The organism is Chryseobacterium sp. Leaf394 (assembly GCF_001424105.1).
In the GTDB taxonomy this organism is placed as follows: Bacteria; Bacteroidota; Bacteroidia; order Flavobacteriales; family Weeksellaceae; genus Chryseobacterium.
The window spans coordinates 1,289,728-1,347,398 of record NZ_LMQH01000011.1; the positions used below are offsets into that span (position 1 = coordinate 1,289,728).

A 57,671-nucleotide genomic window follows, 5' to 3' on the forward strand; every position below is an offset into this window, starting at 1 on the left:
GTTTGGAAATTCGGTAGGCAATCAAAGCTGCCATCACTTCGTGCACCAAACGCCCTTCGAATGGGTACATAAACAAATGATAACCTTCGCGGTTTTTAATTAATTCAATCAAAAATTCATCTTCTCTCGGAATGTGCGAACGCTTTTCCTGATTAGCTAAAAGCGGATGTAAAAACTTCAGTTCTTTTTCAGAAGCTTTTGGATTTAATGCTCCCGACAATTTTTCTCTTAAAAAATGACCCAGATTTGAACTTAAAGGTAATCGTCCACCAAGATAGCTCGGAGCCTGCGCTTTTCCTTTGGAAGCCCGCACGAAAACCGTCATATCTTTTATCATCGCCACTTCCAAAACCCGTCCGGCCAGAATAAATTTCTCTTCTTTTTTCAGTCTTGAAATAAAATATTCCTCGACCATCCCGATGTAACCGCCGGAAATAAATTTAACTTTCAGCATCGCATCGCTGACAATCGCACCCATATTCATCCGGTGGAGCATCGCGATTTTTCTGGAAGTCACTTTGTGCAAACCATCTTCCATCACGACAACTTTGTGATATTCTTCGTAGCTTTTTAAAGCACTTCCACCAATCGTGAGGAAATCAATCATTGCCTTCCATTCCTCATCTCTGATTTCCTGAAAAGTATAGACTTTTTTAATTCTTTCGTAAACTTCGTTGGGTAAAAATCCATCACCAATAGCCAACGTCATCAGAAACTGAACCAGGACGTCGAAACACAAAACTACAGGTTCTCGAGGCTCAATGACTTTCTGTTTTACAGCTTCTTTTAAAGCCGCAACTTCAATCAGTTCTAAAGAATGAGTGGGAACACAGAAAATTTTTGAGGTTTCAAAAGGGGAGTGGCCACTTCGTCCCGCACGTTGCAGAAATCTCGCAACACCTTTCGCAGAGCCAATTTGAATGACCGTATCAACAGGTTTAAAGTCAATTCCCAAGTCCAAAGATGATGTGGAAACGACGGCTTTCAGTTTTCCTGAACTTAAATTTTCCTCAATCCAAATTCTCAAATGTGCATCAATCGAACTGTGGTGAATCGCGATTTGTCCGGCAAAATCTGGGTAGGCATTCAGCAAAAGCTGATACCACATTTCACTCTGACTTCTTGTATTCGTGAAAACAATAGTCGATTTTGATTCTAAAATAATAGGAACGACTTTATCGGCTAATTTTTGTCCGAGATGCCCTGCCCAGGGCAACAGTTCAACTTCGTCCGGAAAAACCGAAATGATATCGATTTTCTTGAGTTCTTTCGCCGTAATTTTTGTTTTCTTAATATCATAAGGAATCAAAACATCCTGCGCCTCATCGAGGTTTCCGATGGTTGCCGTGATTCCCCAAATTTTAAGTTTCGGAACATAATGAAAGAGCTGTGAAATTCCCAGTTCGACCATCACGCCCCGTTTTGAACCCAGCAATTCGTGCCATTCATCTACCGCAACACAATGCATATTGGTAAAAAATCTCTGATGATTTTTCTGTCCTAAAAGTAAATGGAGACTTTCAGGTGTGACCACCAGAATTTCGGGCATATTTTTTACCTGCTGTTGACGGACTTTCGGGTCGGTATCGCCGTTTCTTACGCCAACTGCCCAATCTAAACCAATCTCGTCAATTGCTTCCTGCATTGCTTTTGCGATGTCTTTGGAAAGAGAACGAAGAGGAGTAATCCAAATCATTTTCAGTCCTTTTTTGTACTTGTCGGGATTCGTCAAAAAATCAGAAACCAAAGCTAAAAATACCGAAAACGTTTTCCCAAAACCCGTCGGAGCTACCACCATTCCACTATATCCACTGCCAAATTTCTTCCAGGTATCGACCTGAAATTTAAATGGCGAGTTGCCTTTTTCCATCATCCAGTTTTGAATGATTTTAAAGCCTTCGGTATTTTCGTAGGTGCTCATTTTTACCACATAATTTTTCTTACTGTAACCACAAAAGTCACAAAAGATAAGTTTTGATTATATCTATTTAAAGTTCAAAAAAGGAAGATGCTTAATTTTTTACTTTCTTATTTTCACCACAAAAGTCACAAAAGAAAAGTTTTAATTAATACTTTTTAAAGTTCAAAAAAGCCTTTTGTATCAGCTTTTTAGAACTTCTGATTCTCATTAATTAAAACAATTACAAAAACTTTTGTGACTTTTGTGGTTTAAATCAAAGCTACTGTATCAATTTCTTAATCTCTTCAATATCATCAATATCATTCACGGTTTTGTCTTTCCGCCATCTTAAAATCCTTGGGAAACGCAATGCCACACCGCTTTTGTGTCGGTTACTGAAGCCAATTCCTTCAAATGCAATTTCGAAAACCAACTCAGCTTTCACAGTTCGCACAGGACCGAATTTTTCAATCGCATTTTTATTGACAAACTTGCTCACTTCCATTATCTCTTTATCCGTCAATCCGGAGTATGCTTTGGCAATCGTAACCAATTTATCGCCACTTTTTACGGCAAAACTATAGTCGGTGTAATAGGCGCTTCGTCGTCCGCTACCTTTTTGGGCATAAATCAAAACAGCATCAATCGTCAACGGACTGATTTTCCACTTCCACCAGTCACCTTTTTTCCGTCCGGAATGATAATGAGAATTTTTCTGCTTCAGCATCAGACCTTCACTGTTGATTTCCCTTGAATTTTCTCTGATTAAATCTAATTTGCTCCAATCATCGAAATCAATCGCCTGAGAAATTTTAATGTTTCCCGGCTCTTCATTTAATAATAATTCTTCCAACATTGCTCTTCTTGCTGAGATAGGCTTTTCCCTTAAATCAGTTCCTTCCAGTTCCAGAATATCATATGCAAAAACTTCAATCGGAATTTCAGCGAGCATTTTTTTAGTTAAAGTTTTACGGTTCAAACGTTTTTGTAATTCATTAAAATTTAAAACATTACCTTCCATTACCGCAAGTATTTCTCCATCTATCACAAAGTTACCTTTCATCGCTTTCACGGTCTCGGCAATCTCGGGAAACTGCTCAGTGACCAATTCTTCACCACGCGACCAGATGAAAACTTCACCGTTTCGTCTGATAATTTGTCCACGGATTCCGTCCCACTTATATTCAATGAGCCATTCTTCAGGTTTTCCCAAATCTTCCAGCTCTTTTTCCAGTGGATAAGCCAAACAGAATGGGTAGGGTTTTGAGTTGTCGGGATTTATATTTTCAGCAGAAATCAGCTCCTGAAACGAAACTTCATCAGGTTGCCATTTTCCCATTAAACTGTGCATCAACGTGCTTGCTTCCTGTCCTGAAAACTTGGTCAGAGAATTAATCAGAGTCTTCGAGGAAACCCCAATTCTGAAACTTCCACCCAGTAATTTATTAAAAATCAACCGTTCGGTATAATCCAAACCGTTCCAGGAATTAAGAACAAATTCTTTTTTCTCAGCTTCGGCTTTCGTTTTCAGTCCGATGATTTCCGTCATCCATTCAGATAAAGTTTTCTCTATTTTTTCAGTGGGAGGCGGAAGAATCAAGGATATCGTTTCACCCAAATCGCCGACTGAAGAATAACTTTCCTGAAAGAGCCAAAAAGGAAGTTGGGTAATTTCCAATGCCCATTCTTTCATATAGTTGGTGTTCACATTTCGCTTGGGTCTTTTTCCGGTAAACAGGGCGATAAACCACAATTTATCATCATCAGGCGCACGCTCAAGATAATCGATGATGGCATCGATTTTAGCGTTGGTTTTATTCGTACTTTCCAGAGCGTTGATGAGTTCTGCGAAATTTTTCATTGCTTATCTTTTGTTTAATTTGGGCAGCTTTGAACTTCGTTTGTAAATTTCGATAAAGTCTTTGCTTCATCTCATTTATGCCTTCCGTTCTCAATCTTTTTTTGCAAGAAGTTTTGTCTTTAATTGAAGTTTCATTTTATGCAAAAAAAAGGATTTCCACTCAAGTCGGGCTGCGAGCAATTCGATGTTTAAAAATTAATAGGTCACTCCTAAGGAGCTCTTATAATTCTTATTCTATTCTGTTATTAGCAGTTCGCTCGTACGGAGCTGTTAATAATATTCAACATTTTTCAATGTGATATCTGTTTTTGAAGTTTGCTATCAACCTTGTCAAGGTTATTTAGAATCAATCATCATCTTTTACAACTTCTTTTTCAGTTACCTCTTCATCATCGTCCCCATACAAAGTTTCCACAACATCAGATTTAATTCCCAATTCATTTAAATATTTAGAAAAAACCTCGGTTTGTCCATGCGTTACGTGAACGATTTCTGCTTCAGTTGCTTTGATGGCCTGCAATAATCCTTTCCAGTCGGCGTGGTCGCTCATCGGAAAACCTGCATCCATACTTCGCCACCTTCTCGCACCGCGAACCTGCATCCAGCCGGAGCAAATTGCAGTTGCTGCATCAGGAATTTTCTTGATGACATTGCTGTCGAGCAAGGCTGGCGGAACTATTACTATATCGCCTGAAACGTGTTTGATGTTTTCCCTGAAATCGGGAATTTCATAATCCGGAAGCACAATTCCGACTTCTTCAAAGGCTTTATTCAGTTTGCCAATCGAGTAGTGAACGTGAATTTTTCCCATTCCTTCGACGGCTTTCATAATTCGTTGCGCTTTGCCCAAAGAGTATCCTATAAAAACTGAAGTCTTCTGATTTTCCTGATTTCTTAAAACCCAATTCTGCAGTCTCTTATTTAAATCCGGAACTTCGAGCCAGTTGTAAATGGGAAGTCCGAAAGTACTTTCAGTCACAAATTCATTGCATTTTACCAACTCAAACGGTGTACTCAAACCATCATCCTGAACTTTATAGTCACCTGAAATCACGCTCACATAACCTTTATATTCCAAGCGAATTTGTGCCGAGCCAATGATGTGACCAGCCGGATGCATCGAAAGTTTGACCCCATTAATGTCTAAAACCTCGCCGTACTGCAAGGTCTGACATTCGATGTCAGGAGAAATTCTTTGGTGTAAAATAGGTTTTGTGAAATGATGACAAAGGTATTTTTTCATTCCCCAACGCGCGTGGTCGGCGTGTCCGTGCGTGATGACCGCATAATCTACAGGTCGCCACGGGTCAATATAAAATTTCCCCTGCGGACAGTAAATACCTTTGTTTGTGAATGTGATGAGTTTCAAAAGTGTGATGATTAGTGTGTTTCTGAATATTCAAAAACCTAACCAAATTAATTTTGTTCAAGACTTTTCTGCAAATCACTCCACGCACCGCCATTGTAAACCTTCTTGAAACCTTTTTCTTTTAAAATATGTTCGACTTTTACACTTCTCAAACCGTGCGAACAGACTGTGATATACGTTTTATTCGGGTCAAGTTCTATGTATCTTACACGGATTGTTCCTAAAGAAATATTCTGTGAACCAGCGATATGTCCGGTTTCAAATTCTTTTTCTGTTCTTACATCTAAAATTACGGCTCCGTTTTTAATCAATTTGTCTAGACCATCGTCCAAAGTCTGATATTGATAAACTCTGTACACAACATAAATCAACAAGATTACTCCACAGAAAATCAAGATATTCTTCATAGTTTGCTTAGTATTTTTTTATCGATATAAAATGTTCCGAACGGAATGATGCACGCTAAAAGAACTTTCCAGGTTGTTTCTTTAAACTTCCAGTTTTGTTCTATACCAACACTTAACGTATTGAATAAAAAAAGCAGAAATAATGAACCGTGAATCGGTCCAATCATTTTGACGAAAGCGGGATTATCAAATCCATATTTTAAAGGGACGGCGATAAATACTAATGTTAATAACGAAATTCCTTCAAGAATGGCAATGATTCTCAGGCGTCCGATTTTGGTTTTAAGTAAATCAATCATAATTATCTGAAATAAGGTCTGTTGGCAAGCGGTGAAAACGGCCACGGAATTGCGATGAAAATTATCACTAAAGCGATAACGAAGTAAATTAATAATTTCTTATATTTCTCCCTGTAATCGGTCTTTCTTTTTGAAATGGAGGAACCAATGGTAATTAGAATAATGGAAATAAGCATCAGTGAAATGTGAATCAATCCGAAAAAAAATAAGTCAAAAGATTCTCGGGCTTCGGTGAAATTCTTCCAAAAATATTTGATAATGGGACTTTGAGAATATAAGGTGATTCCCAAAACCAGTTGAATATGTGCAATGGTCGCCGTCCAGTGTCTGACGGAATCGTCTGTTTTTGAAAAGATTTTATCGGAAAAGTAACCTTGATAAGCTCTGAAAATCGAGTAGAGCAAACTCAGTAAAACCAGCCAGCGAAATATGGAATGGAGAAATGTAAGCGTTTGATACATTGTTAAAAATTTCAATGCAGCAAAGATAAAGCAAAAACATACTGATTAGTATGTTTTTAAAGAAAAAATTATTTCAGGCTTTCAAAATAATTCTTAAGTCCTTTTAAATAAATAAGATATACAGATTTTGAATTTTCAAGTTTACCTAAATTCCGTACACCCCAATATCCCGATATTACAAAAACAGCAACCTCTTTCGCGTTTACGTCAGATTTTAAAACTTGTTCCTTCTTAGCTTTTTCAATGGCATCGATCATCGTTTTTTCCCAGTCAAGCGAAAGGTTATTTAAAGCTTTTGTAAAATCAATATTCCACGGCGCCATTTCCTGAGTGAAATTGGAGGCTGGACAGCCGTATTCCACTTTTAAATCTTCACTTTCCATTAGTAAATAATGAAGTAAATTATAAATCGTGTCCAAAGGATTTCCCTCAGTTTGAAAAGGCTGGATAAAATTGTTTTTAAAATTGGGGATCATCAGTTCATTGAGAATCGCCAGACCCATTTCATCTTTGGTTTTAAAGTGATAATAAAAGGCACCTTTCGTTACCTGAGTTGTAGCGATAATTTCATCGACGCTTGTTGTCTGATAGCCTTTTTGGTAAATCAGTTTAAAAGCTTTCTGAAGAATATTTAAGCGGGTTTCCTGAGATTTTTTCATAAAATACCAACGGGTCTGTTTTCGCAAAGGAACAAATTTTAGCAAACAAAAAAAAGAGCTGCTTTTAAAACAACTCTTTTGAAATCTTAAGGAATAATTTTTTCTTCTTTTAATTTTTTAAATAAGTCAAAGAAAGATTCTTCGGTATTCTGAAATTCTCTGAATCCTGCCTTTCGGCTGTTGGTCATATCGGTCATTACTTCGAGCGGTCTTCCTAAATCCAAATCGGTGTGCCATGCGGAAGATAATCTTTCGATATTCGCTTCTTTTAAATCATATTTCTCTACAATTTTGCTCCAGATTTCCTGATCGTTCTGCATCTCTTTTTCGAGAGGTCTGATTTCGTTTTCAAAACCTACTGCTTCAACGCCAAAATATGCTGCCAGTCTGTACCACAACCATTTCCAGCGGAAAATATCTCCATTGCTGATATTGAATGCTGTGTTTTTAGCAGATTCTGTTGTAGATGCCCAGACCAGCTGTTTTGCTAAAATTCTTGCGTCGGTTACATCGGAAATTCCGTTCCACTGTGCGGATGAACCGGGCCAGATGAATTTTCTGCCAGTCTCTTTGCAGATGCTTGCGTACACTGCCAAAGTCGTTCCCAGATTCATGGCATTTCCCACCGCATAACCGATTACTGTATGCGGTCTATGAATGCTCCAGCTGAAACCATCTCTCTCGGCCGCTGCATAAACTTCATCTTCCTGAGCGTAGTAAAAGTTGGGGAGCGGAAGTCTCGGTTGCTCTTCTCTCAAAGGCGTTTCCGGAAGTTTTCCGTCTTTTGCGTAGGCTTCAAACGATCCGAGGTAATGTTTTAAACCTGTAACCAGAGCAATATGCTGAATTGATTTTTTAGGAGATAAAACGTTTAAAAGATTTCTTACCAAAGCACTGTTGACACGGATGTTTTCTTCTTCGGTGTCATTCCTCATCCAGGTTGTAAAAAATACGTGAGTAGGAGCGATGTTTTCTAAGGCAGTTTCCAAACTTTCAATGTCAAGAAGGTCTGCTTTCACAGAGATTAATCCACTGATATTGTTATTGGTATTTCTGGAGATTCCGTAGGTTGTCCAGCCTTGAGAAATAAGTTCGTTGGCGAGGTTGCTTCCCGTAATTCCGGTGGCACCAACAACTAAGGCGATGTTTTTATTATTTTCCATTTTGTAAAATTTCTTTTACAAAGTTACCGTGATCATTGACGAAACCACTTGATCTGGGTCATGAGTTTCGACAAATTCAAAATTCAAAATTTCAGATTCAAAATTTCAGATTCAAGATTTTAAGGTCAAGATTATAGCTTTTTTAATAAAAGTTTCTTGCGGATTCTGCTGACGGTTTCCGGAGCTAAACCTAAAAATGAAGCAATGAGATTGTGCGGAATTCTTTTTATGATTTCAGGATTTTTCTTTGAAAACTCCAAATATTTCTCTTCTGCGGTATAACTGTTTGATGCAATTAAACGATAATCTTTTGTCACCAGACTGTTCTGATACAAAATTCTGAAATAGCGGTCCATCACAGGAATTTCTAACGTCAGTTTTTCGTAATCTTCAAGACTGATCATCAGCAATTCTGTTTCTTCAACGGCATCAATATTCAAGACGGCCTTTTCCTGACTGATAAAACTTTTAAAATCTGAAATCCACCAGCCTTCGAAAGCAAACATATTGATGTTTTCTCCGCCCTTTTCAGCCACAAAATAAGATTTAAGCAAACCTCTACTCACAAAAGAAAGATGAGTGCAAATTTCTCCTTCTTTCAATAGGAGTTGTTTTTTCTTCAGTTTTTTAACCGAAAAGAAAAACTGTAATTCAGTTTTTTCTTCGTTGGTTAAGTTTACCTTGTTTTGAACATGAGAAATGAGAATATCAAACATGCAGAAAAATATACATCAAAATTAAGGTTTATCTTCCGACTTTTCAAAATCATAAAGATTGATTCCGATATCCTCATTTTTAGTTTTAAAAACAGGAATTGCCATTGGATAGAAAAAGAATTCTCCTGCTCCGCGAATTTTTGCATCCTGTAAATGTCCCGCAATTGCCGAATAATCCTGCCTTCCCAAAGTAATATGTAAATGGAGGAGCGGCTTATTTTCAGCCACAGAAACATTGCCCGAGATATTGGTCACTTCCATCTGTTCGTCAAACTTTTTGTCGACATAATCTTTCGTAGAAAAGTCAAAAAACCTGAGAGTTGCTTCACTTACTGCACCAATGCCGGTGACCTGACCGGATTTAATGTTCTGATTTAATACAAAATCATTCAGAGCCTGCACAATGCTCGACTGATCTTTAATACTGACGATATAATTGTTTTCAATTTTTTTGGCGGTCCATAATTCGCCTTCTAAAATCCTTTCTTTCATATTGTTATATTATAGGTTGATGTTCTTCTGAACTGTATCTTAAATAAAACCACAAAAGTGCAAACAGATACAGTGAGTGGAGCAGCTGTGCTTCAATGGCTGACCAGTTTTCAACGGAACTGCTTCCAAAAATAAGGATGCTCATTAATGCAAGTGATGCATAAATGGTTAATTTAGGTTTAAAACCAATCAACAAAGCTATTCCGACAATCGCTTCTAAAAATGGGAGCAGATATCCGAAAGGCGTAATCAACACTTCAGGAATTGCTGATTTCTCCATAGATTTTACCATTCCTTCGGTAAAAGCCTGCAGTTTTGGAATTCGCACCAAACCGTGACCGGCCAGTGAAATGGCGATTGGAAGTCTCAGGAAGAAAAATAAGGTTTTGAAGTCTTTCATTGTTTTTGTTTTTGGTTGGATGCTGGATGTCAGTTGGTGGTTGATAGAAAATTATCTTCTCAAGTTCATTATGTTTATTTCTGGCCTTGGTTCTTTTTTAAATAATTGATAATTCCAATCACATCGTCTTTCCCGAAGCCATCGTTTTGAGCGGACTGATAAGTTTCAATTAAAGTTTGAGACAGAGGAAAATCGGCACCAGCGTCTTTTGCCAGAAGAATATCTTTCAACATTAAATCTAAAGAAAATGCAGGCTGATAATTGTCTTCAACCAAAAGAGGCGTTTTGACTTTGGTCGCACCGCTTCCGCTTGCACTTTCGTTAATGATTTCCAGCATATCCTTTCTTTCAATACCTAAATGATCTGAGAAAAGAATCGTCTCTGCCAAACCCTGATAAAGCGTTGAAATAAAATAGTTGACCGACAGTTTTGCCGCCAGACCTTTTCCGTTTTTGCCTAAATGTTTGATCTGTTTCCCAAGTTTTTCTAAATACGGTTTTGCTCTTTCCACATCATTCTCATCTCCACCGACCATGAAAATTAAAGTTCCTTCGGCAGCTGGTTTTGTGCTTCCCGCAACTGGAGCATCAAGGAAAGAGGCCTCTTTTATTTTCACGGCATCTGCAAGTTTTGTACTTGCTTCAGGTGAGATTGTACTCATATCGACGAACAGTTTTTCTGAAATATTCAGTTCTAAAATCTGTCTGTAAACATCTTTTGCCGCTTCATCATTGGTCAGCATTGTGAAAATAATATCACTGTTTTCTACCAGTTCTTTTATATCATCAGCAACTTTTGACTCAGCTTTAAACTCTTCCGCTTTCTCCACAGTTCTGTTGTAAACGGTCAATGAAAACCCTGCGTTCTCCAGGTTTTTTGCCATTGGATGTCCCATATTTCCCAAACCGATAAAGCCTATTTTTTCTGTGCTCATATTTTACTATCTAAATTAATAACTTTTAAGTTTTTTCATGAATTCTGAAATTGCCGGACTTAAATCTTCAAACAGAGGATGATTTTTATTTTTAATTAAAACTTCTGTAAATAATTTCAAACCTAATATAAACTCAAGAGACGTTTTTTCATCTTCAAAGAGATTTTTAGTTTTTATTAAATAGAAAATTTTAAAAAGATCATCATGGTTTTCAAACTCAAAAGAAAGATTCTTTCCCGCAATCGAGCCATCTTTTAATTCTAATTCTTTCAGATCAATATGGTATCTGTTATTTCTTTTTTCCATAATTAAGCTTTTGGTGTTGGAGCATTTTCTTCAATTAATTTTTCCTTTTTCAGTTCTGCCCAGAATCCTGCAGGAATTTTCGTTTTAAACGATGCCGCATTTTCTTCAGACTGTTTTACCGTGTGAGCCCCTGGAATTACACCGGAGACCACATCCGAAGCTGCCGCAAACTGAAGCGCAGCCGTTCTCAGATCTACTTTATGATTATTGGCAACGCGTTGCAGTGCCACCAGTTTTTCTTTCACCCCAGCCGGAAAATCGCCATTGTATAAATACCGGTCTTTACCTGACAGAAAACCTGCACACAAAGGAGCTCCCACAACAATTGAAATGTCTTTTTCAGCGGCCTTCGGGAATACTTTATTCAGATCGTCTTTGTGATGAATCAATGAATACTGACACGCCGAAAGGAAAATATCAGGATCGGAAACTTCGATGGCTTTTAAAATTGGTTCTATGGTGTTGACTCCAAAACCCCAACCTTTAATCAAACCTTCTTCACGCATTTTAATCAGCTCGGGCATGGCGCCTTTGGCAGCGATATCAAAATATTTTACCCAATCACCTTTCATATCTTTGTTGTCGGGAGACAAATCGTGGATGAAAACGATGTCTAATGAGGCAACTCCCAATCTGTTCAGGCTGTCTTCCACACTTTTTCTGGCGCCGGCGGCCGTGTAATCGTACTCATAAGAAAAATTGAGTTTTCCTTTCCACAAGCCATCCAGTTTGAAATCGTCATGTGGTTTAAGTATTCTTCCCATCTTTGTAGAAAGAGTGAATTCATCGCGTTTTTTGTCTTTCAGAAACAATCCCATTCTGTGTTCGCTGAGTCCCAAACCGTACCACGGTGAAGTATCGAAATAGCGGACTCCTGCGTTCCAGGCCGCTTCAATGGATTGTAAACATTCAATGTCAGGATTGACATTGAAACCATTTCCTAAAGCGACACCGCCAAATCCTGATTTATATTTGGGTCTGAATCTTTTTCCCAGTCCTTTATTTTCAAATTGTTCCATAAAATTTTCTTTTAATAGTTGTGATGCAAACGCAGGTACGGCAGATGAAGCCATCAATCCTGCTGCGGCAAGTCCGCTGTTTTTTAAGAAAGTTCGTCTTTCCATTATATGATATTTTTGTGTGGTGTTTGCCGGTATTTACAGCATTTACCAGACCATCCCCAATATCACAGCTACAGTTTTTCCAATTTTAACATAATTTTTTCAACTTTCCATTTGGGAATCTGTTTTTGGATCTTTACGGTCTGTCAGGGAGAAAATTTTATAAACTCAATTGATGGCTGAAGTTCAGAAATGAATTGTCACCAAATTGACGTGGGCATTTTTAATATATTCCATCAACTGAATATGATTTGTTACAGTTTCATTTTTCTGGAATTTCATTTTCACAATCAATAAATCTTACGGAAATTTGCAAAAAAAGAATTTCATGAAGATCATCGATTTTGAAAACTGGAACAGAAAAGAACATTTTGAATTTTTCTCGTCATTAAAAAGTCCGTACTTTGGCTTCACCACAGATGTTGACTGCACGAAGGCTTATGACACTGCAAAGAAAAACGGATATTCTTTTTTTGCCTATTACCTCTACAAATCGATGGTCGCCATCAACACGGTCAATGCTTTGAAACTCAGAATTGTAGATGATCAGATTGCTTTACACGAAACGGTTCACATTGGCAGTACGATTGGCAGGGCAGACGGCACTTTCGGTTTTTCCTACTTTGAATTTTCTGATGATTTTCAGACGTTCAACGAACGTTTGCAGGAGCAGGTGATAAAGGTTCAGAACACGAAAGGTCTGGGAATTAAAAATGACGTTTTGCCGCCCAATCACATCAGACACACGACGATTCCATGGCATTCTTTCACGTCGATTCTGCATCCTACAGATTTTGATCCCAAAGAATGTATTCCCAAAATAGCCTTCGGGAAATTCAGCGAGCGTGACGGGAAAAAGATGATGCCTGTTTCCATTGAAGCGCATCACGGATTGGCGGATGGCATTGATCTGGCGAGGTATTTTGAGGCATTTCAGAGGGAACTGGATAGGGGTGTGTAAAAGAAAAACCTGCTTGTGGGCAGGTTTTTAATTGGTATTGATCTCTCAAATTTCTTCTTTATTAATATATCATTGTAGAATCAATAATATTGCCAATCGAATCGTTACGATAAATATTATCATGAGAGTAGTCGTCATTATTAACGCATATATGCTCGAAAATAAGTTAACCAACTGACTCTGGAATTACAGGTTGGTTATAGATGGGAATTTGAGAGCTTAATATTGCTTTTCCATTCCTTCCGTATTCTATCCAGTTTTTAATATTATAATTTTTTGATGAACAATCACAGTCCCATAACTGCAGATTCTGCTTGCCACCTACTGTAATAAACCTACCTTTTTTATCCTTTAATTTTTTTGTGAGATAAACCCATTTAATCCAAGCCGAGTTACTGCTTTCACGACGAGAAGAAATCGTATAGTCTGCTGATTTATATATATCAATGAAATTATTTGGTACTGGTGTAAAAGCAAATAAGGCAAAACAAGTAATAACTGTTGCCAAGATTAAAATTACTTTAAAATTTTTCATGATCAAAATTTATTTAAACCATTTGTTTAATCTTCTCTTTGTTCTGTCAAATGCTGTTTGCTCCCATATTACCTCAAATCCATTCCAAAAAACTCTTATTTGATTTCCAGAGTCACGATATAAAACAAATTTTATATCCTTGTGTTGAATATATACGTTATTAACATTTGAAGATTCGGAAACATATTTAGAGTTGTTCTCTCGGACTTCTTCTAATCTTTGTAAAATAGATTGGGCTTCGTTTAAAGGCAGATACCTGAAGGCATATGCACTTCCTATATTACCGTCAGAATTTCTATTGTCGCCAAAAAACGCAAGTAAAAGACCTCTTTCATTTACCTCTGTACAATTAAAGGCAACAGAAATTAACCCACCACTATCATCTGATGCCAGACTTTCTGTCTCAAATTTAATTTCACGATTATCAGCATTACCAATAATATTATTTATAATATATTCTTTCGACCGGAACTGCGAAATTTCTTTTGCAACTTCTTTTTTTACAGCATTTGCTGCCAAAAAAGTTATTGCGGTCGCAGCTGCAGCAGTTCCAACAGCTACAGCAGTTCTATTTTGTGCATTTCCGTAAATGCTAAAAATAAGAAAACATGGAATTAGAATTTTTTTCATGATGTAACCAATTATTTAAAAATTTTATTGTACCACCCACTTACATCTTTTTTAATAAGCTCATGATATTCGTACAGCAATGATGCTAAGCTTGAATTAGCTCTCTGACTTTTATACGAATTTACTGTAAGATAACCATAAAAGTTCCCATTTTTATCTACTACAATTGGAGGATTTGAGGCATAATTATTCCATGGTGAGTATGAACTGTATTCGTTTCCATAAGTTCCATAAGAATTCCAAATAGATTTTGTATTGTATGAGTTACCATATGTTCCGTAGTTATTCCATATAGAATTTTTATCGTAAGAATCACAATTTAAACAACCTAGATACTCATCATGACTTGACCCACCATATATGTGAAGCGTTTGAGCACTTAAGATTATCGAAAACAAGAGAAATGTAAGAAAGTGTAATTTATTTTGCATTCTAGGATATTTTGTTTTTTGCAAAGATATAATGTGTCGATGTATAAAAATTACGGTTATCCTTAATTTCAAAAATAAATACAAATAACTTGAAAGTATTCCGTATTTGTACTGAAATTTTACAGGCGTTATTTCAAAAATTATATTAGTTTCGACATTATCATTGAATAATAATTCATTACACAAAACTGGTTATCTGTAGAACATTCTCCCACCATCCTTCGAGAACTCTTCGGGTTTCCTTCGGAAAACACATACTTTTCCCGAACAACAACCGAACAAACCCCAAACAAAAGCCGAAGAAATATCCTTTTCAAAAACTATTTTTCATTAATTTCGTCAAAAATCAAAAAGATAATGAAGATCAAATTAACCATCTGTTTACTGGCTTTTCTGAATTTTTATGAAGCACAGGAAAATATCAGCTATCAGAAACCTTCTGCGGAGATTCTGCAGCTGGCAGATTATGAGAGACCACCAAGCGTTCTGACCAATTCAAAGAAAGACTGGGTCGTTTTTGTATACAGACCAACGTACAAAACCCTTGATGATCTCAATCAGCAGGAAATGAAATTAGGAGGTTTGAGAATAAATCCGGTTACCAATATTTCAAGTTCAGTCACGTACATCAACAATCTGAAAGTGCGGAAGATGAATGATAAAACTGAAGTTCAGGTGAAAGGTTTGCCACAGAATCCGAAAATCACGAATACCAGTTTTTCGCCTGACGAAAAAAGGATGGCGTTTACCAACACCACCGACAAAGGCGTTGAATTGTGGGTGATCGATCTGGAAACGGCAACCGCAAAAAAAATCAGTCAGGATAATCTGAATGCCAATTACGGTTCGCCTTATGTCTGGATGAAGGATTCTCAGAGTTTTCTTCTGAAAGTTCTTCCGGCCAACAGACCGAAACTGATGGACGCTTCAAAAGACTTACCGACAGGTCCGATTGTTTCCACTGCCGACGGAAAGGTTTCGCAGAACAGAACGTATCAGGATTTGCTTAAAAATCCTCAGGATGAAAAGAATTTCGACAACCTGATGAGTTCTGAACTGTATCATACCGATCTTAATGGAAATCAGAAGAAATTTAAAGAAAAAGATCTGTATGCCGGTCTGTCTTATTCTCCGGACGGAAAATATCTGATGGCGACAACGATTAAAAGACCTTATTCGTACATCGTTCCTTTGAACCGTTTTCCAATGACTTCAACCGTTTATGACGCGAGCGGAAATGTAGTAAAAGTGGTCAATGAGATTCCTCTGAATGAAATTATGCCCAAAGGTTTCTCTTCCGTAAGAATGGGAAAAAGAGACATGAGCTGGAGAAGCGATATGCCTGCAACGTTGGTGTATGCCGAAGCAATGGATGGTGGCGATCAGTCTAAAACTGTTGAGTTCAGAGATGAAGTTTTCACTTTGGATGCTCCTTTTAACGGAACTCCGAAGTCTTTCTTTAAAACCAAACAGCGTTACGAAGGCACGAGCTGGACCAACGATCATTACGCCATTGTTTCGGAAGGCTGGTATGACACCAGAAATACAAAATCGTATCTGATTGACCTAAACAACGGAAAATCTCAGGTCATTGAAGACCGAAATTATCAGGATGTTTACAGCGATCCTGGAAGTTTCAACACGACCAAAAATGATTTTGGAAGATATGTGGTGAATATGAAAGGGGAGAAGGCTTATCTAATCGGAGCAGGTTTTACGAAAGACGGTCAGCATCCTTTTGTGGATGAGCTGGACATGAAATCTTTAAAAAAGAAAAGACTCTACACCTCAAAGCTGAAAAATGCCAAGGAAGAAATCATCGACATTATTGATCCTAAAAAAGGCGATGTTTTAACGATACAGCAGTCGGCGAGTTCTTATCCGAATTATTTTAAAAAGAATATCAAATCCAATAAATCTGAGCCGGTAACACAGTTTGCCAATCCTTTTGAAAGCATTAAAGATGTGTACAAGGAAGTGATTACGTACAAAAGAAATGACGGTGTTACTTTGACGGGAACCCTTTATTTGCCTGCAAATTATGACAGAAAGGCGAAGAAAGAGAAGTTGCCACTGTTGATTTGGGCTTATCCTACGGAATATAAAGATAAAAATACGGCAGGACAGAACACACAAAACCCCAACGACTTTACGTTCCCATATTATGGTTCATTCGTTTATTGGACGGCAAAAGGATATGCGGTTCTGGATGATGCAGCATTCCCAATCATCGGAGAAGGAAAAACGGAGCCGAACGATACTTTTATTACTCAGTTGGTTGCCAACGGAAAAGCAGCAATTGATGCCGTGGATCAGTTAGGTTACATCGACAGAACAAAAGTAGCTGTGGGTGGACATTCCTACGGAGCCTTTATGACGGCAAATCTTCTTACGCATTCTAAAGATTACGCCTGCGGAATAGCAAGAAGTGGTGCGTACAACAGAACTCTGACACCATTCGGTTTCCAGAGCGAACAGAGAAATTACTGGGACGTACCGGAAATCTACAACGGAATGTCACCTTTTATGAATGCTGATAAAATGAAAACACCACTTTTGTTGATTCATGGTGATGCAGACAACAATCCCGGAACATTTACTTTGCAGACGGAAAGATATTTTCAGGCATTAAAAAATCTGGGAGCACCGGTAAAAATGGTTCTTCTGCCTAAAGAAGCTCACGGATATGTTGCCAAAGAAAACATTCTGCATTTGCTTTGGGAACAGGATCAGTTTTTGGAGAAGTGTCTGAAGAAATAATCGTAAAAGAGTATTTAAAAACAAAATTTTCAAAGCATTTTTCTTTTCCCCTTCCCTAAAGGGTGGAAAAATGCCAAGAAAGCATTATCAAAATCACGCTTGTGTCATCCTGAGCTTGTCGAAGGAAATTTTGATAAAATACAAATAAATTCAAAACGGCTTTTAAAACAAACTGCCCCTGAAAGATTAAACTTTCAGGGGCAGTGTTTTTTAAGATCGGTAAAAACATCTTACACTGAACACTTCGACGGGCTCAGTGTGACATCTCTAATACTGGGCTGTTTTACTGTAACACTTTTAGCTTTAGCTAGTTTATACTGAGCTTGCCAAAGTGAAGTCTTATTTATCAATCGATCCCAAAACCTTTTGTGCAAAAGAGTTTAGGGCATCTTTCTCGCTCATTCCGTTTTGTACGTTGGCGTGAACTTCCAGAGCGCCGCAGATATTGGTGATCAATTCTCCGGCAACATTCATATCTTCCTCGGTGGTTCCTCGGAATTCTGTGAAACTTTCAAGAACTTCTAAAGTTTTTTCTAAATTTTCAGGAGTCTGATTCTGAAAAAACTGTCTGATAATCGGTAATTTCATTTGATTTTATTTTACAGTTCGCTGAATAACTCAATTAAACTTTCAGCTTTGTTAGACTGCACCTGATTAACCAGTTCACCGTTTTTGAAGATGGCAAAAGTAGGAAGATTATCCACTTTAGCCAGTTTTCTGCTCTCAGGAAGTTTCTCTGCATCCACATATAAAAAAGGAATTGCATCATTCTCCGAAGCCAGTTTTTTGAATTTCGGCTTCATAATTCTGCAGTTTCCGCACCATGTAGCTCCGTACTGTACTACAACTTTTTCGTTATCGCCTACGATGCTCTGCAAAGTATCTTCTGTTAATTCTGTATACATAATTTCAATTTGAAAATTTGGTAATTTATTAATCTGGAAAATGTCATTAAACAGAAAATGAGATAATTTTATAACTAATCAAAGATTAATTTTCAAATTATCTCATTTTCAAATTAACACTTTATCTTAGTTTTTTGCTAAATACTCAGCAGTAGAAGTTCTGTCTGCTTTCATAGCGTCTTTTCCTTCTTCCCAGTTGGCAGGGCAAACTTCACCGTGCTTCTGAACGTGAGTGTAAGCGTCGATCATTCTTAAGAATTCCTTTACGTTTCTTCCCAAAGGCATATCGTTCACCGCTTCGTGGAATACTTTTCCAGTCTCGTCGATAAGGTAAGTAGCTCTGTAAGTTACGTTTGATCCTGTGAAAACTTCATTTCCTTCTTCATCAAAATCAAGATCCTGATCTACGATATCAAGTAAGTTTGCCAACTGTCTGTGAGTATCAGCCAAAAGCGGGTAAGTTACACCTTCGATTCCGCCGTTGTCTTTTGATACATTTAACCATGCAAAATGAACCTCGTTCGTATCACAAGAAGCACCGATTACTTTAGTATTTCTTTTTTCGAATTCAGGTAAAGCCTCCTGAAAAGCGTGAAGCTCAGTCGGGCATACAAAAGTGAAATCTTTCGGGTACCAGAATAAAAGAACTTTCTGTTGGTTTTCTGCAGCTTCCTGAAATACATTGATTCTTAAATCATCACCCATTTCAGACATTGCGTCGATCGTTACATTTGGGAATTTTTTTCCTACTAAAGACATAATTTTCTTGTTTTTATTTAAATTTTTCTGGTGCAAATATATTACTTTTCGTCTATTGATTTTAAGTAATCTAATAAATAAAATCTATAATTGTTTTTCACATGCAACAGCAGATATTTTCAGAATTTCATGCCGTTCAGCTGGTTGCAATCTGATTTTCTTACAGAAGGAAAGTTTTTATCTATCAAAAAAAAATCAGATTTAAGTTTAAACCTAGATCTGAAATATATTTTAAAACAAAATTGATATTAAATCGCTTTTTCTAAAGTTTCTTTAATTCTTCTCATCGCTTCTCTCAGTTCTTCTTCTGAAGCTGCATAAGAAAACCGGATGCACTCAGGACTGCCGAAAGAAACTCCGCCAACGCAGCCTACGTGTGCTTTCTCCAAAAGGAACATCGCAAAATCGTCTGCGTCTTTTATTTCAGTTCCATCTAAAGTTTTTCCGATGTAGTAAGAGATATCTGGGAAGAAATAGAAGGCAGCTTTAGGTAAAAGAACCTTGAAACCTGTGATTTCCTTCATCAGTTCAAACATTAAATTTCTTCTTTGTTCGAAAGCATCGATCATATATTTATACTCTGACGGATCTGTTTTCAAAGCAACAATTGAAGCTCTCTGAGCAACAGTGTTGGCACCGCTGGTCATCTGTCCCTGTACTTTTTCACAGGCTTTTGCCAACCATTCTGGACATGCTGAATAACCGATTCTCCAGCCGGTCATCGCAAAAGCTTTAGACATTCCGTTGATTACCGCAGTCTGCTCATACACTTCAGGGAATTGCGCAATAGAAGTGGTTTTGGTTTCATAATTAATGTATTCGTAAATCTCGTCTGAAATTACTGTTACGTGAGGATATTTTGCAATTACTTTTGCCAGAGATTTCAACTCGTCGTAGGTGTAATAACCACCTGAAGGATTACAAGGCGAACTGAAAAGAATGGCTTTTGTTTTATCGGTTATTGCTTCTTCAAGCTGCTCTGCCGTAATTTTAAAATCGGTAACGTAAGATGTAGGAAGCATTACAGATTCTCCGCCCATCATTTTTACCATTTCGTCATAACTTACCCAGTATGGTGTAGGAAGAATTACTTCATCTCCGTCATTTACAATTGCTGCCAAAACATTGATGATGGCCTGTTTAGCACCGTTAGAAACGCAAATCTGTGAAGGTTTATAATCTAATTGATTGTCTCTTTTTAATTTATCTGAAATCGCCTGTCTGAGTTCCAAAAATCCCGGTACGGGAGAGTAGTGGCTGTAGTTTTCGTTGATGGCATCAAAAGCGGCCTGTTTGATATTGTCGGGAACGTCAAAATCGGGTTCACCTAAAGTTAAGCTGATTACATCAATGCCTTCGGCTTTCATTTCTCTTGCCTTGTTAGACATCACAAAAGTCTGCGAGTAACCCAGTCTGTTCACTCTATCTGATAGTTTATTCATGAAATTTTTTGTCTTTCGAACAAATATATAAATTATGACCGTGATTAAAAACTAAATTACCACAGATCTGTTTATTTTTTAACTGAATATTTATCATTTAAATCTAAAAAATTCACTCTTTCAAGAGATTTTTGATTAGTTTTGAGAAAATTTAAATTATGCTGAGACTGCTTCTGCTATTGATTACAACATCTTTGTATGCACAAAATTACCGCTTTGTATATGAATACAAATTCAGACCGGACGTTATTATAAAAGACTCACTGGTAACTGATTACATGAATCTTGATACGGATGGAAAGGAATCGTATTTTTACAACGCGGCAAAATTTGAGAAAGATTCGGCTTATGCTGCTATGAAAGACTCAAAGGTGTTTTCTGAATATAAAAATTTTGACAGAAATCTTACCTACACTGTTCACAAGATTTATTCCCCGAAAAGCATAAAATTTTACGATAAGTTCCAGACTGCCAATCTTGTCATCAGAGAAGAAAAATTTCCGGTGTGGAAAATTCAGAATGAATTTAAAAAAATTGGTGAAGTGAACTGTCAGAAAGCGGTTGCGGATTACAGAGGAAGAAAATGGGAGGCATGGTTCAGCAAAGATTATCCTGTAAGCGACGGGCCATACAAGTTTTCAGGACTTCCAGGGCTCGTGGTGCAGATTCAGGATACAGAACTTGACCATCAGTTTAATTTAATTCAGATTAAAAAGACGAAATCAAACTATAGTTTTTTGCCTAAAACCAATAAGGAAATCAGCGAGAAAGAATTCAGAAAACTGTGGACAGACTATCGTTTTGCTTCCGATGAAATTGATAAGATGAATATCAATTCGAAAGAAGGAAACGTAGTTCTACAGCTGAAAGATGGCTATACAAGCACAATTAAGAAAGACAGACTCACCAAAGCCAAAGATTTTGATGCGGCACTTTCAGCAATACTTTCCAAATCTAAAAACAGGATTGAAAGAGATTAATTGCTTTTAAACTTGATTTAAGAAATCAAAAACTTTATTTTTGCTCAAATATACTATTTAAGATGTCTACAGCGTTATTATTAAAATATTTCCCCGATCTCACTGACGTTCAGAAAGAACAGTTCGCAAAACTTGAAGTACTTTATAAGGAATGGAATGAAAAGATCAATGTAATCTCCCGAAAAGATATGGAGTCGCTTTATGAAAAGCACATTCTGCACTCCCTGGGAATCGCAAAAGTGATGGGATTTGCTCCGGGAACTAAAGTTCTGGACATTGGCACCGGCGGAGGTTTTCCCGGAATTCCACTGGCAATCCTATTTCCTGAAACCCAGTTTACGCTGATCGATTCTATTGGTAAGAAAATCACGGTTGTGAATGCAGTGGCGGAAGGTGTCGGATTAACCAACGTAACAGCGATTCACGGAAGGGCTGAAAAACTGAAAGAAAAATTCCACTTTGTGGTCAGCAGGGCAGTGACGCAGATGCCTGAATTTCTCCGTTGGCTGAAAGGTAAATTTGAAAAAGAGCAGATCAACGCAAAACACAATGGTGTGCTTTATCTGAAAGGCGGAGAACTCGCTGAAGAACTCGCAGGACTGAAATGTGAAATTTTTAATCTTAAAAATTACTTTGAAGAAGAGTTTTACGACACTAAAAAAGTGGTATATCTATCAAAAGGTAATTTTAATTCTTAAATAAGTAATTATCTGGAATTATATTTGCTGAAAATTTAAAATAATTAAATAAAATTTAATGTAATGAAAAATTTACTTTCTATATTTATTCTGACTGTAATTTCGTCCGTAACTTTTACATCTTGCAATGACGATGATGATTACGAGACTATACAGTTGGTAGAAAAAGTAAAGATTGACAGTGTGTCAATTGTTAACGATACGATGAATGTTTTTGATATTCAGAGCATCAGAACCTATCAGAAATTCACGCAGCAGTGCGAAGGTTTTTATGGTTATGATTACGTTCATACCGCAGATTTCGACAGAAATGTGACCGCTTACAAGTTTAAAAACCAATGCCAATTGTGGATCGGGAACTTTCACAGGTTTTAATCAGATCAATTTTGCTCCGAAGGTCGCTGGGACTTATAATTTTAAATTCTGGACAGGAGATAACACGTTCATCACCAAAACAATCGTAGTTCAATAAATGAAATACAGGATTTCAGCAGTTTTCGTTTTAATAACATTTTTCTTTGCTTCAGCACAGAAAATTTATTGGTCTGAAAGCCGAAAGCTGACATGGAGCGACTTTCAAAGCAGGGATAATCTCGGGCATGACTTTTCGGTTGTGGCATTTGCCAATGTTGGGATGGGCTACTCTGCAGAAACCACTACCAATCCCAAGGCTCCTGTAAGCATTGAGGTTTCAGTGTATTTTGACACTCAGAGATCCTGGAAAGTTGATAACATCAAGGGTGACCGTGTACTTGTACATGAACAAAAACATTTTGATATTGCTGAAGTTTATGGCAGAAAATTGAGACAGCTGATTGCTGCAAATATTAAAAATTCACTTGATTATCAAAATAAATTCGTTCCTCTCTACAAAGAGAATTTGGCTCAGTATAAAAGCTTTCAGAAGAAATACGACAGCGAAACCAACCACGGACTGAATGAAGAAAAGCAGATGTATTACAATAATTTTATCGCTGAAGAACTTAAAAAATTAAATAAATTCCGGAAAAATTGAAGTTTCTCAACAAAATAATCAGTGAACTGCTGGCTCAGGAAAATGATCTTTCCAAATTCAGTATTGTATTGCCGGGGAAAAGACCTATAGTTTTCATCCGCCAGATTCTCGAAGAAAAAAAATATTCCGGTTTTTTGCCTGATTTTTTTACGGTGGAAGAGCTTATTACAGACATCGTAGATCAGCAGCCTATTCAGGGAATTTCTCTCTGGCTTTTTTCTTATGACGTTTACAGAAAACTCAATCTTATTCCGCAAGACAGTTTTTCAGATTTTCTGAAATGGTTTCCCACGCTGCAAAAAGACTGGGATGATATTCTGAAGTTTTCAGACAGTGATACAGCGGTTCTGCAATACATGTTTGATGAAGAGCGTATTAAGGAATGGGCTCAGGATTTGGGTGATGACGACGAAGTTCCAAGAAAAAAATTTCTGAACTTTTGGCGGAATATGAATATTTACCTACCGGCTTTAAAATCTGCTTTACTTGAGAAAAACTGGGCAACTTCAGGGATGATTCATGAAATTGCGACGGCAAAGATTCAAAAATATGCCACAGAGAGCGATAAGAAATTTATTTTCTGTGGTTTCAATGCCTTTACACCAGTTGAAGAAAAACTTGTGAGAAATCTTTTGCAGTGGGACAAAGCGCAATGTTATTTTCAGGGCGACCGTTATTATTTCGATGACGAAAGACAGGAAGCAGGAAAGTTTCTGAGAGATCATAAAACTTGGAAGGAATTCAATGACAGCCGGGAATTCAGGTGGATTGAAAACGATTTTAATCAACCCAAAAACATAAAAGTTTACGAAGTTTCGGGAAATATTACCCAGACAAAGATTTTGCCTGAAATCTTTAAAGAAAGCCTCGATGCCGATTATTCTGACACCGCAGTAGTTCTCCTTGATGAAAATCTTCTGCCTGCGAGTCTCGATGTGATGCATTCTGTGCAGCATCTGAATATTACAATGGGTTTTCCGTTAAAAAATCTTTCTTTTTCAAATGCTGTAAAACAACTTTTTTATCTTCAGAAACAACTTGAGAAGAATAAAACAACGTACTATTATAGAGATATTTACCCTATATTGGAAGAGCTTCCATCTTCTGAATCTGATGAAAAAATTACTTCAAATTTTAAATCGAAAATAGAGGAGAGAAATATTGTTTACATTTCACGAAAACTTTTCTCAGAACTTCTTTCTGATCTTTCTTATTTTAAACTTTTGCTGAAAGCAGATTCAGCACAGGCTTATCTTGACCTGTTGACGGACTTCTGTGTTGGTCTGAAATGGCTGGATATCGACGATATTCAATATGAAAATATTTCTCACTTCGAAAACGCTTTCAGACTTCTGAAAAACCAGATTCTTCCGTATCAGTTTGATATTAAGATGGAAACGCTTGAGGTTTTGATCAATCAGCATATCAACACAGAAAGTATTGATTTTCAAGGCGAACCTTTGAAAGGACTGCAGGTGATGGGACTTTTGGAAACCCGTTTGCTGAACTTTAAAAACGTTATTCTTCTTTCAGTAAATGAAGGAAAACTACCGCTTGGAAATTCGCAGAATACGTATATTCCTTTTGATATCCGCCGACATTTTGAACTGCACACCTATCTGGAGAACGACAGTATTTATGCCTATCATTTTTACCGTCTGATTCAGGATGCAGAGAATGTGCACCTGCTGTACAATGCATTGAGTTCGGGCGTAAACACTGGTGAAAAGAGCCGTTTCATCACCCAGATTGAAATGGAGAGCAGTCACAACATCGAACATTTGATTATTGAAAACACCAGCGAGCCCATAAAAACTGAACCTATTGAAATTCAGAAAACAGAAGCTGTACTGCAGAAACTTGATAACTGGAAGGAGCGGGTTTCGGCTTCCCATTTGACGAGTTATCTTTATAATCCGGTAGATTTTTATCTTTCTAAAATTCTCAACACTTCTGAAACTGACGAAATCGAAGAAGAGCTTTCAGTGAGAAATTACGGAAATCTGGTTCATTATTCACTTCAGGATGTTTATGAAGAACTGAAAGGCAAAGTTTTAAAAGAAAGTGATTTACAAAAATCAATTAAAGCAATAGATCAGTATATTAACGGAGCCATTGAAAAGCTGAAACATCAGCCTGAATTCTATGAAAAGGGAATGAATTTCATTCACAGGGCCATCGCCAAAAAGGTAATCGAAGCGGTGCTGAATTTCGATCTTGAATTGGTGAATAGCGGAAATGAACTGAAGATCATCGATATTGAAAGGAAATTTGAAAATGCAGATCTGTATATTGATGAAGAATCAAAAGATAAGATATCTTTTTACGGCTATATTGACCGGATCGACCAGCTGAACGGAACCATCAGAATCATTGATTACAAAACGGCTAAAACAAAAAATCTGACAGTAAAAATTGATGAATTAACTCAGGATGATTATTTTCACAGGGAAGACCGGAAACAGGCGATGCAGCTCTGTCTGTATCAGTATGTAGTTCAGAGTTTACCGGAATTCTGGGGACTTCCTGTGCAGACAGGAATATGGAGTTTCGCAGATGCCAAAAAAGGAGTAGTAGCACTTGAGTTTGCTCAGGGAGAGTTGCAAAATGCTATGGTTTCTATCCAGAATTTAATTCTTGAGATTTTAAATCCTGAAATAAGTTTTGTTGAGAATGTAAAGACTTTTGCCGGAAATTAATTGGTAAAAATAAACCTTCAAGGTTTCGAAAACCTTGAAGGTTGACAAACTTAAAATCTAGCTTTTTCTCAACTCTTTTACTTTCTCCATAAATTCCTCGTGATTATATACTTTCAGATTTTTATCAATGTCTTCAATGATAAGATTTTTCACATTTTTCTCTACAGATTTTGCCTCTGCTGTAATATGTTCGGATTCTACTTTTAAGACAAGACCTGGAAAATTAAAATAAGCTAAAGGTCCTGTTTTTGCCGGAATTTGCTCTGTGTACCAAACTTTTGAAATTGTTTTGCTTATGGAATTTTCTACTGTGGCGACCTTACAGGAAAGGCCAAGGATTTTTTCGTCAGAGACTGCTGTTTCTAAAATTTTGTCACCAGGAATTCCATATTGATAAAATTCTTCATCTTTTATCTTTGTGTAAGAATAAAATCCAGGATCATTTTTACGTTTTAATGATTTTATTTTTGGTTGAGAAAAACTGTTCAGAGGCACCTGCGTCAAATATATTTTTTTGGGTCTGTTTACAGTATCATAAACTGGTGCTTCGGGAAAAGATTCGTACATAAAGTTCCCATCCACGTAGGATAAAATATGCTTTTGTTTAGCTGATTGCTGTTCTGCAACTCTTTTTCTAAAATCCTCACTTCCAACACTGGGAACTTTTTTTTGTTTAAACTGAACTTGATATTCCACTTTAAAAGACTGTGCGTTAGCAAAAATAGCTGAAATAAACATCAAAGAAAAAATGTAGTTTTTTTTCATCTGAAAATAATTTTAGGTTTAAATATTCCTTATCGTGTGAATTCAAATGTATATATTTTCGTCCTGTTTTAAAATTAAATATTTCATTTTTGTAAAAATTTAGTATTATTTAATAAAAATGTTCCGACTTTTAAAGCCGGAACATTTGTCTTATAATAATTTTTGTTAAATAAAATGCTCTATTTTAAAATGCATTAAACCCAGTAATATCCAATCCTGTGATCAACAAATGAACATCGTGCGTCCCTTCATAAGTAATTACAGACTCTAAGTTTGCAGCGTGGCGCATCATCGGAAATTCTCCCATGATTCCCATTCCACCAAGGATTTGTCGGGATTCTCTTGCAATATCAATCGCCATTTTCACGTTATTTCTTTTCGCCATAGAAATCTGAGCCGGACTTGCCTTGTGTTCGTTTTTCAAATTTCCTAACTGAAGACAAAGCAACTGAGCCTTGGTAATTTCAGTTAAAAATTCAGCCAGTTTTTTCTGCTGCAACTGAAATGCTCCTACAGGTTTGCCAAACTGTTTTCTTTCTTTGGAATACTGAACGGCAGTACAGTAGCAATCTATCGCAGCACCAATTACGCCCCATGAAATTCCGTATCTGGCAGAGTTCAGACAAGAAAGAGGTCCTTTTAGTCCTGTTACATTTGGTAACAAATTTTCCTTCGGAACTTTCACATTATTGAAAACCAATTCGCCTGTTTTTGAAGCTCTCAAACTCCATTTGTTATGTGTTTCCGGAGTGGTGAAGCCTTCCATTCCTCTTTCCACGATGAGTCCCTGCACTTTTCCTTCTTCATTTTTTGCCCAAATCACTGCAATATCACAAAGGGGAGCGTTGGTAATCCACATTTTTGCCCCGTTCAGCAAATAATGATCGCCCATGTCTTTGAACTGCGATTCCATAGAACTCGGGTCTGAACCATGGTTAGGCTCCGTTAAACCAAATGAACCAATCATTTCGCCTGAGGCCAATTTTGGTAAGTATTTTTTCTTTTGCTCCTCAGAACCAAATTCATTAATCGGAAACATGACAAGAGAACTCTGAACGGAAGCTGCAGAACGCACCGCAGAATCGCCTCTTTCCAGTTCCAGCATAATCAAACCGTAAGAAATCTGATCGAGCCCGGAACCACCGTACTCTTCAGGAATGTAAGGTCCCAAAGCTCCGATTTTCCCCAGTTCTTTCATTAAATTTGGCAAATCAGTATGATTTTGTGCAGCCTGATCGATATTCGGCATCACGAAACTTTCAACCCAGTCACGCACAGACTGTCTGATGAGCTTGTGTTCATCGGTGAGGAAAGCATCAATTCCAAAATAATCTGGTATGCTGGTAAGCGGATAATATGACATAAATTTTTGTTTTTCTAAAAATAAGATTTTTTAGACAGTGACAAAAAAATAATGTGTTTTTAAAGGCAAAGAATACAAAATTCAGATAAAATCTTCCTCCAAAAAGGTGTAAGGTTTTGATTTTGAATGGTATTTTTCTATAAACTTATAGAGATAAGGTGCTTTGTTTGCGGAGCCGTCGTACAGTTTTTCAAGCCTTTCCAGCATATTCATGCTTAAAATTTTGCGCTGAAAATTGTTTCTTCTGAATGTTTCACCCAAAATTGTTTCGTAAAGGCTTTGCAGATCTTTCATGGTAAATTTTTCGGGAAGAAGATTGGATGCGGCGACCTGAGTGTCAATATTATCCCGCAGAAATTCCAGTCCTGACCTGATGATTCTGTCGTGGTCAAAAGCCATTTGTGGAAGCTTGTCTACCTCAAACCACGCGCAGGTTTCGTTGAAGGCGTCGGGAAAGGTATTGGCAAGGGAAAAATCGATGAGACTACAGTAACCCACCGTGATAAACCGCTGCAGAATCCAGTGATTTTCGGTGACATCAAGACCTTTATTCTGGATTAAAGTTTTATGCACATTATTTTCAGTACGGCTCATTCTACCAAAAGTGTGAAACTGTTCCAGAAAAATGTCTTTAAGATGCGTTCTTTCGAATAAAACCCTTGCTGCAGCATCCCGGAGGTCTTCATCCAGAAAAACAAAACCTCCCGGAAGGGAATACAGATCAAGATCATGATATTTCAAAAGCAAAACTTTCAGGATACCATCATGAAAACCGAAAATAGTGCAGTCTACCGAAAGATTTGGAATGAAATCTTTGCTGTCGATCAGCTGCTTCAGGGTTTCAATATTTTTATTGTGATCTGTTTTCATGCTGTAAAAATAAAATTATTTCTAATATTTTTGATTAATTGCTTTAAAAAATGAAAATCCGAAGATAAAAACTGTCATTACCGCCAAAAATATGAAGACCGCGTAATAATTCAGCATTTGATTTTGAAATAAAACAGAAATAAGTGCAGAGCTTGCTGAACTTCCCAAAGATGAAAAAATTACAATGACGGAAGTAAGCACATTCACTTTTTCTTTATCTGTGGAAGAAATCATTTTTGAATTGGCAACGGGATAGAGCGGTGCAAGAAAGAAACCGATCACCGGAAAAATGTAGATTAAAATTGCTGATTTTCCATTACTGAAAAACTGGATTGCAATAATCAAAAACAGAATCAGAAGAACCATAGAAACGCAGATGTAAAAGTATTTGGACAAATCGAACCGTCTTATGATCTGTGCCGTAAATATCCGGCCCAAATAGCTGAAAACTGCCAAAAATGATGTAGCCTGAAGTGCAAAAAAAGAATCTACACCCAAATGGTTTTTATAAAAAGAAGGCAACCAGGAATTAAAACTCTGTTCAGTAAACACGATGAAAAACAAAAGTCCAAAAAAAGCAGTGAATGCAGGTTTTCCGAATCCTGTAAGATCGGGTAGAAGACTAATGTTTTTATTTTCCGTTTCGGTGATTTCTGTTTTCAAAAAAAGGTAAACAGTAAAGAAACTGATAAGCGAAATTCCCAAAAAACCAAATTTCCAGAATTCGCCGTATTGGCTTGAAATGAGCCACCCAAAACCTGTGTTGACAACAAAAATCCCAACCATGAAGGAAGCTTCTACACTGCTCATGGTTTTGGTTAAAGTTTTTTCATCAAAAATATTGTTTTTAATAATATTGAAAACGCAGATTTTACCCAGCGCAAAACACGCTCCGATGATCGCAAACCACAATTTATAAAACCAGAAAACCTGTACAAACGGTAAGATTACAGAACATACTGCGACAATCAGTAAAGCCGAAATGAGTGAGGTTTTCGTTCCGATTCTGCTGATAAAACTTACGGCAAAAATAGAAATGAATGCGATTGGAAGATCTTTAAAAGCCTCTAAAAGTCCCAGTTTACCGTAGGAAATATTTTCTTCTGACAGTTGAAGGATGATGATGCCCATACAGTTTAAAACCATCGAAAATATCAGAAAAGTTAATTTAAGTGGAACGGTAATTTTATTGATAGAGGTCGCCATTGGGAGATTTTTTATTGCATTGTAAAGCTGAAATTATCAGAAATTAACATTTTGCACATGCTCTGAAAGCCCAAAAATAAAAGAAAAATTAAAATAATAATTAAAAATATGTTAACTAATGAAAAAAAAATATATTTTTATTGTCTCAATTTGAGAATTAAAAAACTAACTGTATATGAATGTACAAATATCAAGAAGTTTAGGAATCATTGCCGCACTTTATTTTACGGCAAATTTCAGCGCACAGACAACGCCCGCAGACACAGTATCTAAGGAACAGAAAATTGAGGAAGTGGTGATGATTGGTTATGGATCTCAGCGCAAAAGCAATGTTACCGGTGCAATATCCAGCATCAAAGCAAGCGATATTGAGAATATTCCTGCCGGTAAACCAGAGCAGGTGCTGCAGGGCCGTGCTGCGGGAGTGAATGTAATCACGAATTCAGGTCAGCCGGGTTCCAGTGCGACAATCCGTGTGAGGGGAGTTACCAGTTATTCTTCCAGTAATGATCCTTTATGGGTGGTTGACGGAATTGTGGTTGATGGCATCAGCTGGTTGAATCAGTCAGATATTGAAAGCATAGAAGTATTAAAAGACGGTGCTTCTTCAGCAATTTATGGAGTTTCTGCCGCCCGTGGAGTTATTCTGGTAACCACAAAAAAAGGAAAACGGGGAAAACTGAATCTTTCATACAACGGTTTCTATGGATTTGGAAGTGCTGCAAAAAAACTGGATTTACTAAATGCAAGCGAATATGCAACAGTCATAAACGAAGGATTCATCAACGATGGTAAAGCACCCCGTTTCAGCGATCCTGCAAGTTTTGGTGAAGGTACAGACTGGCAGGACGTGATTTTCAACAATGCTACAAGATCAAACCATGAGGTAAGTGTAAGCGGAGGTAACGAAAAATCTACTTTTTTTGGTTCATTTGGATATTATGATCAGACAGGTATTGTGATGAGCGATATTTCTTATTATAAAAGAATTACAGGAAGAATAAACTCTTCTCATAAAGTAACAGACTGGTTAACTTTAGGACAGACGTTCGCGTATACGAACACGAAAAATCAGGGTATCAATTCTAATGGAGAGTTTGGTGGTCCATTGAGTTCTGCAATCAATCTCGATCCGATTACACCTTTGGTAATTACTGATCCAAGTGTTCTGAACAGTGCACCATACAACAATCCATCTATTGCCCCGTATCTTTTCAGAGATGAAAACGGAAATCCGTACGGTATTTCGCCTTATGTTAATCAGGAAATGTCTAATCCTTTAGCATTCAGAAATACACAGCTGGGAAATGGTGGCTGGTCTGATGATTTGGTTGCGAATGTATATGCTGAAGTAAAGTTTCTGAAACATTTTACTTTTAAACCTTCACTTAACGGCAAGAAAGCCTACTGGGGGAGCAAAAACTTTACACCTTTATTTTATTTAAATCCAAATTACAACAATTTAAGTATAAACAGTTTAAGCAGAACAACCCAGCAGAAATTTGAATGGAGTTCCGAAAATACACTGAGCTACCAAAACCGTTTCGGAAAACACAATATCAATGCATTAATCGGAAATGGATATTATGAATACAATATTGGTTTCGGACAAACTGTTACACATACAGGACTCCCTGTAAATAACTGGCAGGATGCATCTTTCAACTTCTTTGTGGCTCCGGATAAGAGAAATACAAATGCCTGGGATTACATCAATACGCATAAAGCTTCCTATTTTGGCAGATTAATTTACGATTACGACAACAAATATCTGTTTACCGGAACACTGAGAGCAGATGCTTCTTCAAAATTTGGTGAAAATCATCACTGGGGATATTTCCCTGCTTTCTCTTTAGGGTGGAATGTTGATAAAGAAAGCTTCTGGCCGGAAAACAAAATTGTGAACACCTTAAAACTTCGTGGAGGTTATGGTGTACTCGGAAATGACGGAATTGGAGATTTTCAGTTTGCAAGTTTCTACGTTTCGGGAGCGAATTACACATTTATAGACGCTCAGGGAAATCCTGTAATCTACCCTGGCTATATTCCTAATACTTTGGAAAATAAAGATTTAAAGTGGGAAACAACATCCCAGCTTAATATCGCTGCAGATTTAAAGTTATTTAATAATTTTAATTTAACCGTCGACTACTACAAGAAAAAAACTTCTGATATCCTGCGCCAGATCAACATTCCGGGATATGTGGGAGTTACAGTGTCTCCAACAGCCAATATTGGCGATATGGAAAATGAAGGTGTAGAAGTAGAATTAGGCTACAGAAAAAACTGGTCAGATTTCAATGTTTCTGTGAACGGAAATTTTGCTTACCTGAAAAACACTGTAACAAGTTTAGAAAGAGGTAGGGAATATCTTGACGGTCCCGGGTTTCAGTCGATGGGATCTATTCAAAGAATTCAGGTGGGGCAGCCTTACAACTCTTTTTACGGTTTTCAGACTTTGGGAGTGTTTCAGAACCAGGCACAGATTAATTCTTATGTGAATTCAGGCGGGCAGATGATTCTTCCAAATGCAAAACCTGGAGATTTCATCTGGGCAGATTCTAATGGTGATGGGAAAATTGATAATAATGATAAGGTCAATCTGGGAAGCTCAATTCCTAAATATACATTTGGTCTTACGGCTAATTTAAGTTACAAAAACTGGGACTTTATGGCTTTTGCTCAGGGTGCGGCAGGAAATAAAATTTTCCAGGGTCTGAGAAGACTGGATATGATTGATGCCAATTATCAAACCACTATTTTAGATCGTTGGACTGGCGAAGGATCTACCAACTCCGCTCCACGTCTGACAAGGGATGATCCGAATCAAAACTATTCCAGATTGTCAAATTATTACCTTCAGAAAGGAGATTATGTGAGATTAAAATTGGTGCAGCTTGGTTATACACTTCCACAGTCGGTTACAGACAGCTTTGGTTCAAGTAAAGTCCGTTTTTACGTGACAGCAGAAAATCTTGTTACCTTTACCAAATACACCGGTTACGATCCTGAGATTGCGGCAGGAGACAGTTTTGGTATTGACAGAGCATTTTATCCTCAGGCACGGACATTTATTTTTGGAGCAAATATCACTTTTTAATATGATTCATTATGAAAAATAAATTTTATAAATTTAGCATAGCCGCTTCACTTTTTGTAGGAGCCGCATTTACAAATACCGGATGTACAAACAGCAATATCGAAGATGTTGAATATTTAGGGGCATTTGAGACTGAAAACTTTTTCAGAAACGAACAGGAATGCTTCTTTGCTTTGGTAGGAGCTTACGATGGCTTAAGAAAATATGCCGGAGGTTTTGAAAATATGGTTACTTTTTTCAATGCAGGATCAGATGACTTTTACGCGGGTGGGGGAAGCTCAACCGATGGTGCAGGAATTCAGGGGTTGTCAAATTATCAGCTCAATTCCACAACGATGCCTGCAACCTATTGGAGAGATTATTATCAGGGAATTTCCAGAACCAATGTTTTGATTCAGAAAGTTCCTCTGGCAACAATGAGTGATGCTACTAAAAACAGATTTGTGGCAGAATCTAAAACCTTAAGAGCGCTGTATTATTTTGAATTGGTCAGAATGTTCAAAAATATACCTTTAATTTTGGAACCCTTCAAAGCAACAGATGATTACTACAATGTTCCACAGGTGGCTCCCGCTGCAGTATACGCTCAGATTGAAGCAGATTTACTCAGTGCAATACCGAACCTTCCTGCCACGATCTCTGCAGATCAGAAAGGACGCCTTACCCAAGGTGCCGCAAGAGCTTTGCTGGGTAAAGTTTATTTGTATCAGAACAAAAGAAGTGAGGCTGCGTTGCAGTTTGCTGAAGTAAATGGAACACCGGGCGGAAGCAACCAATACGGTTATAAACTTGTAGACAATTTTGCAACATTGTGGAACACTGAAAACAAATTTACTACAGAATCAATTATAGAGGTCAATCATACCAATCTGGGAAATTCTGACTGGAGTTTCTGGGGGCAGGGAAATGATGAAGGAAATTCTATCTGTATCATGACTGCTATAAGATCTTACAACCGAAAAAACAATGCAGCTCCGGATTATATTGCCGGTTGGGCTTTCAATCCGATTAGTGAAAATCTGTTTAATTTTATGCAGGGAGATCCTAGATTAGATGCAAGTATTTTTAATGCAAAAGCAGCAAAACAATTAGATCATATCGACTATTCGCCAGCCTACATGGATTCCGGATATTTTCTGAAAAAGTATATGCCAACAAAAAATGAAGTGACTACACTTCCAGGGGCATCAGAATTAAATTACAGAAAAAATTACATCCTAATTAGACTTGCCGATACGTATCTGATGGAAGCCGAAGCGTTGAATGGAACCGGTGCAAGAGCACAACTCTTACTTGATGCAGTGAGAGCTAGAGTAGGTCTGGCTTCTGTTCCTGTTTCAATTCAGGCAATAAAGAATGAAAGAAGAAGGGAATTAATAGGTGAAGGTCACCGTTGGTTTGATCTGGTGAGATGGGGCGATGCACCAGCAGTACTGGGTTCCAGAGGATTTGTAGCTGGTAAAAACGAAATTCTACCAATTCCTTTACTGGAGCTTACAGGCACAGCACTTAAACAAAACCCCGGCTATTAAATATGTTAAAGAAAAAATCATATAGTTTCTTTTCAAAGAGTACTGCACTGCTTTTCAGCGGTGTGGTACTTTTATCTTTAGGTTCATGTGCATCAACAATTTCTACGAAAAATCAGGTTCAGTCATGGCTTACAAAAGGAGATGAAAGCGTAAAATTACAGCAACAGCTACCCTTGGTTTTTGTAAACACATCCAATAATTTTCAGAATATTGAAATTGATGATTCTCAAAAGTTTCAATATGTTGACGGTTTCGGATTTACATTAACGGGCGGAAGTGTCGAAGTGATTAACCGTCTTTCACCAACGAAAAGAAAAGCTTTGTTGAACGAGCTTTTCGGTAAAGATGAAAATTCGATTTCGATCAGTTATTTGAGATTAAGCATTGGCGCTTCTGATCTGGATGGTGAAGTTTTTTCTTATGACGATTTACCACAGGGACAAACTGATCCCACTTTATCAAAATTCAGTCTGGCGAGAGATAAATATTTAATTGCGATGTTAAAAGAAATTTTAGCCATCAATCCGAAAATCAAAATCATTGCAACTCCCTGGTCGCCTCCTGTTTGGATGAAGGATAACGGAAAATCAATTGGCGGAAGTTTAAAACCTGAGTTTTATGATACTTATGCAAATTATTTTGTCAAATATATCCAGGGAATGGCTAAAGAAGGAATAACAATCGATGCTGTGACTCCACAAAACGAACCTTTGCATCCCGGAAACAATCCGAGTTTACTGATGGTTTCAGATCAGCAGAGAGATTTTATCAAACAAAGTTTAGGACCAATTTTTAAATCAAATCAAATTAAAACTAAAATTGTAGTTTATGATCACAATTGCAACAAACCGGAATATTCCATCAATATTTTAAACGATCCTGAAGCCAATCAATACATTGACGGCTCAGCTTTTCATTTGTACGAAGGCAATATTTCAGCTTTAAGCACTGTTTATAAAGCTCATCCGAACAAAAATTTATATTTCACAGAACAATGGACTGGCTCAAAAGGAACTTTTGATGGAGATTTAAACTGGCATGCTAAAAATGTAATTATCGGTTCGATGAGAAACTGGAGCAAAATTGCTTTGGAATGGAACCTGGCAAATGATACTGATTTTAAACCTCACACTCCGGGAGGTTGTACAGAATGCAAAGGTGCCATTACGGTTTCAGATAAAGAAAACTTCACAAGAAATGTAGGATATTATATCATTGCTCACGCTTCGAAATTTGTTCCTGCCAGATCACAAAGAATTTCTTCAACGCAGACCGATAACCTGTCCACAGTTGCTTTTAAAACTCCTGAAGGAAAAACGGTTTTGATTGTTCAGAATTACAGTAAAGCAGACGAAAATTTTAATATTAAATTTAAAAACAAAACAGCTCCTGTAAACATTACAGCAAGTTCGGTTGCAACTTATGTTTTTTAAATTTTAAAATGACGCATTTAAAAGTTTTTAGAATGAAGACTCTGTGTTCTTTGCTAAGTAGAACGCCTTAATGAAATTGAAAAATCAATAGAATTATTTGCTAAAAAATCTTTGTGGACTTTGCATTTAAAATTAATTAAAGTTTCCAGCAAAAATTAAATTACAATGAAAAAACTTTATTTCATATTAACCTTTACAGCATTCGGATTCAACGCATTCGGACAGAAAACAATCGACCAGAAAGTCACTGAGCTTCTCTCTAAAATGACTTTAGAAGAAAAAATAGGTCAGCTCGTTCAGTACAGCGGTTTTGAATACGCCACAGGTCCACAGAATTCCAATTCTGCGAATGTTTTAAATGAAATCAAAATAGGTAAAGTCGGTTCTATGCTGAATGTGGCAGGAGCAGAGGAAACTAGAAAATTTCAGGAATTAGCTTTAAAATCAAGATTAAAAATTCCGATGCTTTTCGGTCAGGACGTGATTCATGGTTACAGAACAACGTTTCCGGTGAATTTGGGTCAGGCGGCGAGTTGGGATTTAAATTTAATTGAAAAATCTGAAAGAATTGCTGCAACAGAAGCCTCTGCGTATGGAATTCACTGGACGTTTGCGCCGATGGTCGATATTGCAAGAGATCCGAGATGGGGCAGAGTGATGGAAGGTTCGGGCGAAGATACTTACTTGGGAACGCAGATTGGTTTGGCAAGAATCAAGGGTTTTCAGGGGAAAGGTCTTGGAAATCTTGATGCAATTATGGCTTGTGCAAAACATTTTGCAGCGTATGGAGCAGCAGTTGGCGGAAGAGATTATAATTCTGTTGACATGAGTTTAAGACAATTACATGAAACGTATCTGCCACCTTTTAAAGCAGCTGCGGAAGCGGGTGTGGCAACTTTTATGAACTCATTTAATGACATCAATGGAATTCCTGCAACAGCAAACCAATATATTTTAAGAGATGTTTTGAAAGGAAAATGGAACTATAAAGGATTTGTGGTTTCGGACTGGGGAAGCATCGGTGAAATGGTTCCTCACGGTTACGCAAATGACAATAAGGAAGCTGCAGAAAAAGCCATCAATGCTGGAAGCGACATGGATATGGAGAGCCGTGCATACATGGCCGAACTTCCGAAATTAGTTCAGGAAGGAAAAGTGGATCTTAAATTAATTGATGATGCCGCGCGAAGAATTTTAGTTAAAAAAGTTGAGATGGGATTATTTGATGATCCTTATCGATTCAGCAGTGATAAGAGACAGAAAGAACAGTTAAACAATCAGGAAAACAGAAAATTCGGAAGAGAGTTTGGTTCGAAATCGATTGTCTTGTTAAAAAATGAAAAGAATATTCTTCCGCTTTCAAAGTCGACAAAAACGGTTGCGCTGATCGGACCTTTCGGAAAAGAGACGGTCGCCAATCACGGCTTTTGGTCTGTGGCTTTTAAAGATGATGACCAAAGAATTGTAACGCAGTTTGACGGTATTAAAAATCAGTTTGACAAAAACTCGACATTGCTGTATGCAAAGGGCGCTAACGTCGATGATCAAGACAGATCAATGTTTGCTGAAGCTGTGGAAACGGCAAAAAAAGCAGATGTTGTGATTATGACTTTAGGCGAAGGTCACGCCATGAGCGGTGAAGCAAAAAGCAGAAGTAATCTTTATTTTTCCGGTGTTCAGGAAGATTTGCTGAAGGAAATTGCCAAGACCGGAAAGCCGATTGTTTTAATGATTAATGCAGGAAGACCATTGGTTTTTGATTGGGCAGCAGACAATATCCCAACCATTGTTTACACTTGGTGGCTTGGTACTGAGGCAGGAAATTCAATTGCTGACGTACTTTTCGGCACTGTTAATCCGGGTGGAAAACTACCGATGACTTTTCCGAGAACAGTGGGTCAGGTTCCAATTTATTACAATCACTACAATACCGGAAGACCTGCGAAAAATAATACGGACAGAAATTATGTTTCCGCATACATCGATCTGGATAACGATCCGAAATTTCCTTTTGGATATGGTCTAAGTTATACTCAGTTTAAATATGCTGACATGAAATTAAGTTCGACAAGTCTGAAAGGAAATCAGAGTTTAAGTATCACTGTTAGTATTTCCAATACCGGAAATTACGACGGGGAAGAAGTGGTGCAGCTGTACATCAGAGACTTGGTGGGGAAAGTGGTAAGACCTGTGAAAGAATTGAAAGGCTTTCAAAAAGTTTTCATTAAAAAAGAAGAGAGTAAAACCATCACTTTTACATTGACTCCTGAAAATTTAAAATTCTATGATGATGCTTTGAACTACGATTGGGAAGCCGGAGAATTTGACATTATGGTAGGAACTGATTCTCAGAATGTTCAGGCAAAAAGAATTTCCTGGGAAAAATAATCACTGTATCAATAGGAGCGGGCTTTAGCCCGCTTTCGTAGGTAAAAGACATTTGGTTTTAACCAAAATTTACACATTATCTATGTGTGATTTTGTTTAAATCATAGGTTGTCAGACAAATATAGTTTCCATTTATGAAAAGTAGAATTCAATATATTTTCCATCTAATCATCGCAGGGACTTTAGTTCTCTCATTATTAAATTGTGTTTCAAACAAACCGGATTTAAGCAGAAATTTAATCTGGAGCGACGAGTTTAATTACAAAGGCTTGCCTGATTCTACCAAATGGCATTACGATGTCGGTGGCGATGGTTATGGCAATAACGAAGCTCAGTTTTATACCAAAAACAGATTGGAAAATGCAAGAGTAGAAAACGGAAACCTTGTGATCGAAGCCAAAAAAGAAAACTGGGAAAACAATAATTATACTTCTGCAAGACTTTTAACGAAAGGAAAATTTTCATTTCAATATGGAACAGTTGAAGTCCGTGCAAAACTTCCAAAAGGTCGGGGAACATGGCCTGCCATCTGGATGATGAGCGAAAATATGAAAGAATGGCCGGATGACGGTGAACTGGATATTATGGAACATGTCGGTTTTAATCAGGGTTTTGTACATGCATCGGTTCACACTAAAAAGTATAATCACATCATCAATACCCAGAAGACAGACACTTTGTTTGTAAAAGATGCCAGCGAAAAGTTCCATATCTACAAAGCGGATTGGACGCCTGAAAAAATTGATGTCTATATCGATGATCAGAAGTTTTTCACCTATGAAAATAAAGAAAAGACGTATGAATCATGGCCTTTTGATCAGCCTTATTTTATTATTCTAAATCTGGCCGTGGGCGGATTTTGGGGTGGAAAAGAAGGAATTGACGATTCTGTTTTTCCGCAGAAATATGAGATTGATTATGTGAGAGTTTATCAGAGAAAGAAATAAACCACACTTCATATTAACATTTTTATTAAGTTTCGGCAGGGCAATTGTTCTGCCGGAACTGTTTCCAAACAAATTAAATTTTATAAGTTGTCAAATGTTCCGTTTAAAATCAAAAAAAATCCGAAACAAAAAGTTCCGGATTTAAATATATAATTGAAAAATTACTTATTACCAATTACTCATTACCCATGATTACTCAACATCATATTTGCTGATTACCTTCTGAGTAACTCCTGAGCTGCTGAAACCTCCGTCATGGAAGAGATTCTGCATAGTGACTTTCTTGGTTAAATCTGAGAATAAAGTTACACAGTAATCCGCGCATTCAAGAGCAGTAGCATTTCCTAGTGGAGACATATCTTCCGCATATCCCATAAATCCGCCAAAACCTTTCACACCACTTCCTGCCGTAGTTGGAGTAGGAGATTGAGAAACTGTGTTTACACGTACTTTTCTCTGTCCCCAATAGTTCCCGAAAGTTCTTGCGATGCTTTCAAGATATGCTTTGTTGTCAGACATATCGTTGTAATCAGGGAATGTTCTCTGAGCAGCGATATAGGTCAGCGCCAAGATGCTTCCCCATTCGTTCATACAGTCTTTCTCGTAAGCTACTCTCATTACTTTGTGGAAAGAAACTGCTGAGATATCCCAACCTTTTTCCAACCAGTCGTAGTTCATTTCTGTATAGTGTTTTCCTTTTCTTACGTTGATAGACATTCCGATGGAGTGTAGGATAAAATCTATTTTACCAAATTTTGCAACTGCGGCATCAAAAAGTTTTTCAAGATCTTCGATGGAGGTAGCATCTGCACCAATCACTTCAGAACCAGTTTTTTCAGCCAAAGCATTCAATTCTCCCATTCTGAGGGCGATAGGAGCGTTTGATAAGATAAATTCTGCACCTTCTTCATGACATCTTTCTGCAACTTTCCAAGCGATTGATTGTTCATTAAGGGCTCCAAATATAATTCCCTTCTTGCCTTTAAGTAAACCGTATGACATAGTATTTTAATGTTTATTAATCCACAAATGTAACGATTATTTGTGTTGTAAGCATAATAAAAAACGAAGCCTTACTTAAAAGGCTTCGTTTTTTTTGAAATATTTATATGACTGAATTCTAATTTGTTTTTTTATTCCATTCTGCCTTCACATCTTCTGCGGCATCTTTGGTTTTTTCCCAGGCATCGCTTGCTCCCTGCTTGATATCTTCCCAGGTATCTCCAGCTTTTTCTTTTGCTCTTTCAAGCCAGCCTTCGCTTGTTGCTTCCTCGTCGTTATTTCTTCTTTCGTTGATATAATCTTTAGCTCTGTCTGCTAAATCCTCAACTTTCCACTTTGCGTTGTCTGCAGTGTTTTTCAAAGAATCTTTGGTGTTGTCTACTGCGTTTTCTGCTTTGTTGTAATCTTGATTTTCCATTATATTTAATTATTTAAGGTGTTATATTTTATATTTAAACAATAAGCATTCCTAAGAAAGTTCTGCAAATGTTAAAATTGTCATAAATTAATTTTGTCGGTCTGTTATGATAAAAAGTAATTTATAAAAAGTCAGAATTTTCACTCAAAATAATTATTCATTGTGTCAAGTCTCATCTGATTAAAATTCTTTATAAATTAGAATATTTAATAAATTTTTTATGCTAATCAGTTAAAAATTGATTTATGTTAATTATTTTATCTCAAATAATTAAATATATTTGCACCTTCAAAATTCAAATGAACTTCAATGAAAAAAAAGATAGTTTCCTTCTCAGCTTTATTTCTGATTTCTTTTAGTACGGTTTATGGGCAGGTCGGCATTGGCACCACCACACCAGACCAGTCATCAATTCTTCACCTTAACAGTACAAACAAAGGTCTTCTGCTGACGAGCATTGCGCTTACATCATCAACAGACAATATCACGATTCCGTCTCCGGCAGCAGGACTTCTTATCTGGAATAACGGTACAGGCGGCTTCAGCCCTGCTGGTTTATACTATTGGGACAATGCCAAATGGAATATTTTGTCAACAGGAAATACCACAACAGGAATCGGTACAACATCCGGCTGGAACACCACTGGAAATAATTCAGGCAGCAGTTCCGGAGCAGGTACAGCCATGTCTCTTGGAACTTCCACCTTCGATGATCTGATTTTTAAAGTTAATAATACATACGCAGGAAGGCTGGGAACCAATAATTCTGTACAGTTGGGAACGGGAACGTCGGCGTCTCAAAGCGGAACTGCTGTTGGGCAAAATGCGAAGTCTACCAGCAACGAAAGCACTGCAGTAGGAGCAAATTCAACTGCGGCAGGATTTCAGTCAGCTGCTTTTGGTTACAATTCAAAAACAAATTCCAACAGTGAGACTGCAATCGGTTACAATACAGTGACCAATGGGCAAAACTCAACGGCTTTAGGTTCCGGAGCGTCTGCTACAGGGCAAAATTCGTCTGCGATAGGATATGGTGCTGCGACAACTCAGGCCAATGCAATTGTTCTGGGAAATTCAGGAGCTAATATCGGTATTGGAACAAATTCACCGAATACTTCAGCTAAACTCGATGTTAACGGACAGTTTAAATTGGGTGAGAAAGGAAGTATTATAAAAAATATAGTAAGTTTTGAAACCTGGCCGGGCGTATCCATCTACAATCTTTCTGCCGGAGGTTCTGCCGAAATTGATATTGCAGTTCCTGCTGCGGCACAGATCAGCTCGGGCAGAGCAAGCATTGTGGTTTCGCCTGCAGGAGATTTTCCCGGTAATTCTACTTTTGCAGTTTCAAATCCGAGGTACACTTCCGCCTCCAACATCAGAATTAATGTAACCAATATTTCCGGTGCTGCGGCGAGTCTTTATTACGGACATTTTTTTGTGACAGTGAATGAATTTTAAAAGGAAGCGGGAGTATAGGAATATTCTTCAGATAACTTACGATTTAAAATTGTCCCAATCTCACGTGCCATTTGATAATTTTTTTTCCGGATTTAATGTCCTCTGTAAATATAAAATGTCAAATAAACACATGATTTTGAGGTTTTTACATTTATAGTGATATACATTAAACTTAGTGTTTTAAGGTGAATTAATTTCCAAATAATGATAATTTTAATGAAATTTTTATTAAAAGTCAAAGATTATTTCCCTATAGATACAGCTTTCGTAAAATATTTACAAATAATCATAATTTTTCTTTATGTTTGAACCGTAAAATATTTTGTAAAGACTATAATTTAAAATTACTGATAATCAATGAAACTAAAACTACTCATTCTTGTAACGTGCATTTACAGCGTACAGGTTTTTTCACAGCAATATTATGGCAAACAGCAGTCTAAAAATCTTCCTAAAGTTGAATTTATTTTAGCTGATGGCTCCAAAACAGATGGTTTTTTTGTAGGTTATACTTATCCCAACGGTACTTATCCGGGCTTTTTCGATAAGGATGATATCTACAATTTTGTTTATAAAAAAACGAAAACATCAGCCGATGAAAAATTTGGTGCAAATGAAGTGAAACTGGTGAAAATTTATGATGACCATGATGATGTAGTGAATGCCATTGAAAGACTGGACATGAAATATATCGATAAAAACGGTCAGGTTTCAGACAAGAAAAAAAGATCGTTTCAGCCGCTGCTTTATGATGGGAAATTACAGATTTTCGGTTCAAATCTTACTATCTGCACAGGTGCAGCCTGTAACTATGTCTATTCTAAAATCTATATCAAAAATGCAAAGGACGATTTTGCTGTAATGCCTGTGGATTACGATAAGATGGGACTTTTTGCAGGATCACTTTATGATAAGATGGCGGAAGCATTTAAGTACGCCGGCAGAGACTGTCCCGAATTCCTGAAATATATGGAACAGTTTGATGCTAAACTTGAAGATAAAGAATTCAAAAAAGAAATTGCTGCAAGATTTAAAGGGATCAGAAAAAAGGCTTATGAAGATGCTAAGAAAGATAAATTAGGATATAACGGCACACAGGAACTGATAGGTCAGTACATGCTTCAGGCTTACCTTGATTTCTATGGCGGCATCGTAAGGGAATACGAAAAAAACTGCCCCAATTAATTTCATCAAAAAGGATTTCAACATTTGAAATCCTTTTTATTTTATGTAAGTCTAAAGTTGCAATTATTTTTTTAGTATCGGGAATTAAACTTATTTCACAACCCTTTCCAAAACCCATTCTATAAGATTTTGTTCTGAAGCATGATGATCTTTTGAAAATTCGCCTCTTCGTCTATTGGCGATTACATTGTTTACGGTAATGGCTTTATGACCTAAAAGCTGAGAGAAAGCGTAGATAGCAGAAGTTTCCATCTCAAAATTGGTAATTCCCAGATCATTTAAAGTTTCCAAAAACTGTTCGTCTGTGGACTTCAAACGGAGTTGTCTGCCTTGTGGAGCATAGAAGCCCGGGAAAGTTGCTGTATTTCCGTGGTATTTTGCGTCTTTGTAAAGTTCGCCCAATTCTTCAGACCATTCTGAAAAATAAAGCATTGGTTTTATCCTTTCGTAGGGAAATTTTTCATAAAAACTTTTCGAAAATTCATTTTCAAACTGATAATCTTTGTAGAAATTCATCAGTCCGTCGAGACCGACAACGTTTTGAGTAACGAGCATATTGTCTACTTCCACCTCGGGATTCACACTTCCGCAGGTTCCCATTCTGAAAAGTTTCAGCGAAGTTTTTTCAGCTTTGATTTCTTTCTTTTTTAAATCGATATTGACCAGAGCATCGAGCTCATTCATCACGATATCTATGTTTTCAGTACCAATTCCTGTAGACATTACGGTAATTCTTTCACCTCTTAAAATTCCTGTGTGGGTATAAAATTCCCTCTTATTTTTTTTGATTTCTACTTTGTCGAAATGTTTTGAAACCTTTGCCACACGGTCGGGATCGCCAACGAGGATTATTTTTTCGGCAATATCTTCAGGTAAAAGATTTAAATGATAAATGCTTCCGTCTTCATTGAGAATAAGTTCTGAAGCTGCAAGTTGATTAAGCATAATATTTATTTTTCTGTTTCTAAAAGTACTAAAATTGATGTAAACGAAATGTAAACATTATTTAATTTATCGTTAAAATGTTACCAATTCAAAGAAGGTACATTTGCCGGTAAAAAAATCGTGAGATCTTACTTTATACTTATTCCAGCTATTCTGATTGTATTATTTTCCATGTCTTTTAATGATGCTGACAAAGGTTTAAAAACCGAAAATACATATATCAACCAAGGTCTTACCAATTTCAAAATCGAACTTGAATATCTGAAAAATGATGCCGAACTTTTTTCAGAAAAAAGAATTACAGTGGGGAAGCTGCGTGAAACCATCAGAAAGACCAGAAATTCTTTTAAGGAAATCGAATTTTTTGTAGCCTATCACTATCCTGAATTTACCAAAACCCATCTTAATGCTGCACCGCTTTTTCATATCGAAGCAGCAGGAACAACTGCTTTCACTTTACCCCCAGAAGGGCTGCAGGTTTTAGACGAATTGATTTTTTCTGATGAAGCCGAAAATGAAAAGGAAGAGATAAAAACCATCACCAATTTTCTCTATAACAGTTACGCTAATTTTTATTTGAGTACTTTGAAAAACGGAGTAAGCAGCGGAACCAATAAAACGTTACCCCTCAGAATCGAACTGATCAGAATCTACAGTTTGGGAGTGACTGGTTTTGATACGCCGGGATCTTTAAATATTTCTGAAGAGTCTGCTCACGCTTTTCTGGGAATGAAAAATTATATTTCGGATGATGCTTATTTTAAAAGTTTTAAAACTGAAAAAGCCATTCAGATTTTAGATCAGACCATTCAATATTTAGGGAGAAATAATGATTTTGAAACTTTTGACCGTATTATATTTTATAAAAACTTCGTTCAGCCTTTGTATGAAGAGTTCGGTACATGGGATGGCAGACCGGATGATCTCAAAAACTTTTCAGGATGGAATGTTTCCAACAAAGATTTTTTTAAAGCCGATTTTTTTGATCCGTATTTTTATACTTTACTGAAACCTTCTGAAGACAGTCAGGAATTGAGAGATTTGGGCGAAAAGATATTTTATGACACCAATTTCAGTGCGAACGGAAAGATGAGTTGTGCAAGCTGTCATTTGCCGGAAAATGCATACACTGATTTAAATTCAAAATCACTGAGCAATGTTGAAGGAAAAACGGTATTAAGAAATTCGCCTTCACTTTACAATGCGGTTTTTGCGAAAAGATTTTTCTATGACATGCGTGCTTTTTACCTTGAGCAGCAGGCAGAACATGTGATTTATAACAAGGAAGAATTTGATACGGATTATGAAAAGATAGTTGCTAAATTAAATTCAGATAAAAACTATAAGAAATCTTTTTCAACTTTATTTAAAGACAAAAAGATTACAAAACAGAATTTTTCGAAAGCTTTAAGTTCATTTGTTGCTTCACTGTATTCCTTTGAAAGTGATTTTGACCGTTTTATGAGAAATGAAAAGGAAATTTCTGAGGATGCCAAGAAAGGATTTAATCTTTTTATGGGAAAAGCCAACTGTGCAACCTGTCATTTTGCCCCTCATTTTTCAGGATTGGTCCCACCTTTTTTTAATGAAAATGAATCTGAAGTTTTAGGAGTAACAAAGAAACCGATTTCAGTTTTACCTGTGGAATTGGATGACGACAAGGGAAGGATTAATTCAAATGTGAAAAAAGAAAGTTCGTGGATTTATGAAAATTCTTTTAAAACAATGACCGTAAGAAATATTGCTTTAACGAAACCTTATTTTCACAACGGGGCTTTCAATACTTTGGAAGAAGTAATTGAATTTTACAATGAAGGTGGAGGAGAAGGCTTGGGATTGCCCATGAAAAACCAGACACTTCCTGCGGACAAACTCAATCTTTCTGAGGCAGAGAAGAAGCATCTGATCAGTTTTCTGAATACTTTGACGGATATCAGCAAGGCTAAAACTCAGGTGAAGAGAAAGTGATTATCTATTGATGTTGATTTTTAAAATTTACAATTTAAGGATACGGGATTAGAGTTTCGGGGTGTAAGAATATACTTTTGGGATAAAAGAATATACTTTTAGGAAGGAAAAATATACTTTAGGGATGCGAGAATATACTTTTGGGATGCAAGAATATTCTTTTGGGATGCAAGAATATACTTTTAGGATGCAGGAATATAGTTTTGGAATGCGAAAATATAGTTTTGGGAAGCGAGAATATAGTTTTGGGATGTAAGAATATACTTTCTGGATACAAGAATATACTTTTTGGAAGCAAAATATTGTTTGACATTGCAAAAACTAAGTTCGCCAAAGCAAGAATATTATTCGACAATACAACAATAGAATTCGACAAGGCAAGAATATCATTCGACATACGGATAATTACAAATAACATTTTCATAGATATAACTTTACCTCACAATAGTTTAGATTCCTCCGGAATGCCAAAATGAATGCTGATTTTTGCGTTGTGAGTAAAAACGGACATTACTTTCTGATTTAATACTAATTTAACCTGCGTAACATTCGATTTCAGTTTTATTAATATTCATCGCCGTTTAATTAAAGATAGCGTAACGCAAAGCCATCAGGAAACAGATAGTTTTGCACTTGAAAAATGATAATTTAATAAAAAAGTGAAAAGAAAACTACTTACGATTGCAGCCTTGGCTTTGATGACGACATCAATGGTTCAGGCACAGACAACAATCTTCGGATTGCAGAGTTCATGGAAGTTTAATGATGCAGATGTTGCGCTTCCTGCAACATGGAAAAATGCCAATTACGATGTTTCTACATGGGCTTCAGGAAACGGACCGCTTGGTTACGGAGATCCTGTAACAACAGCTTTTGTATCGGGAGTTGATACTGCTTATCTTACTAAAGATTTTACAGTAAATCTAGCCGATTTAACCTCCACTATGGAATTTGGCGTTAGAAGAGACGACGGAATCGTGGTTTATCTTAACGGCGAAGAAGTAATAAGAGACAATATGCCTGCGGGAGTAATTTCTCACGGAACTTTTTCTTCAACTACAGTTGATGGTGCTGCAGAAACGGCAATCAATGTTTTTACTATTCCTAAAAACAAGTTTGTACAGGGAAATAACAGAATTTCTATTGAATTACACAACAGAAGTGCTGGAAGTTCTGATTTAACGATTGATGCTTATCTAAAAACGATTGTTCCGCCACAGCCATTGGGTTCTGTATTAATTCAGGGTTCATCCTGGAGCTACAAAGACGACAATCAGCCTCAGGCAGCACAGTGGAAAGATTCCAACTATAATATTGCAGCTTGGACAACAGGAAACGGACCATTAGGTTATGGAGATCCGGTAACTACAACAATCAATTCTGGTTTAGCGACTGCTTATTTTGCCAAAGATTTCACAGCCAATTTAGCTGACCTTTCTGCTAATATGGAATTAGGCGTGATGAGAGACGACGGAATTGTGGTTTATCTGAACGGGCAGGAAGTTGTAAGAGACAATATGCCGACAGGTACTATCACTCACGATACTTTTTCAAGTACTATTATTGACGGAGCTGCAGAAAATATCTACAACACGTTTGTAATTCCTAAAAATAAATTTGTACAGGGAACCAACAGAATTGCTATTGAAGTTCATAACAGAGATTTGACCAGTTCAGACTTGAGAATGGATGCTTATATTCAAAACTCAACTGTAGTGGCGCCTCCTGTAAGTTGCAACACAGGTACACACATCAGCTGTTTTACATCTATTATTCCAACAACACAGACTTCAAAGCTTATCATCCCTGCTGAACACAAATATCAGCTGATTTTAAAAGAAGGAGACAGCTATACAGAAGGCGGAGGATTAGTAGGTGGACAAAATGACTTTACAGCTTATGTAGCTAAAAATAACAGCAGTGTAGACGGATATTTATCTGTAAACCACGAGACCAATCCTGGAGGAGTGACGATGGCTGAAGTAAATTACAACCCAACTACAAAACTTTGGCAGTTATCGAGATCAAGAGCGGTAAGTTTTTCTGGTACAAGCTTAGTGCAGACCATCAGAAACTGTTCAGGAGGAATTACACCATGGGGAACTGTGGTTACGGCAGAAGAATCTGTAACTTCAGCTGATACCAATGCCGACGGTTACAAAGATTATGGTTGGCTGGTAGAGATCAATCCTGCAACAGCTCAGGTGATGTCTCATAATACCAACGGCACAAAAGATAAACTGTGGCAAATGGGAATCATGAACCACGAAAATGTGGTGGTAAATGATGCAGGAACAGTCGCTTATTATGGTGAAGATGGCGGAACCAACATGGTGTACAAATATGTTTTGGATACTCCAAATGATCTGACCTCCGGAAACTTATATGTTTTAAAACTGACCAGCGGACTGAGCGGAGGAAATCCTGTAGCAACCACTGGAGAGTGGATTCAGATTCCAAATAAAACGCAGGCTAACCAAAACAATACGACAGCTTTGGCACAGTCTCTTGGCGGAACTGCGTTCAACGGAGTTGAAGACGTGGAAATCAGTCCTCTTGACGGTAAGGTTTATTTTACAGCAAAAGGTTTAAACAAAGTGTACAGAATGACAGACAATGGAATGACACTTTCCAACGTAGAAACATTTGTAGGAGGAGCGTCAACTGTTTATTCTTTCAACACTGCTCAGGGAATTAAAACTGAGGCATGGGGAGACGGAAACGACAACCTTACTTTTGACGAACTGGGAAATCTCTGGGTTCTTCAGGATGGCGGTAAAAACTATATCTGGGTAATCGGGCCGGACCATACGCAGGCCAATCCAAATGTGAGATTATTTGCTTCAATGCCGGCAGGTTCGGAGCCTACAGGTCTTACTTTCACACCGGATAAGAAATTTGGTTTCTTCAGTATTCAGCATCCGAACTCAACAATCAGTACAGATATTGATGCAACAGGAAATACCATCGACTACAGAGGAAAATCCGCAACGGTCGTGGTGGCACTTTCACAATTCTTAGGAAATGCAGGATCTTTGGCAACAAGCGAAGTAATCAAAGAAACAGAGGTTACCGTAGCACCAAACCCAACTTCAGGAATTGTAAAAATCAATTCTCCAAAAGCACTGAAAAACCTTGAAATCACTGCATACAGCATCGACGGAAAGATTGTGTTTAAGAAGAAATACAGCGGATCAACAAGTCAGCTTGAATTAGACTTAACTAATGAGCTGAATGTTTCCAGAGTTTTAGTTTTAAATATTGAAGCAGAAGGATTCCAGAAGACTGCGAAGATTCTTAAAAAATAATACTAATTTTTTTATAAGGCTGCCGGATTTTTCCGGTGGCCTTTTTTTATTATGAAGAAGCTTTTGGTTGTAATTTCTATATCTTTTTTATCTGAACTGAATGCGCAGATCGATCCTGTAAAATATCCGACATATACAGATATTGACGCAGCTTTACAATCCAGAGAAACCGTCTACAGCATGAGTTTCAGAGATAAAGGACTTTTCAATTTACCACCTCAGATTTCAAAATTAAATTCAATTTTCTTTCTGAATCTGATGGCCAATAATTTTGAAAAAATAGATGAGGTTCTTTTTACCTTAAAGGAAATGGAAATTTTATATTTAAATGAAAATAACATTAAATACATTCCGGATGAAATTTCAGCATTTCAGAAGCTGAAGACATTCTCAATGAATCTGAATCAGCTGACATCCATTAATCCTGAATTTTCAAAACTTCAGAATCTGAAAGCCGTACATCTTGAAGCCAATAATTTAAATATTTTTCCACCGGCACTGACCAAAATTTCGGGTTTGGAAGAAATCAATCTTCACAGCAATCAGATCAGCAGCGTTTCTGATGTTGACCAAATAAAAAATTTGCAGTTTTTAAATCTCTCTTCAAATCAAATCAATGATTTGAATGATTCTGAATTTCCAAAGAAATTAAAATACCTCGAACTTCAGAAAAATACCATTACGGCAATTCCTGAATCTATTTTAAATTTAAAAAACCTAGAATTTTTAAACATCGGAGAGAACAAAATCACGCAAATTTCCCCGAAAATAAAGAATATGAAAAAACTGTCGAGTCTAAATGTCGCCAATAATAATCTGGAATCTCTTCCACAGGAAATTACTAAGTTGAAAAATTTAAAAACGTTAATTCTCAACGGAAATCCATTGAAAAAAGATGAGGTAGAACACCTCAGAAAAAAAATGCCGGAAACCCAGATCTATTTCTAGATTATCCGCCGACCCTCTTGGTCTTGAAGCCCATTTCTTTAAGGATATCCATTATTTTATCACGGTTATCACCCTGTATGATAATCGTTCCATCCTTTTCAGAACCACCGATTCCTAAGGTGGTTTTTATTTTTTTTGAGATTTTCTTCAAATCTTCCTCGCTGCCTTCCCAGCCTTCAACTATGGTCACGGGTTTTCCGTTTCTGCCTTTTTTCTCAAATTTACACACCAAAGGCTCTTTTTGTTTAAAAGCTTCTTCGGGCATTTCAAAATCCTGCTCTTCGTGAGTGGGGAAAAGGTTTTTCAGTTGGTCTCTTAAATCCATAAGGCAAAATTAAAAAATTCTCTTCAAATAAGAATATAGAATGCTGATTCTAATTAACTGCTATTTTCTGTATAAAATTTTATCATCTAATACAACAATGTTTCCGCTTGTATTAAAGAGGAAATCATCATAAACTTTTAGTTTATTTTGACTTTTAATAAGTTCATCAGAAGTTTTATGGTCAAACCAATTATTTAAAAAAGCATTAATCTCCATGAATTGTGAATTAGATTCTGACTTACTGACAGTGTTTTTTAATGAATCAATCTTCTTTTTATCATAAAGCATTTCAGCCTGAATAAAACGATCGGAAGGTCCCGCAAGAATACCTTTAGAATTATCAATATAAATGTGCTGAAATTTAACTTTTTGTGGTTTGAATTTAGAAACATCTAATATGTTTTGTAAATCAGATAGATTTTCTGATACATTTTCAATTTTATTTGATTTTTTATGATAATTACATGATACAGAGGCAAAGAGAAATAATGCTGAACTTATAACAATGTATTTTTTAATTTTTATCATACCTTAAATTTAGTAATTACTAAATTTAATAATATTACAATTAGAAATGTCTTTAATCTTTAGTTTTAACAGCCATTAATCAAAATTTAAGCACCACAAATTCGGATTTTCATTTATAAATGGATAAATTTGTTTTGTTAAAATTTTCAAAGAATGTCAAAAAAAGCAATATTAGCAATCCTTGACGGATGGGGAATCGGTCTGAATCCTGAAGTTTCGGCTATTGAACAGGCCAACACACCGTTTATGGACAGCTGTTTCCAGAAATTTCCACACACCACGCTTGAAGCCAGCGGTCTTGCCGTAGGTCTTCCTGCAGGACAAATGGGAAATTCTGAAGTAGGTCATATGAATTTGGGTGCCGGAAGAGTTGTTTACCAGAATCTGGTGAAACTCAACATGGCTGTAGAAAACGGGACGCTCGGTCACGAACAGGTAATTGTTGACGCTTTTGATTATGCTAAAAGAGAAAATAAAAGTGTACACTTCATCGGTTTGGTTTCCAATGGTGGCGTGCATTCTCATATCAATCACTTAAAAGGACTTCTGTCTGCCGCCAAAGATTTTGGTTTAAATGAAAACGTTTACGTTCACGCATTTACGGATGGTCGCGATTGTGATCCGCATTCAGGTTTGGAATTTATCTCAGAATTGCAGGAGCATATGGCTCAGACCACCGGAAAACTGGCAACGGTTACCGGAAGATATTTTGCAATGGACAGAGACAGAAGATGGGAGCGTGTGAGACTGGCTTATGATGCAATGTGCTCAGGAATAGGCTTCAGAACTACTGATGCATTGTCAGCAATTCAGGAATCTTATAATGACAATATCACAGACGAATTTATCAAACCAATCATCCTTACCAAAGAAACACAGATAGGAAATATTGTTCCGGTGGCGAAAATGGTGGATGGCGATGTTGTGATTTGCTTCAATTTCCGTACAGACCGCGGTCGCGAGATTACTGAAGTTCTCTGTCAGCACGACTTGCCGGATTACCAGATGAGAAAACTGGATTTATATTATGTTACACTGACCAATTACGATAAAACGTATCATAATGTAAAAGTGGTTTTCGATGAAGATGTTTTAAAGGAAACAATGGGTGAAATTCTGGAGAGAAACGGAAAATCACAAATCAGAATTGCAGAAACGGAGAAATATCCACACGTTACATTTTTCTTTAGCGGTGGAAGGGAAGAAGAATATCAGGGTGAGAGAAGATTGCTTTGCCCAAGCCCGAAAGATGTTCCGACCTACGATTTAAAACCTGAAATGTCAGCTTACGATATTACCAATGTTATTTTGCCTGAACTTAAAAATCAATCTGCAGATTTTATCTGTTTAAATTTTGCAAACACTGATATGGTAGGGCACACCGGAGTTTTTGAAGCCGCTGTAAAAGCTGCCGAAACGGTGGATAAATGTATTGAACAGGTTGCTACAACTGCTTACGAAAATGGTTATGCTGTTTTCATCCTGGCAGACCACGGAAATTCTGATGTAATGAGAAATGTCGATGGTTCCCCGAATACACAGCATTCAACCAATCTTGTTCCTCTGATTGTGATGGATAAAGATCATGAATGGAAACTCAAAGAAGGAAAACTCGGCGACATAGCTCCAACAATTCTGCACGTGATGGGTGTGGAGATTCCCGCAATCATGACGGGAGATATTCTTGTGAGTTAGAAAAATATACAGCAATATAAATGCATAAAGGCCGTTGTACAAACAGCGGTCTTTTATGATAATCATCATAACGAACTGTATATTATGTTACAAATAATAAATTAAATCATATCTTTGCAACTCAAATAAATCAATTTAGAATGTATCAAAGCTTGGTAAGGAAAGAAGTAATGGGAATTTTGGAAAAGGAAGTGGGCTCTTTTCTTGATAAATTTTTGACCCCTATCGAAAAAATTTGGCAGCCCTCAGATTATCTTCCGGATCCGTCAAGTGCTGATTTTAAATATGATTTAGAAGAAATTCAGACTTTCGCTCGTGAAATGCCTTATGATTTGTTCGTAACGCTTATCGGTGACTGTATTACAGAAGAGGCATTGCCTTCTTACGAATCATGGTTGATGAGCGTAGACGGAATTGATCAGGAAAAGAGCGGACCGAGCTGGGCGAGCTGGATCAGATCATGGACGGCCGAAGAAAACAGACACGGTGACCTTCTCGGAAAATACCTTTACCTGTGTGGAAGGGTAAATATGAGACAGATGGAAATCACTACCCAATATCTGATCAGTGATGGTTTTGATATCGGAACAAGTATGGATCCTTACAGAAACTTTGTTTATACAAGTTTTCAGGAAACAGCAACCAACGTTTCGCACAGAAGAGTAGGAACTTTGGCAAAACAGACCGGGAACGGAAAGCTGGCGAAGATGTGTGGTGTAATTGCGGCTGATGAAGCAAGACACGCTAAAGCATACAAGCATTTTGTTGCAAAAATTTTAGAATTAGATCCGTCGGAAATGATTTTGGCATTTGAAGATATGATGCGTAAAAAAATCGTGATGCCGGCTCACATGATGAGACAGTCTGGTCAGGCAGCTGGCGAACTTTGGGGACACTTCTCAGATGCAGCACAGAGATGTATGGTCTACACAGGTCAGGACTACATCAATATTATGAAAGATTTGTTGGATGAATGGAAAATTGAGCACATCACAGGACTTACAGAAAAGGCCGAAAAAGCTCAGGAATATTTAATGAAACTTCCGTCAAGACTTCAGAAAATTACAGACAGAATTTCTACTCCGGATCTGCAGTTTCAGTTTAATTGGGTTAAAAGTTAGATTTCGATTTAACAGTTTTTATAAATACAGAGTGCCGCAGCAATGCAGCACTCTTTTATTTTATTTAGTATCTTTGCCGAGCTAAATCATACATAAAAGATGAATAATAAAAAAATAGCAGTAGATTTTGACGGAACAGTAGTGGAAGATGCCTATCCGGCGGTAGGGAAAGCTAAAATTTTTGCTTTTGAAACCTTAAAAAAGTTACAGTCTGAAGGATATAGATTGATTCTTTGGACGTACCGTCACGGTCCCGCTCTGGAAGATGCCATTGAATTCTGCAGAAAAAACGGTGTAGAATTCTATGCTGTAAACTCAAGTTTTGAAGGTGAGGTATTTGATTCTGCCACACAATCCAGAAAAATTGATGCTGACTGGTTCATCGACGACAGAAATATCGGCGGTTTTCCGGGCTGGGGAGAAATCTACAATATCATCACAGAAAGAATTGAATTCCGTGTAGAAGGAGGCGAAGTCTTAGCCTACTCAAAACTGAAGAGAGAAAAAAAGAAAGGACTTTTCTGGTAATAATAATTTGAAATTTGATGTTTGAAATTTGAGATTATTCTCACTAACAATTTCAAATCTCAAATCTTAAATCTCAAATCTAATTAATGATTCATTTAAAAAATATAGACGAGCTTCGTCTGATGAAAGAAAGCGCAAGACTGGTTTCCAAAACTTTGGGAATGATTGCAAAAGAAATCAAACCAGGAATTACGACGCTTCATTTAGATAAATTGGCTCACGATTTTATCAAAGATCACGGTGCTGAGCCCGCATTTTTAGGATACGGAGGTTTTCCGTATTCACTTTGTATTTCGCCTAATGATCAGGTGGTACACGGTTTTCCGAGCAAAGAAGAAATCAAGGAAGGAGACGTACTTTCTGTAGATTGTGGCGCTATCCTCAACGGTTTTGTAGGAGATCACGCCTACACTTTTGAAATCGGAGAGGTTGATCCTGAAACCAAAAAATTACTGAAAGTTGCCAAAGAATCTCTGTACAAAGGAATCGAACAGTGTGTGAGAGGAAAAAGAATCGGAGATATTTCTTATGCCATCCAGAACCACTGTGAAAAACAGGGTTACGGTGTCGTTAAAGAACTGGTGGGTCACGGAGTCGGAAGAAAGATGCATGAAGATCCTCAGGTTCCCAACTACGGAAGACAGGGAAGTGGTAAAGTCATTAAAGATGGTTTAACAATCGCCATCGAGCCAATGATTAATCTTGGAACTGAAAAAGTGAAGTTCCACAGTGATGGCTGGACAGTGACGACTCTTGACAACAAACCTTCTGCCCATTTTGAGCATGATGTTGCGGTAATTAATGGCAAACCGGTGTTGTTATCGACATTTGAGTATGTTTATGAAGCATTGGGAATTGTGAGTGATGAAGAGAAAGCTTTTCAACTGGATTTTTAATTTTCTTTTAAATTTTCTACCAATATTCCGCTGCTTCGCAGCTTGTAACACAAATACATAGTGAAAAAGCTAACCAAACTTTTACTCAACAAAATTCCCCGTCCGATGCTTATTCAGATGAGTGTTTGGGCACGTCCGCTGATTTATCAGTTTTTTAAAGGTGACCGGTTTTTCGATCCTATTGATGGCAGGTCTTACAGAAAATTTCTTCCGTACGGATACGGAACTCAACGTGAAAATGCTCTGTCACCAGGAACTTTAAGTCTTGAAAGACACCGTCAGATGTTTCTGTATCTTCAGAATGAGACCGAATTTTTCACCAGAAACTATAAAGTTCTGCATATCGCTCCCGAACAGGAATTTTTGAGGAAATTTAAAAAGATGAAAAATCTGGATTACATTTCTGCTGATCTTTTTTCGCCGATCGTTGATGTTAAGGCTGATATTCTGGATCTTCCTTTTGCGGATGAAAGTTTTGATATCATTTTCTGTAATCACGTTTTGGAACATATTCAGGATGATGCAAAAGCGATGAGTGAGCTGTACCGTGTGATGAGACCTGGAGGTTGGGGGATTTTGCAGGTGCCAATGAAGAATTCACTTGAAAAAACATATGAAGATTTCACGATTACCGATCCGAAAGAAAGACAAAAACATTTCGGGCAGTATGACCACGTTCGTTGGTACGGAATGGATTATTTTGACCGTTTAAAATCCGCAGGATTTGAAACTGAAATCAATTTCTACTCTCAACAGTTTTCTGATGAAGAAATAAAAAAATACGGCTTAAGGAAAAACGAAATTCTACCTGTCGTTTCAAAAAAATAAAAAAACGGCTTCAGATTCTGAGGCCGTTTTTATTTTAAGTGCCAATTTGCTTAATTGTTTATTGTTTCATTTAAACTTGCACACTTCTTTACAATTCGTGTCGTCCGTCAAAATTCGTGTCATTAGTGACTGACAGCCTTCAAACCAATCACAGAACCAATTAATGTACAGATAAAAAATATCCTCCAGAAGCTTGCAGGATCTTTAAAGACAAAAATTCCCACCAATGCTGTTCCTACAGCGCCGATCCCGGTCCACACAGCGTAAGCCGTTCCGATAGGTAAGGTTTCGGTAGCTTTGATGAGGAGAAGCATAGAGATTGTAAGACAAGCTAAAAATCCTCCGAACCACCAGTACATTTCGTTTCCGGAAGTTTCCTTCACTTTTCCGAGGCACGATGCAAAGGCCACCTCAAATAATCCTGCGATGATTAAAATAATCCAGTTCATTCTAATTAAATTTATCCGTCAAAATTGAGATTTTAAAATCAATTAAAATTTTACAATTGTTAAAAAAAGTATTTTCCATAAAACTCTCCAACTCAATCACTTCATCTCCGCCCGAATCCTGCTCAAACTCACCTGTGACATCCCCAAATACGATGCAATATGCCCTAACTGAACTCTCTGCAAGAGGTAAGGCTTGTATTTCATTAAATCTTTATACCGTTCCAGGGCCGTTTTATACTGTCTCGAAATAATCAGCTCCTCAGTTCTTATCAGTTCACGTTCTGCAAATTTTCTTCCCCAATTGGCGATGTAAATATCTTCATTAAATAAAATTTTTAATTTTGAGATTTCGAGCCGATACAGTTCACAATCTTCAAGAAGCTCAATACTTTCGTAGCCAGGCTTTCCTTCCACATAACTTTTCATGGAAACAATCGGTTCGCCTTCCGTTCCAAACCAAAACGTAATGTCATTATTTTCTGTTGAAGCGTAAGCTCGGGCAATTCCTTTTTTTAAAAAGTAAATATAAGGCACCACTTTATCAGCTTCCATTAAACA

Annotated in this window: 54 protein-coding genes (2 of these 54 only partly in view); 22 read left to right on the plus strand and 32 right to left on the minus strand. The window is 37.2% G+C overall.

The window, feature by feature from the left end; genetic code table 11:
- The 14 genes from ASG21_RS10390 to ASG21_RS10455 all read right to left on the minus strand — a co-directional run.
- Positions 1–1,921, minus strand: the 5' portion of a protein-coding gene (locus ASG21_RS10390) for a ligase-associated DNA damage response DEXH box helicase (protein ID WP_056079327.1). It extends 527 nt beyond the left edge of the window; 1,921 of the gene's 2,448 nt are visible here — the first part of the coding sequence; its start codon is at positions 1,919–1,921; its stop codon lies off the left edge, out of view.
- A gap of 259 nt (positions 1,922–2,180) precedes the next feature.
- Positions 2,181–3,761 carry an ATP-dependent DNA ligase gene (locus ASG21_RS10395; protein WP_056079331.1) on the minus strand — a complete coding sequence of 527 codons (1,581 nt, stop codon included), beginning with the start codon at positions 3,759–3,761 and terminating at the stop codon, positions 2,181–2,183.
- A 346-nt stretch (positions 3,762–4,107) separates the two neighbouring features.
- Positions 4,108–5,130, minus strand: a complete 1,023-nt coding sequence (locus ASG21_RS10400) for a ligase-associated DNA damage response exonuclease (protein ID WP_056079334.1) — start codon at positions 5,128–5,130, stop codon at positions 4,108–4,110.
- Positions 5,131–5,177: 47 nt separating this feature from the next.
- Positions 5,178–5,537, minus strand: a complete 360-nt coding sequence (locus ASG21_RS10405; RefSeq protein ID WP_056079345.1) for a rhodanese-like domain-containing protein — start codon at positions 5,535–5,537, stop codon at positions 5,178–5,180.
- Positions 5,534–5,836: a DUF3817 domain-containing protein gene (locus ASG21_RS10410; RefSeq protein ID WP_056079348.1), complete on the minus strand. Its 303-nt coding sequence runs from the start codon at positions 5,834–5,836 to the stop codon at positions 5,534–5,536. The genes ASG21_RS10405 and ASG21_RS10410 overlap by 4 nt, the downstream gene beginning before the upstream one ends.
- A gap of 2 nt (positions 5,837–5,838) precedes the next feature.
- A complete protein-coding gene (locus tag ASG21_RS10415; protein WP_056079351.1) occupies positions 5,839–6,297 on the minus strand; it encodes a hypothetical protein in 459 nt (152 codons plus the stop codon).
- A gap of 68 nt (positions 6,298–6,365) precedes the next feature.
- Complete coding sequence (locus tag ASG21_RS10420) at positions 6,366–6,983, minus strand: TetR/AcrR family transcriptional regulator (RefSeq protein ID WP_347230646.1); 618 nt, start codon at positions 6,981–6,983, stop codon at positions 6,366–6,368.
- A 59-nt stretch (positions 6,984–7,042) separates the two neighbouring features.
- Positions 7,043–8,119, minus strand: coding sequence for an SDR family oxidoreductase (locus ASG21_RS10425; protein WP_056079356.1), 1,077 nt, complete (start codon positions 8,117–8,119; stop codon positions 7,043–7,045).
- A gap of 131 nt (positions 8,120–8,250) precedes the next feature.
- Positions 8,251–8,835 (minus strand): Crp/Fnr family transcriptional regulator, encoded by a 585-nt coding sequence (locus ASG21_RS10430; protein ID WP_056079358.1) that lies wholly within the window; start codon positions 8,833–8,835, stop codon positions 8,251–8,253.
- 21 nt (positions 8,836–8,856) lie between these two features.
- Positions 8,857–9,327, minus strand: a complete 471-nt coding sequence (locus tag ASG21_RS10435) for a PPC domain-containing DNA-binding protein (protein ID WP_056079361.1) — start codon at positions 9,325–9,327, stop codon at positions 8,857–8,859.
- Between the two features lie 4 nt (positions 9,328–9,331).
- Complete coding sequence (locus ASG21_RS10440) at positions 9,332–9,727, minus strand: MauE/DoxX family redox-associated membrane protein (protein ID WP_056079364.1); 396 nt, start codon at positions 9,725–9,727, stop codon at positions 9,332–9,334.
- Positions 9,728–9,801: 74 nt separating this feature from the next.
- Positions 9,802–10,662, minus strand: a complete 861-nt coding sequence (locus ASG21_RS10445; protein ID WP_056079369.1) for an NAD(P)-dependent oxidoreductase — start codon at positions 10,660–10,662, stop codon at positions 9,802–9,804.
- 15 nt (positions 10,663–10,677) lie between these two features.
- Positions 10,678–10,968 (minus strand): DUF3861 domain-containing protein, encoded by a 291-nt coding sequence (locus tag ASG21_RS10450; RefSeq protein WP_056079373.1) that lies wholly within the window; start codon positions 10,966–10,968, stop codon positions 10,678–10,680.
- Positions 10,969–10,970: 2 nt separating this feature from the next.
- Positions 10,971–12,092 carry an aldo/keto reductase gene (locus ASG21_RS10455; RefSeq protein ID WP_056079376.1) on the minus strand — a complete coding sequence of 374 codons (1,122 nt, stop codon included), beginning with the start codon at positions 12,090–12,092 and terminating at the stop codon, positions 10,971–10,973.
- A gap of 325 nt (positions 12,093–12,417) precedes the next feature.
- On the opposite strand from ASG21_RS10455, the gene ASG21_RS10460 reads away from it, so the two are divergent.
- Positions 12,418–13,050 carry a chloramphenicol acetyltransferase gene (locus ASG21_RS10460; protein WP_056079380.1) on the plus strand — a complete coding sequence of 211 codons (633 nt, stop codon included), beginning with the start codon at positions 12,418–12,420 and terminating at the stop codon, positions 13,048–13,050.
- Positions 13,051–13,216: 166 nt separating this feature from the next.
- Here the strand turns inward: ASG21_RS10460 and ASG21_RS10465 are convergent, their stop codons facing one another.
- The 3 genes from ASG21_RS10465 to ASG21_RS10475 are packed head-to-tail and all read right to left on the minus strand — an operon-like array spanning position 13,217 to position 14,646.
- Positions 13,217–13,585: a hypothetical protein gene (locus tag ASG21_RS10465; protein WP_056079384.1), complete on the minus strand. Its 369-nt coding sequence runs from the start codon at positions 13,583–13,585 to the stop codon at positions 13,217–13,219.
- 9 nt (positions 13,586–13,594) lie between these two features.
- Positions 13,595–14,215 (minus strand): hypothetical protein, encoded by a 621-nt coding sequence (locus tag ASG21_RS10470; RefSeq protein ID WP_056079387.1) that lies wholly within the window; start codon positions 14,213–14,215, stop codon positions 13,595–13,597.
- Positions 14,216–14,226: 11 nt separating this feature from the next.
- Entirely contained in the window at positions 14,227–14,646 is a 420-nt protein-coding gene (locus ASG21_RS10475; RefSeq protein WP_056079390.1) for a hypothetical protein, read from the minus strand.
- 357 nt (positions 14,647–15,003) lie between these two features.
- Between ASG21_RS10475 and ASG21_RS10480 the strand changes: the two genes are divergently transcribed.
- Complete coding sequence (locus tag ASG21_RS10480; RefSeq protein WP_056079394.1) at positions 15,004–17,406, plus strand: prolyl oligopeptidase family serine peptidase; 2,403 nt, start codon at positions 15,004–15,006, stop codon at positions 17,404–17,406.
- 339 nt (positions 17,407–17,745) lie between these two features.
- Here ASG21_RS10480 and ASG21_RS10485 read toward each other — a convergent pair whose 3' ends face one another.
- The 4 genes from ASG21_RS10485 to ASG21_RS10500 form a co-directional block, all read right to left on the minus strand.
- Positions 17,746–17,994, minus strand: a complete 249-nt coding sequence (locus ASG21_RS10485) for a hypothetical protein (RefSeq protein ID WP_056079397.1) — start codon at positions 17,992–17,994, stop codon at positions 17,746–17,748.
- Positions 17,995–18,005: 11 nt separating this feature from the next.
- Positions 18,006–18,311, minus strand: coding sequence for a thioredoxin family protein (locus ASG21_RS10490; RefSeq protein ID WP_056079399.1), 306 nt, complete (start codon positions 18,309–18,311; stop codon positions 18,006–18,008).
- Between the two features lie 126 nt (positions 18,312–18,437).
- Positions 18,438–19,070: a peroxiredoxin gene (locus ASG21_RS10495; RefSeq protein WP_056030238.1), complete on the minus strand. Its 633-nt coding sequence runs from the start codon at positions 19,068–19,070 to the stop codon at positions 18,438–18,440.
- A 248-nt stretch (positions 19,071–19,318) separates the two neighbouring features.
- Positions 19,319–20,512, minus strand: coding sequence for a pyridoxal phosphate-dependent aminotransferase (locus tag ASG21_RS10500; RefSeq protein ID WP_056079402.1), 1,194 nt, complete (start codon positions 20,510–20,512; stop codon positions 19,319–19,321).
- A gap of 158 nt (positions 20,513–20,670) precedes the next feature.
- Between ASG21_RS10500 and ASG21_RS10505 the strand changes: the two genes are divergently transcribed.
- The 5 genes from ASG21_RS10505 to ASG21_RS10525 all read left to right on the plus strand — a co-directional run bounded on the left by ASG21_RS10505 (position 20,671) and on the right by ASG21_RS10525 (position 25,904).
- Positions 20,671–21,492, plus strand: coding sequence for a GLPGLI family protein (locus ASG21_RS10505; RefSeq protein ID WP_056079405.1), 822 nt, complete (start codon positions 20,671–20,673; stop codon positions 21,490–21,492).
- Positions 21,493–21,554: 62 nt separating this feature from the next.
- Positions 21,555–22,190: a 16S rRNA (guanine(527)-N(7))-methyltransferase RsmG gene (rsmG, locus tag ASG21_RS10510; protein WP_056079408.1), complete on the plus strand. Its 636-nt coding sequence runs from the start codon at positions 21,555–21,557 to the stop codon at positions 22,188–22,190.
- A 63-nt stretch (positions 22,191–22,253) separates the two neighbouring features.
- Positions 22,254–22,565: a hypothetical protein gene (locus tag ASG21_RS10515; protein WP_241773487.1), complete on the plus strand. Its 312-nt coding sequence runs from the start codon at positions 22,254–22,256 to the stop codon at positions 22,563–22,565.
- Positions 22,566–22,662: 97 nt separating this feature from the next.
- On the plus strand, positions 22,663–23,205 hold the full coding sequence (locus ASG21_RS10520) for a hypothetical protein (RefSeq protein WP_056079411.1): 543 nt from the start codon (positions 22,663–22,665) through the stop codon (positions 23,203–23,205).
- Positions 23,202–25,904, plus strand: a complete 2,703-nt coding sequence (locus tag ASG21_RS10525) for a PD-(D/E)XK nuclease family protein (protein ID WP_056079414.1) — start codon at positions 23,202–23,204, stop codon at positions 25,902–25,904. The genes ASG21_RS10520 and ASG21_RS10525 overlap by 4 nt, the downstream gene beginning before the upstream one ends.
- Positions 25,905–25,961: 57 nt before the next feature.
- Here ASG21_RS10525 and ASG21_RS10530 read toward each other — a convergent pair whose 3' ends face one another.
- The 4 genes from ASG21_RS10530 to ASG21_RS10545 form a co-directional block, all read right to left on the minus strand.
- Entirely contained in the window at positions 25,962–26,669 is a 708-nt protein-coding gene (locus ASG21_RS10530) for a GLPGLI family protein (protein WP_056079417.1), read from the minus strand.
- Between the two features lie 184 nt (positions 26,670–26,853).
- Positions 26,854–28,032 (minus strand): acyl-CoA dehydrogenase family protein, encoded by a 1,179-nt coding sequence (locus ASG21_RS10535; protein WP_056079420.1) that lies wholly within the window; start codon positions 28,030–28,032, stop codon positions 26,854–26,856.
- 81 nt (positions 28,033–28,113) lie between these two features.
- Positions 28,114–28,902, minus strand: a complete 789-nt coding sequence (locus ASG21_RS10540) for an NUDIX domain-containing protein (protein WP_056079422.1) — start codon at positions 28,900–28,902, stop codon at positions 28,114–28,116.
- Between the two features lie 21 nt (positions 28,903–28,923).
- Positions 28,924–30,108, minus strand: a complete 1,185-nt coding sequence (locus ASG21_RS10545; RefSeq protein WP_056079425.1) for an MFS transporter — start codon at positions 30,106–30,108, stop codon at positions 28,924–28,926.
- Positions 30,109–30,283: 175 nt separating this feature from the next.
- On the opposite strand from ASG21_RS10545, the gene ASG21_RS10550 reads away from it, so the two are divergent.
- The 5 genes from ASG21_RS10550 (at position 30,284) to ASG21_RS10570 (ending at position 39,508) form a co-directional block, all read left to right on the plus strand.
- Positions 30,284–33,208, plus strand: a complete 2,925-nt coding sequence (locus tag ASG21_RS10550; protein WP_056079428.1) for a TonB-dependent receptor — start codon at positions 30,284–30,286, stop codon at positions 33,206–33,208.
- A gap of 11 nt (positions 33,209–33,219) precedes the next feature.
- Positions 33,220–34,740: a RagB/SusD family nutrient uptake outer membrane protein gene (locus tag ASG21_RS10555; protein ID WP_056079431.1), complete on the plus strand. Its 1,521-nt coding sequence runs from the start codon at positions 33,220–33,222 to the stop codon at positions 34,738–34,740.
- Between the two features lie 2 nt (positions 34,741–34,742).
- A complete protein-coding gene (locus tag ASG21_RS10560; RefSeq protein ID WP_056079435.1) occupies positions 34,743–36,173 on the plus strand; it encodes a glycoside hydrolase family 30 beta sandwich domain-containing protein in 1,431 nt (476 codons plus the stop codon).
- 165 nt (positions 36,174–36,338) lie between these two features.
- Positions 36,339–38,561, plus strand: coding sequence for a beta-glucosidase BglX (gene bglX / locus ASG21_RS10565; RefSeq protein ID WP_056079437.1), 2,223 nt, complete (start codon positions 36,339–36,341; stop codon positions 38,559–38,561).
- Between the two features lie 134 nt (positions 38,562–38,695).
- On the plus strand, positions 38,696–39,508 hold the full coding sequence (locus ASG21_RS10570; protein ID WP_056079440.1) for a glycoside hydrolase family 16 protein: 813 nt from the start codon (positions 38,696–38,698) through the stop codon (positions 39,506–39,508).
- Positions 39,509–39,700: 192 nt separating this feature from the next.
- On the opposite strand, the gene ASG21_RS10575 is transcribed toward ASG21_RS10570, so the two are convergent.
- Together ASG21_RS10575 and ASG21_RS10580 are read right to left on the minus strand one after the other, a co-directional pair.
- Positions 39,701–40,510 (minus strand): SDR family oxidoreductase, encoded by an 810-nt coding sequence (locus ASG21_RS10575; RefSeq protein ID WP_056079442.1) that lies wholly within the window; start codon positions 40,508–40,510, stop codon positions 39,701–39,703.
- 118 nt (positions 40,511–40,628) lie between these two features.
- Complete coding sequence (locus tag ASG21_RS10580; protein WP_128414276.1) at positions 40,629–40,928, minus strand: hypothetical protein; 300 nt, start codon at positions 40,926–40,928, stop codon at positions 40,629–40,631.
- A 309-nt stretch (positions 40,929–41,237) separates the two neighbouring features.
- On the opposite strand from ASG21_RS10580, the gene ASG21_RS10585 reads away from it, so the two are divergent.
- Entirely contained in the window at positions 41,238–42,389 is a 1,152-nt protein-coding gene (locus tag ASG21_RS10585; protein ID WP_056079445.1) for a hypothetical protein, read from the plus strand.
- 357 nt (positions 42,390–42,746) lie between these two features.
- On the plus strand, positions 42,747–43,574 hold the full coding sequence (locus ASG21_RS10590; RefSeq protein WP_056079448.1) for a hypothetical protein: 828 nt from the start codon (positions 42,747–42,749) through the stop codon (positions 43,572–43,574).
- A gap of 90 nt (positions 43,575–43,664) precedes the next feature.
- On the opposite strand, the gene ASG21_RS10595 is transcribed toward ASG21_RS10590, so the two are convergent.
- Positions 43,665–44,519, minus strand: coding sequence for a nucleoside phosphorylase (locus ASG21_RS10595; protein WP_056079451.1), 855 nt, complete (start codon positions 44,517–44,519; stop codon positions 43,665–43,667).
- Between the two features lie 120 nt (positions 44,520–44,639).
- Between ASG21_RS10595 and ASG21_RS10600 the strand changes: the two genes are divergently transcribed.
- The 3 genes from ASG21_RS10600 (at position 44,640) to ASG21_RS10615 (ending at position 50,743) form a co-directional block, all read left to right on the plus strand.
- Entirely contained in the window at positions 44,640–46,487 is a 1,848-nt protein-coding gene (locus ASG21_RS10600; protein ID WP_056079455.1) for a cytochrome c peroxidase, read from the plus strand.
- Between the two features lie 659 nt (positions 46,488–47,146).
- Entirely contained in the window at positions 47,147–49,795 is a 2,649-nt protein-coding gene (locus ASG21_RS10610; protein ID WP_241773488.1) for an alkaline phosphatase PhoX, read from the plus strand.
- A 51-nt stretch (positions 49,796–49,846) separates the two neighbouring features.
- The gene (locus ASG21_RS10615; RefSeq protein WP_056079461.1) at positions 49,847–50,743 is read left to right on the plus strand and encodes a leucine-rich repeat domain-containing protein; all 897 of its coding nucleotides are present in this window, start codon (positions 49,847–49,849) and stop codon (positions 50,741–50,743) included.
- Position 50,744: 1 nt separating this feature from the next.
- Here the strand turns inward: ASG21_RS10615 and ASG21_RS10620 are convergent, their stop codons facing one another.
- Positions 50,745–51,068, minus strand: a complete 324-nt coding sequence (locus ASG21_RS10620) for a translation initiation factor (protein WP_056079464.1) — start codon at positions 51,066–51,068, stop codon at positions 50,745–50,747.
- A 60-nt stretch (positions 51,069–51,128) separates the two neighbouring features.
- Positions 51,129–51,596: a hypothetical protein gene (locus tag ASG21_RS10625; protein ID WP_056079467.1), complete on the minus strand. Its 468-nt coding sequence runs from the start codon at positions 51,594–51,596 to the stop codon at positions 51,129–51,131.
- Positions 51,597–51,749: 153 nt separating this feature from the next.
- On the opposite strand from ASG21_RS10625, the gene gpmI reads away from it, so the two are divergent.
- The 5 genes from gpmI (at position 51,750) to ASG21_RS10650 (ending at position 56,664) form a co-directional block, all read left to right on the plus strand.
- A complete protein-coding gene (gpmI, locus tag ASG21_RS10630; RefSeq protein WP_056079470.1) occupies positions 51,750–53,291 on the plus strand; it encodes a 2,3-bisphosphoglycerate-independent phosphoglycerate mutase in 1,542 nt (513 codons plus the stop codon).
- 140 nt (positions 53,292–53,431) lie between these two features.
- Positions 53,432–54,412, plus strand: a complete 981-nt coding sequence (locus ASG21_RS10635; protein WP_056079472.1) for an acyl-ACP desaturase — start codon at positions 53,432–53,434, stop codon at positions 54,410–54,412.
- Between the two features lie 99 nt (positions 54,413–54,511).
- Positions 54,512–54,940 (plus strand): hypothetical protein, encoded by a 429-nt coding sequence (locus ASG21_RS10640; protein WP_056079475.1) that lies wholly within the window; start codon positions 54,512–54,514, stop codon positions 54,938–54,940.
- Positions 54,941–55,026: 86 nt separating this feature from the next.
- Positions 55,027–55,836, plus strand: coding sequence for a type I methionyl aminopeptidase (map, locus tag ASG21_RS10645; RefSeq protein WP_056079479.1), 810 nt, complete (start codon positions 55,027–55,029; stop codon positions 55,834–55,836).
- 60 nt (positions 55,837–55,896) lie between these two features.
- Positions 55,897–56,664: a class I SAM-dependent methyltransferase gene (locus ASG21_RS10650; RefSeq protein WP_056079482.1), complete on the plus strand. Its 768-nt coding sequence runs from the start codon at positions 55,897–55,899 to the stop codon at positions 56,662–56,664.
- A 122-nt stretch (positions 56,665–56,786) separates the two neighbouring features.
- Here ASG21_RS10650 and ASG21_RS10655 read toward each other — a convergent pair whose 3' ends face one another.
- Together ASG21_RS10655 and ASG21_RS10660 are read right to left on the minus strand one after the other, a co-directional pair.
- On the minus strand, positions 56,787–57,113 hold the full coding sequence (locus ASG21_RS10655; RefSeq protein WP_056079485.1) for a multidrug efflux SMR transporter: 327 nt from the start codon (positions 57,111–57,113) through the stop codon (positions 56,787–56,789).
- Positions 57,114–57,209: 96 nt separating this feature from the next.
- Positions 57,210–57,671, minus strand: the 3' portion of a protein-coding gene (locus ASG21_RS10660; protein WP_056079488.1) for a Crp/Fnr family transcriptional regulator. The gene runs 102 nt beyond the window's last position; 462 of the gene's 564 nt are visible here — the last part of the coding sequence; the start codon falls outside the window, past its right edge; the stop codon is at positions 57,210–57,212.

Coding starts and splice junctions, on each gene's coding strand:
- ASG21_RS10470 (WP_056079387.1), bottom strand. CDS start 14,215: ATGAAAAAAATTCTAATTCCATGTTTTCTTATTTTTAGCATTTACGGA.
- ASG21_RS10495 (WP_056030238.1), bottom strand. CDS start 19,070: ATGTCTTTAGTAGGAAAAAAATTCCCAAATGTAACGATCGACGCAATG.
- ASG21_RS10500 (WP_056079402.1), bottom strand. CDS start 20,512: ATGAATAAACTATCAGATAGAGTGAACAGACTGGGTTACTCGCAGACT.
- map (WP_056079479.1), top strand. CDS start 55,027: ATGATTCATTTAAAAAATATAGACGAGCTTCGTCTGATGAAAGAAAGC.
- ASG21_RS10410 (WP_056079348.1), bottom strand. CDS start 5,836: ATGATTGATTTACTTAAAACCAAAATCGGACGCCTGAGAATCATTGCC.
- rsmG (WP_056079408.1), top strand. CDS start 21,555: ATGTCTACAGCGTTATTATTAAAATATTTCCCCGATCTCACTGACGTT.
- ASG21_RS10540 (WP_056079422.1), bottom strand. CDS start 28,902: ATGAAAACAGATCACAATAAAAATATTGAAACCCTGAAGCAGCTGATC.
- ASG21_RS10480 (WP_056079394.1), top strand. CDS start 15,004: ATGAAGATCAAATTAACCATCTGTTTACTGGCTTTTCTGAATTTTTAT.
- ASG21_RS10465 (WP_056079384.1), bottom strand. CDS start 13,585: ATGAAAAATTTTAAAGTAATTTTAATCTTGGCAACAGTTATTACTTGT.
- ASG21_RS10535 (WP_056079420.1), bottom strand. CDS start 28,032: ATGTCATATTATCCGCTTACCAGCATACCAGATTATTTTGGAATTGAT.
- ASG21_RS10455 (WP_056079376.1), bottom strand. CDS start 12,092: ATGGAAAGACGAACTTTCTTAAAAAACAGCGGACTTGCCGCAGCAGGA.
- ASG21_RS10550 (WP_056079428.1), top strand. CDS start 30,284: ATGAATGTACAAATATCAAGAAGTTTAGGAATCATTGCCGCACTTTAT.
- ASG21_RS10515 (WP_241773487.1), top strand. CDS start 22,254: ATGAAAAATTTACTTTCTATATTTATTCTGACTGTAATTTCGTCCGTA.
- ASG21_RS10640 (WP_056079475.1), top strand. CDS start 54,512: ATGAATAATAAAAAAATAGCAGTAGATTTTGACGGAACAGTAGTGGAA.
- ASG21_RS10570 (WP_056079440.1), top strand. CDS start 38,696: ATGAAAAGTAGAATTCAATATATTTTCCATCTAATCATCGCAGGGACT.
- ASG21_RS10460 (WP_056079380.1), top strand. CDS start 12,418: ATGAAGATCATCGATTTTGAAAACTGGAACAGAAAAGAACATTTTGAA.
- ASG21_RS10580 (WP_128414276.1), bottom strand. CDS start 40,928: ATGGAAAATCAAGATTACAACAAAGCAGAAAACGCAGTAGACAACACC.
- ASG21_RS10530 (WP_056079417.1), bottom strand. CDS start 26,669: ATGAAAAAAAACTACATTTTTTCTTTGATGTTTATTTCAGCTATTTTT.
- ASG21_RS10520 (WP_056079411.1), top strand. CDS start 22,663: ATGAAATACAGGATTTCAGCAGTTTTCGTTTTAATAACATTTTTCTTT.
- ASG21_RS10415 (WP_056079351.1), bottom strand. CDS start 6,297: ATGTATCAAACGCTTACATTTCTCCATTCCATATTTCGCTGGCTGGTT.
- bglX (WP_056079437.1), top strand. CDS start 36,339: ATGAAAAAACTTTATTTCATATTAACCTTTACAGCATTCGGATTCAAC.
- ASG21_RS10475 (WP_056079390.1), bottom strand. CDS start 14,646: ATGCAAAATAAATTACACTTTCTTACATTTCTCTTGTTTTCGATAATC.
- ASG21_RS10590 (WP_056079448.1), top strand. CDS start 42,747: ATGAAACTAAAACTACTCATTCTTGTAACGTGCATTTACAGCGTACAG.
- ASG21_RS10625 (WP_056079467.1), bottom strand. CDS start 51,596: ATGATAAAAATTAAAAAATACATTGTTATAAGTTCAGCATTATTTCTC.
- ASG21_RS10615 (WP_056079461.1), top strand. CDS start 49,847: ATGAAGAAGCTTTTGGTTGTAATTTCTATATCTTTTTTATCTGAACTG.
- ASG21_RS10555 (WP_056079431.1), top strand. CDS start 33,220: ATGAAAAATAAATTTTATAAATTTAGCATAGCCGCTTCACTTTTTGTA.
- gpmI (WP_056079470.1), top strand. CDS start 51,750: ATGTCAAAAAAAGCAATATTAGCAATCCTTGACGGATGGGGAATCGGT.
- ASG21_RS10620 (WP_056079464.1), bottom strand. CDS start 51,068: ATGGATTTAAGAGACCAACTGAAAAACCTTTTCCCCACTCACGAAGAG.
- ASG21_RS10490 (WP_056079399.1), bottom strand. CDS start 18,311: ATGTATACAGAATTAACAGAAGATACTTTGCAGAGCATCGTAGGCGAT.
- ASG21_RS10545 (WP_056079425.1), bottom strand. CDS start 30,108: ATGGCGACCTCTATCAATAAAATTACCGTTCCACTTAAATTAACTTTT.
- ASG21_RS10395 (WP_056079331.1), bottom strand. CDS start 3,761: ATGAAAAATTTCGCAGAACTCATCAACGCTCTGGAAAGTACGAATAAA.
- ASG21_RS10485 (WP_056079397.1), bottom strand. CDS start 17,994: ATGAAATTACCGATTATCAGACAGTTTTTTCAGAATCAGACTCCTGAA.
- ASG21_RS10575 (WP_056079442.1), bottom strand. CDS start 40,510: ATGTCATACGGTTTACTTAAAGGCAAGAAGGGAATTATATTTGGAGCC.
- ASG21_RS10450 (WP_056079373.1), bottom strand. CDS start 10,968: ATGGAAAAAAGAAATAACAGATACCATATTGATCTGAAAGAATTAGAA.
- ASG21_RS10560 (WP_056079435.1), top strand. CDS start 34,743: ATGTTAAAGAAAAAATCATATAGTTTCTTTTCAAAGAGTACTGCACTG.
- ASG21_RS10445 (WP_056079369.1), bottom strand. CDS start 10,662: ATGAGCACAGAAAAAATAGGCTTTATCGGTTTGGGAAATATGGGACAT.
- ASG21_RS10435 (WP_056079361.1), bottom strand. CDS start 9,327: ATGAAAGAAAGGATTTTAGAAGGCGAATTATGGACCGCCAAAAAAATT.
- ASG21_RS10425 (WP_056079356.1), bottom strand. CDS start 8,119: ATGGAAAATAATAAAAACATCGCCTTAGTTGTTGGTGCCACCGGAATT.
- ASG21_RS10655 (WP_056079485.1), bottom strand. CDS start 57,113: ATGAACTGGATTATTTTAATCATCGCAGGATTATTTGAGGTGGCCTTT.
- ASG21_RS10635 (WP_056079472.1), top strand. CDS start 53,432: ATGTATCAAAGCTTGGTAAGGAAAGAAGTAATGGGAATTTTGGAAAAG.
- ASG21_RS10585 (WP_056079445.1), top strand. CDS start 41,238: ATGAAAAAAAAGATAGTTTCCTTCTCAGCTTTATTTCTGATTTCTTTT.
- ASG21_RS10405 (WP_056079345.1), bottom strand. CDS start 5,537: ATGAAGAATATCTTGATTTTCTGTGGAGTAATCTTGTTGATTTATGTT.
- ASG21_RS10595 (WP_056079451.1), bottom strand. CDS start 44,519: ATGCTTAATCAACTTGCAGCTTCAGAACTTATTCTCAATGAAGACGGA.
- ASG21_RS10430 (WP_056079358.1), bottom strand. CDS start 8,835: ATGTTTGATATTCTCATTTCTCATGTTCAAAACAAGGTAAACTTAACC.
- ASG21_RS10505 (WP_056079405.1), top strand. CDS start 20,671: ATGCTGAGACTGCTTCTGCTATTGATTACAACATCTTTGTATGCACAA.
- ASG21_RS10440 (WP_056079364.1), bottom strand. CDS start 9,727: ATGAAAGACTTCAAAACCTTATTTTTCTTCCTGAGACTTCCAATCGCC.